The organism is Microbacterium meiriae, from assembly GCF_040685015.1.
Lineage (GTDB): Bacteria > Actinomycetota > Actinomycetes > Actinomycetales > Microbacteriaceae > Microbacterium > Microbacterium meiriae.
This window is the reverse complement of the sequence record NZ_JBFBHD010000002.1, coordinates 1,079,941-1,137,167: the sequence shown is the minus strand read 5'-3', so window position 1 is coordinate 1,137,167 and position 57,227 is coordinate 1,079,941. Positions and strand designations below refer to the sequence as shown.

Below are 57,227 nucleotides of genomic sequence, written 5' to 3'. Positions count from 1 at the left end.
GTGGTGAGGTTCTCCAGCGGTGCCGTGATCGCGGCCTTGCGCAGGAGATCCTTCACGTCGCGGCGCTGCTCGGGCAGGACGACGGTGACGACGGTGCCGGCCGCGCCGGCCCGAGCCGTGCGTCCGGAACGGTGCAGGTACGCCTTGTGCTCGACGGGCGGGTCGACATGGACGACGAGGTCGACGTTGTCGACGTGCACACCGCGGGCCGCGACGTCGGTCGCGACGAGGACGCGGACGCCGCCGTCCTCAGGAGCGGCGGAGAAGGCGCCGAGGTTGCGCTCGCGCGCGTTCTGGGACAGGTTGCCGTGCAGGTCGACGGCCGGGATGCCGGCGGCGGTGAGCTGCTTGGCGAGCTTCTTCGCCTGGTGCTTGGTGCGCGTGAAGAGGATGCGGCGGCCCGTGCCGGAGGCGAGGTCGCGCACCAGCACGGTCTTGTTCTCCGGGGAGTCGACGACGAGCACCCGGTGGGTCATCTCGCCGACGGGCACGCTCGCCTCGTCGACCTCGTGGCTGACGGCGTTCGTGAGGAACCGGCGGGCGAGGGTGTCGATGCCGCGGTCCAGCGTCGCGCTGAACAGCAGGCGCTGACCGTCGGCGGGGGTCGCCGAGAGGATGCGGGTGACGCCGGGGAGGAAGCCGAGGTCGGCCATGTGGTCGGCCTCGTCGAGCACGGTGACCTCGATCGCGCTGAGACGCACGATCTGCTGCTTCATGAGGTCTTCCAGACGGCCGGGGCAGGCGACGACGATGTCGACGCCGCCCTGCAGCGCCTGCTCCTGCGGACGCTGGCTGACGCCGCCGAACACGGTGGTGACGCGCAGCCCGACGGCCTCGGCCAGGGGGGCGACGGTCGCGGCGATCTGGGTGGCCAGCTCGCGGGTGGGGGCGAGCACGAGGCCGCGCGGCAGGCCGGAGCGGCGCTTGTGGCCGGAGGCAGCCAGGCGGGCGACGAGCGGGAGCGCGAAGGCGATGGTCTTGCCGCTGCCCGTGCGTCCGCGGCCGAGGAGGTCACGGCCGGCGAGCGAGTCGGGCAGGGTGTCGCGCTGGATGGCGAACGCCTCGGTCTTTCCGGAGGCGGCGAGAACGGTGGCGAGCTCGGCGGGAACGCCGAGATCGAGGAAGGAAGACATGCAGAGAACTCCGTCAGCGCACGAGAACGGCGCGGGATAGTGGGGTGAGGTGGGCGAAGACGCAGCGAGTGCGCGTCCGTTCGCCGTGCGAATGGCCAGTTCGGGCTGGAGAGGGGAGCGCGGGCGCTCGCTTCGGTCCTCGGAGACCCCTAGACGACGACGATGCTGACCGGCCGGCGGCGCGGGCAACGACCCCAGTCTACCAGCGGCGACCGGTCGAAGGCTGCAGGTGCGCTGTCAGGCGTGGAGCGCTTCGTTGAGCGTCACGCCGACGCCGGCCCGGCGGACGGCCTCGACGGCGCCCGTGAGGGAGTTGCGACGGAAGAGCAGGCCGTCCTCACCCGAGAGATCGGCGCCCTTGACGGTCTTCCGTCCGCCGTCGGCGGTCGCGGGGCCGTCGGCGAGGACGATCTTCGTGCCGGCGGTGACGTAGAGCCCGGCCTCCACGACGCAGTCGTCGCCGAGGGAGATGCCGATGCCGGCGTTCGCGCCGAGCAGCGTGCGGGCGCCGATCGACACACGGTGCGACCCGCCACCGGAGAGCGTGCCCATGATCGAGGCCCCGCCGCCGATGTCGCTGCCGTCGCCGACCACCACGCCCTGCGAGATACGACCCTCGACCATCGAGGCGCCGAGGGTTCCGGCGTTGAAGTTCACGAAGCCCTCGTGCATGACGGTGGTGCCCGGGGAGAGGTGGGCGCCCAGCCGCACGCGCGAGGCGTCGGCGATGCGCACCCCGGAGGGCTGCACGTAGTCGGTGAGGCGGGGGAACTTGTCCAGACCCTGGATCTGGATCCCGGCGCGCTGGAGCTGCGGGCGCAGGCGCGCCGCATCGGCGGGGAGCAGGGGGCCGGCATTGGTCCAGGCGACGTTCGGCAGATGACCGAAGATGCCGTCCAGGTTGAGGGCGTTCGGCCGCACGAGCAGGTGCGACAGGGCGTGCAGGCGCAGATAGGCGTCCGCCGTGGAGGCCGGAGCCGCGTCCAGATCGATCGTGAGCTCGACGACCGCGATGGTCACGTCGCGCCGCTCGTCCTGGCCCGTCTGCGCGTCGAGCGCGGTGCGGGCGGTGGCGACCTCGTCCGCGGACGGCGCGGACGAGCGGACCTCCGGGTACCACGCGTCGAGGACCGTGCCGTCGCTCGCGGTGGTCGTCAGGCCCAGTCCCCAGACAGATCGTGCGTCGCTCATGCCTCCACGGTATCGCGCCGACGACGGTGTCCCGTCCCGCATGACGGGCATCAGTAGGCTGGGGGCATGGTGCTCGATCTGACCGCGTCCTCCGCCGACATCACCCGCGCGATCTGCGATGTCCCGAGCGTCTCCGGCGATGAGAAGACCCTGGCCGACCTGATCGAGGAGGCCGTGTCCGGTCTGCCGCACCTGGAGGTCATCCGCCACGGCAACACGGTGGTCGCCCGCACGGATCTCGGCCGAGCGCAGCGCGTGGCGATCGCCGGGCACATCGACACCGTGCCCCTCAACGACAACCTGCCCACGCGCGACGTCGAGATCGACGGCGTGCCGCATCTGTGGGGAAGGGGCACCGTCGACATGAAAGCCGGGGTCGCGGTGCAGCTCAAGCTCGCCGCCGAGCTCACCGACCCCGCGATCGACGTGACCTGGATGTGGTACGACAACGAGGAGGTCGCGGCCTCCCTGAACGGCCTCGGGCTTCTCGCCGCGGCACGGCCCGACCTGTTCCAGGCCGACTTCGCCATCCTCGGGGAGCCGTCGAACGGACAGGTCGAGGGTGGGTGCAACGGCACGCTGCGGGCGATCGTGCGGACCACGGGCGTCCGCGCGCACAGTGCCAGGGCCTGGATCGGCGAGAACGCGATCCATCGCGCGGCCCCCATCCTCACTCGGCTGTCCGAGTACCGGGCGCGCGAGGTGATGGTCGAGGGACTGCTCTACCGGGAGGGGCTCAGCGCGGTCCGCATCGCAGGCGGGGTCGCGGGCAACGTCATCCCGGACGCCTGCGAGGTCGAGGTCAACTACCGCTTCGCGCCGAACAAGTCCGCGGCCGACGCCGAGGCCCACGTCCGGGCGGTCCTCGCCGGATTCGACGTCGAGATCACGGATGCCGCCGAGGGCGCGCGCCCCGGTCTGGACGCCGACATCGCGCGCCGCTTCGTCGCGGCCGTCGGCGCGGAGCCGCAGCCGAAGTACGGGTGGACCGACGTGGCCCGCTTCTCGGCCCTCGGCATCCCGGCCGTGAACTACGGACCCGGCGACCCGCATCTCGCCCATCACGACGAGGAGCGCGTGCCGCTCGCCCAGATCGACGCCGTCGAGCGGGGTCTGCGCGCATGGCTCACGTCGCACTGACGCTCACGCGGCGCTGGGCGCGGATGCCGCTCGCCCTGCGCATCGGCATCGTCTACGTCCTCGCACGGCTCGTGACGACCGGATTCCTCATCGCCGCGGCCTCCCTGTCCACGGTGTTCTCCCGCTTCGGCGATGACGCGGGACTCGTCGACTTCGTCCTCGGATGGGATGCGCAGTGGTACTGGCAGGTGGCCGTGCACGGCTATCCCTCGGACCTCCCGCTGACCGACGACGGGCAGGTGGCCGAGAACGCCTGGGCGTTCATGCCGGTGTTCGCGTACGCCGCGAAGGCGTTGGGCTTCGTGCTCGGTTCCTGGGCGGCCGGCGCCCTCGTGCTCTCGCTCGGAGCCGGCTACCTGGCCTGTCTCGCCCTGCATCGGCTGCTCCGCGACCGCGTCGGGAACGCGGCCGCGTTGTGGGCCGTCGTCTTCTTCGCATCCGGTCCGCTCGCCGCCCTGTTCCAGGTCGGATACGCCGAGACGCTCTTCCTGCTGCTGCTGTTCCTCGCCCTGGACGCGACGATCCGGCGGAACTACGCCTGGCTGTACGTGCTGATCCCCGTTCTGGGGTTCACCCGCCCCGGCGTGCTCGCCTTCGCGCTGTACCTCGGCCTGCACGGGATCCTTCGCTGGAGGAACCGCCGCACCGATCCGCTGGGCGCCAGGGAAGTGGTGCACATCGTGGCCCTCGGCGCGCTGGCGACGGCCACCGGATTCGCCTGGCAGCTGATCGCGGGCGTCGTGACCGGCGACCCCGGCGCCTACCTCGCCACGGAGCTCGCGTGGCGTCGGCACTGGATCGTCGGCGGCGTGGAGGGCTTCGTGCCCTTCGAGGGATGGGTGCAGGCGTCGCACTTCTGGTTCGAGCTCTGGGGTCTGCCGTCGGGATGGGGGCCGGTCGCCCTCGTCGTGCTCGTGGTCGCCGCGGCCGCCGCGCTGCTGCTGTCCCCGCAGGTGCGCGCGCTCGGCCCCGACCTCCGTCTCTGGAGCGCGAGCTACCTGCTCTATCTGCTCGCGGTGTTCTTCCCCCAGTCGAGCACCTTCCGTCTCTTGCTGCCGCTCAGCCCGGCGTGGGGAGCGGTCGCGATCCCGCGCTCCCGTGCCTGGCGGCTGGGCGTGCTCGCGCTGTGCCTGCTGGGCCAGTGGGTCTGGATCTATCACGTGTATGCCCTCGGCAGTACGTTCTGGCAGGTGCCCTGACGACGCGGCGACGCGGATTGTGTCCGGTGACGTCCACGGCGCGGCCGCACCCGATAAACTCGTCCCATACCACCGGAGGAAAGGGAGCCACGATGGCAGCGATGAAGCCGAGGACCGGAGACGGACCCATGGAGGCCGTGAAAGAGGGACGACTCATCATCGTGCGTGTTCCGCTCGAAGGAGGAGGCCGCCTGGTCGTCTCCGTGAACGACGCCGAGGCCAAGGAGCTTCACGACGTGCTCGGTGCCGTCGTGGCCCCGGCCTGATCGAATCTGGTCCGCTGCGGCGGAACCGAGAGGGCGATGGATCCGCGGATCCCTCGCCCTCTTCGCGTGAGCGGCGTCCGATCAGGCGCGGTCGTCGAGGCGGATCAGCTGCAGCAGACCCTCGCCCGCGGGGGAGACGGTCGCCAGCACCGCCGACGACTCCTGGGTCTCCTGCACGAGCGACCGGTAGGCGGATGTGATGTCGTCGCGCTGGACGGGGTCGGCCACGCGGCCCCCGGCGAGGATGCGGGGCACGAGGACCAGGCCGCCCGTGCGGGCGAGGCGGAGGCCGTGCGAGACGTACTCGATGACGTTCTCGGGGTCGGCGTCCACGAGGACGATGTCGTACGACGCCTCGTTCATCCGGGGGAGCACGTCGATCGCGCGACCGGCGATGAACCGGGCACGAGTGGCGGGCACCTTCGCGTCCGCGAACGCCTGGCGGGCGGCGGCGAGGTGCTCGGGCTCGTTGTCGATCGAGGTCAGCACCGCGGTCGGCGCGCCGCGCAGCAGCCAGAGTCCGGAGACGCCGGCGCCGGTGCCGATCTCGACGATGGAGCGGGCGGTGCCTGCGGCGGCGAGCACGGCGATCTGCGAGCCGACGACCGCGCTGATCGGGGCGGCCCCCAGCTCGACGGCGTGGGCGCGAGCGCGGGCGATGGTCTCCGGCTCGACGATGGACTCCCGAAGGAAGCGCGCGTTGGCGTCGTGCTCGCTCATGACCTGCCTCTCCTGCGTGCATGGCTGATGTCTCCAGGGTATTCGCTCACCGCGCGCAGAGCCTGCAGGCGCGGCGGTAGCCTGGTCACATGACGTTCGGCCTCACCTTCGAGAAGCTGCTGCTCATCGGCCTGATCGCCGTGCTGATCATCGGCCCCGAGCGTCTGCCGCGTGCCGCGGAGGGCTTCGCGCGCATCGTGCGCAAGGCCGGTGAATACCTCCGCGACACGAAGTCCCGCGTGCGCGAGGAGATGGGTCCGGAGCTCGACGACGTGGACTGGCGCAAGCTCGACCCGCGGCAGTACGACCCTCGGCGCATCATCCGCGACGCGCTCCTGGAGGAGCCGGAGCCCGCGACCCCCGCGCAGGCCACGGCGACGATCGCGGAGCCGGTGGCCCCGCGCACCGCGCCGCCGACCTTCAGCGCGGAGAACCGTCCGCCGTTCGACACCGAGGCGACCTGAGCCGCCCGGGTCACGAGATCCGCGTCCGCAGCGTCGCCAACTCTTCGTCGCTGAAGAGGGAACGCGGAATGGCGGTGGCGACGGAGGCATCGCGGACTTTGAAGATCACCGCGTCCCGGCCGACGCGCAGGCTCTGGAACGTGCGGTAGGGGATCTCGGAACGGCGGCGATCGCTGCCCAGCTGCAGACGATCCTCGTCGAGCGCGACCCACACCACGCTCTCCACCGGCATTGCGGCGCGCACGGCCCGACGGGCGCTCGAGGTGGTGAGGATCACCGCATACGCTCCCAGAGCGATGGTCACCGCGGGCATCCAGGCGACGAGCGCGCTCACCTCCTCTCCGGCGGCGAGACGGTCGTTGAGGGTGAGGACGGAGAGCACGAGGCCCGCCGCCAGCGCGACCCACATCACGATCGCGACAGGCCTGGTCAGCGCGTAGACGGCCGCGTCTCTGGCCATCCTCCGCAGAAGCCCTTCATCCACGGTCACGGAGCGATGCGGCATCCGTCCATCCTCCCACGCGCCCTCACCCGATCGACATGGGCAGCGTTCGGCCGGCCAGGCCTCGCCCTCGACGCGCGAGCGCCTCCGCCAGCGCGCGGATCGCCCCCGCGGCGGCATCGTCCGGCGCGGAGGTGACGACCGGAACGCCCTCGTCCCCGCCCTGGCGGAGGGCCGGGCTGAGCGGGATGGAGGCCAGCAGCGGCACCGCAGCGTCGGGCACGGACAGGGCCTCCGCGACAGATGCGCCGCCGCCGGCCCCGAAGAGATCGACGACGGTGCCGTCGGGGAGCGTGTATGCGGCCATGTTCTCGACCACGCCGATCACGCGCTGTCCGGTCTGGCGTGCCACGAGCCCGCTGCGGATGGCCACGTCGGAGGCCGCCGCCTGGGGTGTGGTGACCACGAGCACCTCGGCGTGGGGGAGGAGCTGCCCGATCGAGATGGCGATGTCCCCGGTGCCAGGGGGCATGTCGATGAGCAGGACGTCGAGGTCGCCGAAGAAGACGTCGGTGAGGAACTGCGAGACCGTGCGGTGCAGCATCGGTCCGCGCCAGGCCACCACGGACTCCCCGTCGCGCAGGAACATCCCGATCGAGATGGTCTTCACCCCGTGGGCCACCGGCGGCAGCATGAGGTCGTCGATGCGCGTCGGCTGCGTGCCGGAGGGGATCCCGAGCAGTCCGGGGATCGAGAAGCCGTGCACGTCCGCATCCACCAGGCCGACGGCGAGGCCCTGGTCGGCGAGGGCGACCGCGAGGTTCGCGGTGACCGTCGACTTGCCGACGCCGCCCTTCCCGCTGGAGACGAGGATCACGCGGGTGAGCGAGTCGGGCCCGAACGGCATGTGCCGCGCCGGGCGGCCGGCGCGGAGCCGTTCGGTGAGGGCCTTGCGCTCGGCAGGCGTCATCACGCCCACCTCGACCGCGACGTCCGTGATGCCGGGGACCGCGGCGGCGGCGCCGCGCACGTCGCGCTCGATGCGGTCGGCGGCGGGGCATCCGACGATCGTCAGCACGATGCCCACACGCGCCACCCCGTCTTCGACCGTGATGTCGCGCACCATGTCGAGGTCGCCGATCGGTCGCCGCAGCTCCGGGTCGGTCACCGCCGCCACTGCGGCTCTGACGTTCTCGGCCGCGGTCATGAGGCGGCGCCGCCCGCGGACTTCTCCTCGGTGTCGCCCAGCTCTGCCAGCAGGGCACGGAGCTCCTGCCGCAGCACGTCGCGGGTGACCACCTGCGCGTTGCGCTCCTCCAGCGACATCCGCAGTGCGACGATCTCACGGGCCAGGTACTCGGTGTCCGCGAGGTTCCGCTCGGCGCGCTGCCGGTCCTGCTCGATCTGCACGCGGTCGCGGTCGTCCTGGCGGTTCTGCGCGAGGAGGATGAGCGGCGCGGCGTACGACGCCTGCAGCGACAGCATGAGGGTGAGCGCGGTGAAGCCGAGCGCGGCGTCGTCGAAGCGGACCTCGCGCGGCATCAGCGTGTTCCAGCCGATCCAGAGGATGCAGAAGAGACTGAGGATGACGAGGAACGCGGGAGTTCCCATCGCGCGGGCGACCCACTCCGTGAAGCGGCCGAAGCGGTCGCGCGAGGTGGAACGGGGGCGGGTGCTCGTCCGTCCTGGCGCGTCGAGGCGGGCGGCCCGCTCCTTGCGCGCCATCAGTGCGTCTCCGTCACGGGCGGCGCCACGTCGTCGCTGTCGTGGGTGCGCCAGTCGTCCGGCAGCAGGTAGTCGAGGACGTCGTCGATGCTGATCGCGCCGACGAGGCGGTGCGCGGCGTCGATGACCGGCAGCGAGACGAGGTCGTAGCTGGCGAGCATGCGGGCGACCTCGGCCGCGGAGGCGGTGACCGGCACCGGCTCGAGGCTGTCGTCGAGGATGGCGCCGAGACGCTCGTGCGGCGGGTAGCGCAGCATCCGCTGGAAGTGCACGAGCCCGAGCAGGCGGCCGGTGGGGGTCTCGAACGGCGGGAGCGTGACGAACACGGCCGCGGCGAGGGCCGGATGCAGCTCGTGACGGCGGATGAGCGCCAGCGCCTCGGCGACCGTGGCGTCGGCGGAGAGGATGATCGGCTCCGGGGTCATCAGACCGCCCGCCGTGTCCGGGCCGTAGCGCAGGAGCATCCGCACGTCCTCCGCCCTCTCCGGCTCCATCCGCTGGAGCAGCTCCTCCAGCTGGGTGGGTGGGAGCTGGGCCAGCAGGTCGGCGGCGTCGTCCGGCTCCATCTGGTCGAGGATGTCGGCCGCGCGCTCCTCGCCGAGGCGGTCGAGGATGTGCACCTGCTCGTCCTCGGGCATCTCCTCGAGGGCGTCGGCGAGGCGGTCGTCGGAGAGCTCCTCCGCCACCTCGATCATCCGCTGCTGCGGGAGGTCGAGGAGCGTGTTGGCGAGGTCGGCGGCGTGCAGCTCGGAGTAGGAGGCGACGAGCTGCTCGGCGGACTGGGACTCGCCCGGCGCCTGTTCCTCGGTCACCTCGCTCCAGGCGGCGAACGTCGTCGGGCCCTTGGCGAACGGCGACGCGCCGGTCTTCGGGCGACGCAGGAAGAGCTGGCTGATCGCCCACTCGCCGAGGCGGTTGGGTTCGATCGCCACGTCCTCGATCACGGCCGTGCCGCTGCCGTCGGTGAGGCTCACCCGTCGGCCCAGCATCTCGGCGAGGACGCGCACCTCGCCGGCACGCGGGGAGAAGCGGCGGACGTTGATGAGACCGGTGGTGATGACCTGCCCGGACCGGATGGACGTCACCCGGCCGATCGAGAGGAACACGTGCCGGCGGCCGGGGATCTCCACGACCAGCCCGATGACACGCGGGGCCGCGGTACTTCGATACACGACGACGACATCCCGGACCTTGCCGAGGCGGTCGCCGACGGGATCGAAGACGGCGCACCCTGCCAGGCGCGCGGCGAAAACCCGTTGTGTGCTCACTCGACCAGCGTAGCCCGCGGCGTGCCGGGGCGGCGGCTGCGGCGGTCGCTCGGCCGGCCGCGGGGCACGACGTGGAAGAATAGCCGGATGAGCATGCTGAATCGCCCCGCGAGCGGCACGGACACCGGTGAGATCGTCGCCTCCATGCGCGACTACGAGAGCGCGCAGAAGGCGGTGTCGAAGCTGATCGCCGGAGAGGTCCCCGCGCGCGACATCGCGATCGTCGGGCAGAGCGTGCGGACGGTCGAGCGGGTGACCGGACGGCTCGGCTACGCCGCCGCGGCGCGCTCGGGAGCGATCAACGGGGTGCTCATCGGACTCTTCCTGTCGGCGATCCTCGTCCTCGGCAACCCCGAGGTGCCGATCCAGCTGTTCGTCGGCTTCGTCCTCATCGGCGTCGCGGTGGGCATGCTGCTCAGCCTCATCACCTACGCCATCGTGCGCCGCCGCCGGGACTTCGCGAGCGTGACGCAGTTCGCCGCGGATCACTACGAGGTGACCGTGCAGCCCGGCTCGCTGGCGAAGGCGCGGCAGGTCCTCGGCGCGCAGCGGGTCGCCCCCGTGCGTCCTCCGGTGAACCTGGACGAGCCGCCGAAGTACGGCGAGCGGATCCCGCAGGGCGCTCCGGCTCCCGCTCCTGAGCCTGCTCCGGAGCCCGCTCCCGCTCCCGACCCGGCACCGGCTCCCGCTCCCGCTCCCGAGCCTGCCCCCGCTCCGGAGCCGGCACCGTCTCCGGAGCCGGCACCGGCTCCCGAGCCGGGTCTTCCGCCGCGGCCGGCCGACCCGGAGACGGGCACCCCCGGGTCCGTGCGGTGACCACGGGGGCCACCGCCCTGCGCATCGAGGTCGCTCTGCCCGCCGGGGCGACCACGGTGTCCGCCGAGTGGACGCCGGGTACCCGTGATGACGTCGTCCTGATCGCGCACGGGGCGGGGGCCGCGAAGGACCACCCGTTCCTCGTCGGGTTCGACCGCGCACTCGCGGCGCTCGGGTACTCGACTCTGCGCTTCAACTTCCCGTACATCGAGCAGGGGCGTCGCATGCCCGGTCCTGCCGCCCACGCGGTCGCGACCTGGGAGGCCGCGGTCGCCGAGGCCCGCGCGCGGGCGCCGCGATCCGCCGTGTGGGCCACCGGGAAGTCCTACGGCGGCCGCATGGCGTCCATGGCCGTCGCCGAGGGCCTTGCCGTGGACGGCCTCGTCTACCTCGGCTATCCGCTGCATCCGCCGGGCCGCCCGGATAAGCCCCGCATCGCCCACCTGCCATCGATCACCGTCCCGCAGCTCTTCGTGGAGGGCACCGCGGACCCGTTCATCCAGCCGATCGCCCAACTCGACGAGGCCGTCGCCGGCTGTCAGGACGCGCGGGTGCACTGGGTCGAGGGCGGCGGGCACTCCTTCGAGGTGAAGGGGCGGAGGCGTCCGGCGGCGGAGGTCGCTGCGGACCTCGCACCGGTGGTCGACGCCTTCGTCACCGGGCAGCGGGACTGAGCGGGGCGGCCGCCCCGCTCCCGCCCGTCGTCAGCCCTGCAGACGCGCCATCCACGCCTCGACCGCGTCGGCCGTGCGGGGGATGCCCGCGGAGAGATTGACCGGGCCGTCCTCGGTCATCAGGATGTCGTCCTCGATCCGGACGCCGATCCCGCGCAGCTCGGCGGGAACCGTGAGGTCGTCGATCTGGAAGTACAGTCCCGGCTCGATCGTGAAGACCATGCCGGGCGTGAGGATGCCGTCGTAGTACATCTCGCGGCGCGCCTGCGCGCAGTCGTGCACGTCGATGCCGAGATGGTGCGACGTGCCGTGCACCATGTAGCGACGGTGCTGGCCGCCCTTGTCCGCGTCCAGGGCTTCCTCCGGGGTGACGGGGAGGAGGCCCCACTCCGCGGTGCGCTCAGCGATCACGGCCATGGCCGCCGCGTGCACGTCGCGGAAGCGGACGCCGACCTTCGCCGCCGCGAGAGCCGCGTCCGCGGCCTCGCGCACCGTCTCGTAGACCCGGCGCTGCACCTCGGTGAACGTCCCGGACACCGGGAGCGTGCGGGTGATGTCGGCGGTATAGAGGCTGTCGGCCTCCACACCCGCATCGACGAGGATGAGGTCTCCTGGCACGACGGCGCCGTCGTTGCGCGTCCAGTGCAGGTAGCAGGCGTGCGGTCCGGACGCGGCGATCGTGTCATAGCCTTCGCCGTTGCCGTCCTCGCGGGCGCGGCGGTGGAAGACGCCCTCGACGACGCGCTCGCCACGGGCATGTGCCACCGCGGCGGGGAGCTCGCGGATGATGTCGTCGAAGCCCTGCGCCGTGATCTCCACGGCCCGGCGCATCTCGGCGATCTCGAAGTCGTCCTTGATGAGGCGCAGCTCCGAGACGACACGGGTGAGGGTCTCGTCCTCCTCGAGGACCAGCTCGCCCTCGACCGGGGCGAACTCGTGCAGGTGCGCCGTGGCCAGCTGCAGGTCGGCGGCGACACCGGCGAGCGACGGACGCGGCCCGATCCAGAATTCGCCGACCGTGGCGTCGGCGAAGAACTCCGTCGTGGTGCGGTCGGCGCGCTCGCGGAAGTACAGCGTGACGTCATGCCCGTCGTCGGTCGGCTCGAAGACGAGCACCGAGTCCGGTTCGGCGTCGGACGCCCAGCCGGTGAGGTGCGCGAAGGCGGAGTGCGCGCGGAAGACGTAGTCGGTGTCGTTGCTGCGCTGCTTGAGCGAACCGGCGGGGATCACGAGCCGCGTGCCGGGGAACGCGGCCGAGACGGCAGCGCGGCGGCGCTCGGCGTACGGAGCCTGGGCGCGCGGCGCGGGCAGCGTCTCCGGACGCTCGGCCCACCCGGTGGAGATGGTGTCGAGGAAGCCCTGCGGGAAGGGCTGCTTGCGATTGGTCGAGCTGTTCTCGACGGGGGTTTCGACGGTCTCGTCAGCGATCGTGTCGTTTTCTCCGGTGCTCATCCGTCCAGTCTCTCACCTGGAGGCCGCGCAGCGTGATCAGCCGGCCGGCTCGAGCTGCACGATGAGGGCGCGGTGGTCGCTCCCGCCGGCATCCTCGAGGACGGCAGAGCCGGTGGGGCGCCAGTTGGCGGACGCCATCACGTGATCGATGGGGGCACCGGCGAGGGCGGGGAACGAGCTCGGCCAGGTGCCGGACATCCCGTTGCCGGTCCGGGAGGCGACGTCCCGGCAGTAGCCGATGTCGCCGCCGTCGACGCCGAGGGAGGCCATGTGATCCACGGTCGCGTTGAAGTCTCCGGCGAGGATGAAGTCACCCGCAGGGCACTGGTCGGCGATCCACTGCAGATCGCTCTGCCATTGCTGCATCTCCTCCATGCGCGGCGCGACGGCGTGCACGGCGACGATCGTGGGGCCGTCCCCGTCGATCGGCATGAGCACGGCGCTCGGCACGGATCCGGTGTTGTTGCTTCCGTCCTTGGAGGACTCGATCACGGAGTACTCGCCGAGCTCGGGAGCCACCAGGACCGTGGTCTGCCACGACTGCGGGCCGTCCTCCACGTCCGGGCGGAACTGCACGTGGTGCACCCACATCGGATGGCCCTGCTCGCGCAGCATGAGCGCGATCCGCTCGCCGACCTCTTCGGTGGTCTCCGGCAGCGCCACCACGTCGGCCTCCTGCTCGAGGATCTCCTGGGCGATCTGTTCGGCGGAGACGGCCTCACCCGCCGTGTTCCAGGTGAGCACCCGCAGACTCGTGTCCGTCCGCTCAGGCAGGGCCGCCACCCCGAAGCCGCGGGTCGCTCCGATCGCACCCGTCGCCGCAGCACCGAGGAGGGCGACGATCAGGACCGAGGCCGCGAACCCGCGCAGCGGTCGGGCGAGGAGGAGCAGCAGCGCCAGCACCGCGATGACCAGGAACCCGCCGAGTACGAGGCCGCGGGCGGCGACGAGCTGAGCGAACGGGTAGGTCTGCTCGAGGTGGAAGAACTGCGGCCACACCACGATCGCCGACGCGATCGCGAAGAGCACGGTGAGCAGGATCCCCAGGAGACGAAACATCCCCTCCAGCCTAGAAGCGCCGCCTGTGAAGTCCCTGCCTCGCATCGCCGGTCCGTCCACGCGATACGGGTCCGGTTTCCGCGCCACGCGCGTCGACGCTCGGTACGCTCGGAGGATGCCCGTTCCACCCGCCGGTCCTGCCGACCTGCACCTGCACTCCAACCACTCCGACGGCACCGAGTCGCCCGCCGAGGTCATGAGGCAGGCGCATCGGCACGGCGTACGGACCGCCGCGCTCACGGACCACGACCGCACCACGGGCTGGACGGAGGCCGGCGACGCCGCCGTCGCGCTCGGCATGACCTTCCTCCCCGGGATGGAGCTGTCAGCCAAACACGAGTGGCGCAGCGTGCACGTGCTCGGCTATCTCTTCGATCCGGAGGATGCGGCGCTGCGGGCGGAGACCGACCGGATCCGGAACGACCGGATCGGACGAGCGGAGCGCATCGTCCGCAACATCGGCCGCGATTACGACCTGCACTGGGATGACGTCCTCGCCCAGACGACGCTCGACGCGACGGTCGGCCGGCCCCACATCGCGGACGCGCTGGTGGCGCGCGGCATCGTACGCGACCGCGGCGAGGCCTTCGACGGCATCCTCCACCCGCGGGAGGGCTACTATGAGCCGCACTACGCCCCGGACCCGCTGACCGCCGTGAGGCTTCTCACCGAGGCGGGCGGCGTGGCGATCATCGCGCACCCTGTGACGGCGGGCCGTGATCGGATGATGCCGGTGCCGTACATCGAGCGTCTGATCAACGCGGGGCTGGCCGGATTCGAGGTGGACCACCGGGAGAACACCGCCGCCGGCAAGCGGCTGCTGCGCGAACTGGCAGCCCGGCACGACCTCATCGTCACCGGGTCCAGCGATTACCACGGCACCGGAAAACCGAACGTGCCGGGGGAGAACACCACCGCGGCGGACATGGTCGCCCGGATCATCGATCGCGCCTCCGGCTCCGGCCCGCGGCGTCCCTGACCCCGGCGGACTGTCGGCGGTCTCCCGGCATTCTGTCGAGGCGGACCGATACGGTCCGAGGCATGCAACGTGCCACCTCCCTGGAGCGCCGCGTCGACGCGATCGCTCGCCGACTCCTCCGTGCGGTGCCGACATCGGGCTTCCGCGCCGGGCTGGCCGAGTTCCTCGTCTTCGTGCTGAAGCAGGCCTGGGCCTGCGTGTTCGGTGCGGCGCTGCTGGTGGTGATCGTCGCCGCCCGCCTCTGGTACCCCGACGACGCCGCGCTCGCCCGCAACGACGCGCTGACGATCGCGGCCGTGCTCATCCAGGTGGCCATGCTCGTGTTCCGCCTCGAGAGCGGGCGGGAGCTCTGGGTGATCGTGCTCTTCCACATCACCGGCACGGCGATGGAGCTGTTCAAGACCGACGTCGGTTCCTGGGCGTATGCCGCGGACGGCATCCTCCGCATCGGGGGAGTCCCGCTGTTCAGCGGGTTCATGTACGCGGCGGTCGGCTCCTACATGGTGCGCGTGTACCGGCTGTTCGACCTCGGGTTCACCCGCTACCCGCGCCGGTGGTTGACGGCCGTCCTGGCCGCCGCCATCTACGTCAACTTCTTCACCCACCACTGGTGGTGGGATGCCAGGTGGCTGCTCCTCGCCGGGGTGGTGGTGCTGTGGCTGCCCACCGTCATGCACGCCCGCGTATGGCGCCGCACCATCCGGCTGCCGCTCCTCGCGGTCTTCGCCGGGGTGGCGGTGTTCATCTACCTGGCCGAGAACATCGGCACCTGGGCAGGCGCGTGGGCGTATCCCGACCAGGCGGCGGGGTGGCAGCCCGTGTCCCTGAGCAAGCTCAGCTCCTGGTTCCTGCTGATGATCATCTCGGTGGTGCTCGTCGCCTGGGTCTACCCGCCGCAGGTTCCGGCCGACCTCCTGCACGACGAAGGGCGCCCCACGGTAGACCGTGCGGGCGCCCCTCGGACGACGATGACGCGGATCAGGCGCCGGTGACGGGTGCCGCCCCGGTGCCGGAGCCGCCGCGACGACGGCGGCGACGGCGGGCGGGGGCGGGCTTGCCGTCGTGGTGCTCCTTGCCGGCGCCGTCGTGGGTGCCGGCGCCCTCGGCGCCGCGGTCGGCGGTCTGCGCGGCGGAACCCTCGCCGGACGACCCTTCGGGCGTGCCCTCCGCGAACGTGGAGCCGACAGACGACGAGCCGGTGCGGCGGCGGCGACGGCGGCGCGTGCCGCCCTCTCCGGTGCCCTCTTCGGCGGCGTCCGCGGCGCGCTCCGGACGACGGGTGCGCTCCGTCTTGACCGCTTCCTTCTTCGGCGCGCTCACGAGCCGCCCCTTCGTCCCCTCGGGGATGTCGAGGTCGGTGTACAGGTGCGGGCTCGACGAGTAGGTCTCGACCGGTTCGGGCTGACCGAACTCGAGCGCGCGGTTGATGAGGGCCCACTTGTGCAGGTCCTCCCAGTCCACGAACGTCACCGCGATCCCGGTCTTGCCCGCGCGGCCCGTGCGTCCCGCGCGGTGGAGGTAGGTCTTCTCCTCGTCGGGGATGGTGTGGTTGATGACGTGGGTGACGTCGTCGACGTCGATACCGCGGGCCGCCACGTCCGTCGCCACGAGGACGTCCTTCTTGCCGGCCTTGAACGCGGCCATGGAGCGCTCACGCTGGTCCTGTCCCATGTCGCCGTGGACGCCGCCCACGTTGAAGCCGCGGTCGCTCAGCTCGTCCACCAGACGCTGCGCTGCGCGCTTCGTGCGCGTGAAGATGACCGTCTTCCCCCGGCCCTCGGCCTGCAGGATGCGAGCGATGACCTCGTCCTTGTCCAGCGAGTGGGCGCGGTAGACGAGGTGCTTGATGTTCGCCTGCGTCAGGCCCTCGTCCGGGTCGTTGGCGCGGATGTGGATCGGGTTGGTCATGAACCGCCGTGCCAGCGCGACGATCGGACCGGGCATGGTCGCGGAGAACAGCTGCGTGTGCCGCACCGCGGGGACCTTCTGGAAGATCTTCTCGATGTCGGCGAGGAAGCCGAGGTCGAGCATCTTGTCGGCCTCGTCGAGCACGACCTCGGTCGCGTTCGAGAGGTCGAGGAGGCGCTGGCCGGCGAGGTCGATGAGGCGCCCCGGCGTGCCGACGACGATCTGCGCTCCGGCCTTGAGCTGGTCGATCTGCCCTTCGTACGCCTTGCCGCCGTAGATGGCGACGACGCTGGTGGAGCGGTTGCTCGTGAGCAGATCGATGTCCTCGTAGACCTGCACCGCGAGCTCGCGGGTCGGGACGACGATGAGGGCCTTGACCCCGTGCTCCGGATCCTTCCCGAGGCGCTGCACGACCGGGATGCCGAAGCCGAAGGTCTTGCCGGTACCGGTCTTCGCCTGTCCGATGATGTCCTGCCCCGGGAGCCCGAGGGGGATGGTCTGCTCCTGGATCGGGAAGGCATCGACGATGCCCTTCGCGGCCAGTGCGTCGACGATGTCCTGATCGATGCCGAGTTCGGCGAAAGTTGTCACTGTTGTTCAGATGCCTGTCCGGCGACCATGCGCGATCGCCTCGTAAACGGAGCCACGCCGTCTCGTGTGCCACAGGCGCGGGGCCCCGCTCCGACGGCGGGGACACGCCCAGCCTACCGGAGGGGCGGCTCCGGGCAGGGAGGACGTCTTCTGCCGAGTATTGTGAACGACGTGGCCGACTCGGGAGGAACACCTCGTGGTTAAGTGGTTCTGGCAGCGCGACGCCGCGCCGCGACGCACCCTGGCGCTGCGCAGCCGCGGCGAGCAGAGCGATGCGACGCGTGTCGACTTCGCGGAGCTGGCGCCGGAGCTCGACCGATTCCTCGGCCAGGCGGCCTACCTCCAGCTCGGCTACTTCGAGACGCTGACGCGGCTCATCCGCGCGACTCCCGAGCTGGCCGAGAAGGAGTCGCTGTCCCGGGCAGCCGGTGCGGCGCTCACCAAGCACCGGGGCATCGTCGACATCATCGCGGCGCGCGGTCAGGACCCGACGCAGCTCATGCTCCCGTTCCGCGAGCACCTGGACGCGTTCCGGCGCAAGACCATCGGGGCGCGCCCGCGCGAGACCCTGCTCGCGGTCTACATCACGGCGGGCATGCTCGACGACTTCTATCTCGCGCTCGCTTCGAGCTACGGCGAGACGGGGCGGCGGGTCGCGGAGATCCTGCGCGAGGACGACGCGCGCCACGAGATCGTCGCAATCATCCAGGAGACGATCGAGAGCGACGAGGAGTGGCGCTCACTGCTCTCCATGTGGGCGCGACGTCTCGTGGGCGACACGATCCTCGTCTGCCGCGCGGCCCTGCGGCCGGAGCTCCTCGCCGTGGAGGAGGCCCGCATCGAGCCGGTGTATACCGAGCTCATGGGAGCGCACGCCCGTCGCATGGATGCGATGGGCCTCGCGTCCTAGGTCAGATCCCGAGCGCGGCTCTCCGCTGCGCGTCACCGCGTCGACGCGCTGCGGTGAGAGCCGCGGCGGCGAGCGCCGCGACCGCGGCGGCTCCGAGGGTGCTCGCCAGCCACAGCCAGACGCTGTCCTCGCCCACGCCGGACCACTGCAGAGCCGTGTAGATGATCGCCGAGACGGCCGTCGCGATCGCCGGGGCGAGTGCGACGCCGCGCCGTTCGCGACCGCCGATCAGGAAGTGCGCGGCGATGCCGAGCACGCAGGCGCCGACGAGGGCGAGGAGGATGTACATGCGCGGGTCAGGCGACGAAGCCCACGCGACGCGACTCCTCGGTGCCCAGCTCGATGTAGGCGAGGTTCGCGGTCGGCACGATGTAGGAGTTGCCCTTCACGTCGGCGAAGCTCAGGTGCGAGGCGCTCTGCTCGAGCGCGGCGGAGACCTGGGTGCGGACCTCGTCCGCCGTGGCAGCGGTGTCGAAGCTCAGCTCGCGGCCGGTGTTGATGATGCCGATGCGGATTTCCACGGGTGCTCCTTGCAGGTCGTCGGACTCGGCCAACTCTATCGCGCACCGAGCGGGGGAGACCGGCGGCGTCGGTCGTTTCGCCCTGAGCGCACAACCCGCGAGGAGGTTCGCCCTCGACGCCGATGTCCGCGCCTCCCGATAGCGTGGAGGGATGATGTCGGATGCCGCGCAGCGAGCCGTGATCACGGCGCCGCCGACCGCGTCGGGCGTCGTGATCGGTGCCCCCGGTACCGGTAAGACGCGCACGCTCGTCGACCGTGTGGTGCAGCTCCTCGAGGTCGAAGGGCTGCGGCCGGAAGAGGTGCTGGCGCTCACGCCGAGCCGACAGGCGGCCACCGCGCTGCGCGACCGGATCGGCGTGCGCATCGGCCAGGCGACGCCGGGACCGCTGGCCCGGTCGCTCGGGTCGTTCGCGTTCCAGCTCGTCCGCGGCGCGATGGTGAGGGAGGGCGCGGAGCCGCCGGCTCTGCTCACCGGCGCCGATCAGGACCGCATCATCGCCGAACTGCTCGCCGGCGATGCCGAAGACGCCCGCATCGCCTGGCCTCCGGCGCTCAGCGAGCCCGTCCGCGCCTCGAAGGGCTTCCGCTCCGAACTCCGCGCCTTCCTCGCGGAGTGCACGGAGCTGGGGGCGAGCCCGGCCGAACTGCGCGCCACCGGCGATGCGGTGTGGACGGCGGCGGCCGACTTCGTGGAGGAGTACCGCGCGGTGCTCGATGCCCTACGGGCCGCGCACCGCGACGCCGCCGATCTGCTCAGCGAGGCAGCGGGGATCCTCCGCACGGCTGACAGCGCGACCCTCGGGCCACTGTCGCCCCTGCGGGTGGTGCTCATCGACGACGCCCAGGAGCTGACGCGCGGAGGCATCGGCGTGGTGCAGGCGCTCCTCGACCGGGGCATCGCGGTCCACGCATTCGGCGACCCCGACATCTCCTCCGGTGCCTTCCGCGGAGCCAGCCCCGAGCTTTTCGCGCAACTCGCCGGCGCGCTCACCACCGTGCACGTGCTCGACGGCGCCCACCGTCAGCGCCCGCTGCTGACCGCGTTGACGCGCACGGTGACGCAGGCGATCGGCGTCTCGGGACGCGTCGAGCATCGGCGCGCCCCGGCGCCCACCGCGGGGGACGACAGCGCGGAGGTCTCGACCTTCCTCGCGCCGTCGCCCTACGAGGAGTTCGACCGCATCGCGGGAGTCATGCGCGACTGGCATCTGAGCGCCGGCATCCCGTGGGAGCGGATGGCGGTCATCGCCCACGACACCCGTCAGGTCACAGCCTTGGAGACCGAGCTGGCCGCGCGCGAGATCCCGACGAGGGCCGCCGGGGTGCAGCGCCCGCTCGGGAGCGAGGGGATCGTGCGCGACATCGTCGGCATCGTGCGGCTCGCGCTGACTCCGGACGAGGACCGCACCGTGCAGGCCTGGGAGGAGGCGCTGCGGACGCCGTTCGGTGGAATGGACGCGATCGCGCTCCGTCGGCTGCGCGCGCGGCTCCGCCACCTCGAACTCGGTCAGGGCGGGTCGACTCCCGCGCGCGAGCTGCTGCGCGCGGCGATGTCGGCGCCGGCCACCCTCACGCTCATCGATGCACCGGAGTCGCGGACCGCCGAGCGCTTCGCCGAGACGGTCGCCGGCGTCGCTCGTGCGGCGGCGGAAGGCGAGACGATCCACGACCTCCTGTGGCGCATCTGGGAGCAGGCCAGGGCCGTCGACGGGCGGCGGCTGCAGGTCGCGTGGCGGGAGATCTCGCTGCTGCCGACCGGAGCCGAGACGGCGCGATCGCTGGATGCTCTCGTGGCTCTGTTCGACGCGGCCAAGCGCTTCGTCGAGCGCACACCCGACGAGCGCCCCGAGGTCTTCGTGCGCGACATCCTCGACAGCGAGGTGCCGGAGGACACGCTGTCGTCGCCGGACCGGCCGGGGACGGTCACCCTGCTCACGCCGGCCACCGCGCTCGGCACGGAGTTCGACGCGGTGGTCGTCGCCGGTGTGCAGGACGGCGTCTGGCCCAACGTACGGCTGCGTGGCGGGCTGCTCCAGACCTGGCGGCTCGCCGACGCGCTGACCGCGGCGCGCTCCGGCCTCCCGGCGGAGGTCCCGGGCGTGCTCGACCGGCGTCGGGCGGCGCTCCATGACGAGTTGCGGCTGTTCGTGCGGGCACTCTCGCGGGCGCGCCATCGCCTCCTCATCACCGCGGTGGACGATGACGACCTGTCGCCCAGCGCCTTCTTCGGATTCCTTCCCCCTCCGGAGCCGCCGGAGCGTCATGCCTCCGCGGAGCACCCGCTCACGCTGCGCGGGCTGGTCGCGCGGCACCGTCGGGTGCTCACCACGACACACGCCGAACCCGCGAGGCGCGAGGCGGCCGCCCAACTCGCCATCCTCGCCCGGGAGGGCGTGCCGGGAGCGCATCCGCACGACTGGTACGGCGTCACGGCGCCCTCGACGGCGGCGCCGCTGCGCGATCTCGCTGCGAGCGGAGCCCGGGTGTCGCCCTCGGCGGTGGAGTCGTACGAGGAATGCGGGCTCAACTGGGTCGTCTCGGCTCTCGGCGGCGACACCGTCATGCCGCCGACGGCGGGCATCGGCACGATCGTCCACGAGGCGATGGAGCGCGTGCCGGACGGCGACCTCGCGCGCATGCGGGAGATCGTCGAGGAGCATTGGCCGGAGCTCGACTTCGAGACGGCCTGGATCGGGCGCAAGGAGCGTCGTCGCGCCGACCTGTTCGTCGACCGGCTGCACAGCTACCTCGGTGAGGTGACGAGGGACGGCGGGCGCGTCCTCGGCAGCGAGGTGGAGTTCCGGTTCGCCGTCGACGTGTCCGGCGAGACCGCCGAGCCGAGCGTCTACCCGGTGGGGGAGGACCGCGGTCACCGCGCCATCGTGCACGGCTACATCGACCGGGTCGAGGCGTATCCGCCCGGCGCGGGCGAACACGGACCGGCGCGCGGCCGCGGCTGGCAGTCGATGGCCGGTGGGCCGGAGGGGACCACGGTGGTCGTCGACCTCAAGACCGGGAAGACCGATCCGGAGGCGGACGGCGGCGTCGTCGACCATGCCCAGCTCGCGGCCTATCAGATCGCTGTGCAGGAGGGGCTCGTGCCCGGTGCCGCGCCCGGTTCGCTCGGGGGCGCGCGTCTGGTGATCGTCTCGAAGACCCTGGCGAAGAGCGACTACCGCGTCGCGCACCAGCACGCCTTGGACGCCGAGGCCCGGTCGCAGTTCCTGCACCGGGTCGCCGAGGTCGCCCGCGGCATGTCGGCGGCGAGCTTCACGGCTCAGGTGGAGGCCCACTGCGCCGACACGCAGCGCCGGGTCCATCCCTGCCGCATCCACACCGTGCCGGCGGTGAGCGCATGACCGCAGGAACCCCGGACGCCGTGCTCTCGGCGACCGACATCGCCGCCGCGCTCGGACTGCCGACCCCGACGCCCGCCCAGCAGCATGTGATCGAGGCGCCGCTGGAGCCGGCGCTCGTCGTCGCCGGGGCGGGCAGCGGCAAGACGGAGACCATGTCGGCCCGGGTGGTCTGGCTCGTCGCGAACGGGCTCGTCCGCCGGGACGAGGTCCTCGGCCTCACGTTCACCCGCAAGGCGGCGGGGGAGCTCGCGGAGCGCATCGGCGCCCGCCTCGCCGTCGTTGACGAATACGGTCGGCGGGGCCTGCTCCCGCATCTCCCGGAGATCGTCGCCGGAGGGGCACTGCGTCGAGTGGCGGAGGCCGCGCCGGGGCGGCAGCGCGAACTCGTGCGCAGCCATGTCCTCGACGAGCTCGCCCAGCACTACGGCACGGCCGGGGAGCCCGGGGCGCTCCGCACCGCCGACGACCTCCTCATCCGTCCCCGCGTCTCGACCTACAACGCCTTCGCCGACGGCATCGTGCGCGAGCACGCCGCACGCATCGGCCGGGATCCCGATGTGGCGATGCTCAGCCAGGCGGCGTCCTGGATGCTGGCGCGGGAGGTCGTGCTCCGCAGCGATCTGCCGGAGCTGGAGGAGGTCGACTACGCCCTCGGAACAGTCATCGACGCCGTGCAGCGGCTCGCCGGCGCGGCGCTCGACCATCGCGTCGACCTCGCCGAGGCCGAGCGTCTCGCGGCAGCACAGGCCGCGGCGTTCGAGCCCTACCGCTCCCATGCCGATGTCGAGAAGGCGGCGGTCAACCTGCGCACCCTCCCGACTCTGACCAGCCTCGTGCGCGACTACATCGCCGAGAAGGACCGGCGCGGCGTGCTCGACTTCGCCGACCAGGTGTCCGGAGCGTACGACATCGTCGAGTCCGCGCCGGACGTCCGCGCCGAGCTCCGGGAGCAGCACCGGGTCGTCCTCCTCGACGAGTACCAGGACACCTCCGTGATCCAGACGCGCTTCCTCGCGGAGCTGTTCCGCGACACGGCGGTCATGGCCGTCGGCGATCCGCACCAGTCGATCTACGGGTGGCGCGGAGCCAGCGCCGACAACCTCTACGCGTTCCCCCGATCCTTCTCTAGCGCCGGAGAGGTACGCACCTACAGCCTCATGACGAGCTGGCGCAACGACCGCCGGATCCTCGACGTCGCCAACCGGGTGTTGGAGCCTCTGCAGCGCCCCGGACTCGACGTGCCGCCGCTGGAGCCGCGGCCGGGCGCGGGGGAGGGCACGGTCGCCGTGCGCTACCCGTTCACCGTCGACGACGAGGCCGCCGAGGTCGCGGCCTGGTTCGCCGAACGTCGCGCCGCCCACGAGGAGGCCTCGACCTCCCCGCACACCGGCGCCATCCTGTTCCGGTCCAAACGCCACATGCAGACCTTCGCCGGCGCGCTCGCCGCGCGAGGCATCCCGCACCGCATCCTCGGACTCGGGGGCCTGCTCGCCACGCCCGAGGTCGTCGACGTGGTCTCGACCCTGCGGGTGGTGCACGACCCGACGGCCGGTTCGGCGCTGATCCGGCTCCTGACGGGCCCGCGCTTCGGCGTCGGGGTGGCGGATATGGCGGCGCTGTACGAGCTGGGACGCGCGCTCGCGGAGCGCGACACCGCCCTCATGCCCCTGCCGGAAGAGGTGCGGGCGCGGCTGCGCTCCTCCCGCGGTGCCGACGAGGCCGTCTCCATCGTGGACGCGGTCGACATCGTGCGCGCGGTCCGCGACGACTATCGCCTGCTGGAGGGCATCACCCCGGAGGGCCGCTCACGGATCCGCGCCGCGGGGGAGATGCTGGAGCGCCTGCGTCGCGCGTCGTCCCAGCCGATCCCGGAACTCATCCGGCTCATCGAGCTGGAGCTGCGATTGGATATCGAGCTCGCCGCCAACGAGACCCGGGGACCCGCGCGGGTCGCAGCCACCCAGCTGCGGGCGTTCGCCGACGAGGTGCGCGCGTTCCTCGCCGCCGACGAGCGCGGCACGATCGGCAGCCTGCTGGCCTGGCTCGACAAGGCGGAGAGCACCGACGAACTCATGCCCCGACCGGAGCCCCCGGAGCCCGGGGTCGTGCAACTGCTCACGATCCACGGGTCGAAGGGCCTGGAGTGGGACGCCGTCGCGGTCGTGCGCCTCGTCGTCGACGAGCTGCCTGGGCGGGTGTCCGACACCTCGGGATGGTTCGGGTTCGGCGTCGTGCCGTTCGCGCTGCGCGGAGACCGCGACGCGCTCCCGCGTTTCGTCTGGGACCCGGAGGAGGCGATGGAGGGCGAGGCCGACCCCGGCAAGCGGCAGAAGCTCGCACAGGCGTCGCTGTCGGGCGGGGCGACGAAAGCGAACCCCCACGGCGGCGCGCTCAAGCGCTTCAAGGACGCCTACCGGGAGTATCAGCGCCAGGAGGAGCGTCGCCTCGCTTACGTGGCGATCACCCGCGCCAAGAGCGACCTGCTGCTGAGCGGCGCCCACTGGGCGGGTCAGAAGGCGCCGCGCACGCCGAGTCCGTACCTCCTGGAGGCCATCGACGTCCTCGGGCTCGACGCGATCCCTCCGGTCGACCCGGACGAGAACCCGTACGACGGTCCCGGCGCCACGCTGCACTGGCCGCTCGACCCGCTCGGCGGACGGCGCCCCGTGGTGAGCGCCGCGGCGGCGGTCGTCGAGGAGGCCCTCCAGGGCGATACCCTCGAGCCGACCGAGGAGTTGCGCCGGCTCCTCGACGAGCGCGCCGCCCGCCAGCGCGGGACGGACGCGGAGGCACCCACGCGAGTGCCCGCCTCCCGGTTCAAGGACTACGTCACGGACTACACCGGGACCCTGTCCTCGCTCGTGCGCCCGATGCCCGAACGCCCGTACCGCCAGACCCGTCTGGGGACCCTGTTCCACGCGTGGGTTGAGCAGCGCTCCGAGCTCGTCGGTGTCGGAACCCGGGTGGACGAGGCGCTCTGGGAGGTCGACGAGGACGAGCCCGAGGACGACGGTGCACCGGATGCTCCGGCATCCGGTGCCGCTGCGGACGCCGCCGACCTCGCCGCACTGCAGGAGACCTTCGAGCGGAGCGAGTGGGGGCTGTTGCAGCCGCTCGCCGTGGAGATCGAGATCGACTTCGCGCTGGGAGCCGGTCTCCCCGGAGTGCGCCCCGACGCGACGGAAGCCCACATCGTCATCTGCAAGCTCGACGCGGTGTACCGACGCGCCGACCGCGGCGGACGGATCGAGATCGTCGACTGGAAGACCGGGCGGGCGCCACGCACACCGCAGGAGCGCGAGGAGCGCATGCTGCAGCTGGCCCTCTACCGGCTCGCGTACCACCGGCGTTTCGGCGTCCCGCTCGAGGAGATCGACGTGGCGCTGTACTACGTGGCCGACGACCTCGTCATCCGCGGGGACCGCGTCTACTCCGAGGAGGAGCTCTTCCAGCGCTGGAGCGCCGCCCGCGCCGCGCGCTGAGCCTCTTCGGAATCGTCGTCGTCCGCCGAGGGGGAGGAGGGGAAGGAAGTCTCGACCCGTCCGCTTCCGCGCGTCTCGGCGAACGCGTGCGCGACGCCGGAGAGGTCCTCGGTCTCGATGCTCGCCACGGCGGCACGATGTTCCGCGTCGGGCTGCGACGGCGCGCCCGCGGGCTCGCCCGCCCCCGCCACCGACGACCCGGTGCGCGCGGCGTCGAGATCCACGTCGTCCGCCTCCGCCGCCCAGAGCTCTTCCGGGTTGTAGGCATCGGTCTGCATCGAGGTGTCCACCTCGGGAGCGGCCGCCACCGGCACGCGGTCGAGCGCGTCCATCGCCGAGTCCACGTCCGAGCGGCGATCACCGGGCACGCCGAGATCGTCGTGGCGCAGGCCGTCGGCGAGAGCCTCCAGCAGCGCGGCCGCGTCCTCCACGATGTCCTCGCGCCGCAGCGCGTCCCCGTGGACGAGCCAGCGGGCGAACTCCAGCTCGGCGAGCAGCCGCGCACGGATCTCGAGACCGGCGTCGGGAGTTCGATCCATCGCACGGGCGTACGCGCCGTGCACGTCGGCCGCGGCGTCGGGCGCGGCCGACAGCCAGGACAGGTCGAGCGCCGGATCGCCGACCGCGAGACCGTGCCAGCCGATCACGCCGGTGACCTCGGGGCCGCGCTCGGGATGATCGTCGAAGAGGAACGACGTGGCCTGCGCGCCGCCGAGCACGACCGTCGACTCGAAGCGCCAGAGGTCGTCGTCGGCGACGGCCTCCCGCCACCGCACCGTGAGGCGGGCGGGGACGCGTCCCGTGGCTGCGGCGGTGTCGACGAGCCGCTCCAGCTCGGCGCGGCTCTCCTCCGCACTGCGCATCACGAGTCCGGCACCGCGGACGACCGACGTCGGCAGCGCGTGCACGGCGGCGATCGCGGCCCCCATGGACTCCGCGGCGCCGCGTCCGGCGGGAACCATCGACGCCTCGATCTGGAAGCCGGGGAGCAGTTCGGTCACGAGCGCTCGGCCCTCGCCCACCCTCGTCTCGCCGATGTATCCGGGAGCGCGGAACGGGAGCATGGCGCGCGCGCCGTCGGTGAGGGCGCGGAGCGCGAGGGCTTCGGCCGCCAGCTCGCGCGCGGCGTCATCATCGTCCGCCACGCGGATCGCGAGCTCCCGGCCGTCGGCGAGGGAGGCGACGGCGGAGTCGAAGCGCCCGTCGCCGTTCGCGGTGAGCGCCCGGGTGCCCGTGACCTCCGCGCCGGGAAGTGCGGCCGTCACCGCCGCGGCTAGAGTGAATGGAGAGCGTCCCATGCCCCCAGGGTAGGTCGGCTCAGGGGCGGTCCCGCCTCCGCCACGCCCGTGAGAGAGGGAGTCGATGAGCATTCCGCGCCCGTTCTTCGACCGCGCCGCCGAACTCCGCGAGGAGGAGGGCGTGATCGAGCGTCTCCGCGGCCTCGCGGCCTCGCGCGTCATCGTCGTCCGGGAGGGGCGTGTGCGCGTCGCGGCCTCGGCGCTGCTGCGCGTCTCGGCGGACGACGTCACGGACGGGACATGGGCGCTGCTCGGTCGGGAAGCCGACGGCTCCGCGCTCCTGCTCGCCGCGCTCCCGCCGGAGACCGATGCTCTGGACACGGCGCCGGACGAGATCTGGCTCGGCCTCCGCGACCTCGGCGGGCGCCTGGACGCCGGGGAGTCCGAGGTGCTCGTCGCCGCGGTCGCGCTGGCCGGCTGGCTCCGCGACGCCCCGTTCTGCCCCACCTGCGGCGGAGGGACGGAGCTGCGCAACGCGGGCTGGTCGCGGCGGTGCCTGGTCTGCGGCCGCGAGCACTTCCCGCGGACCGACCCCGCGGTGATCGTCGCCGTCGAGAGCGCGGACGGCGAGCGGTTGCTGCTCGGTGCCAATGCGAACTGGGGCGGTCGCATGTACTCCTGCTTCGCCGGTTTCACGGAGGCGGGCGAATCCCTCGAGGCCACCGTGCACCGGGAGATCGAGGAGGAGTCCGGCGTGCGCCTCTCGACGCTGCGCTACATCTCCTCGCAGGCGTGGCCCTTCCCCCGCTCGCTCATGGTCGGGTTCCGCGCCGCGGTCGAAGACGAAGCCGCGGCCAGACCCGACGGCGAGGAGATCATCGACGTGCGCTGGTTCACGCGGGAGGAGATCGGCTCCGCGCTCGCCGGGGACGGTCCCGTCGGGTTGCCGGGACCCGCCTCGATCGCGCGCGCTCTCATCGTCGACTGGTTCGAGGAGCGCCCGTGAGCGCACTCGATGCCCTCGACGAGCGGCAGCGAGCGGCGGCTTCGGTCCTGCGGGGGCCGGTGGCGGTGCTCGCGGGGGCCGGAACCGGGAAGACCAGGGTCATCACGCACCGCATCGCGCACGGGGTGGACACCGGTGCCTACTCGCCGTCCCGGGTGATGGCGGTGACGTTCACCGCGAAGGCCGCCGGTGAGCTCCGCGGACGCCTCCGTGCACTGGGCGTCGAAGGCGTCGCCGCCCGCACCTTCCACGCGGCCGCGCTCGCCCAGCTCAACTTCTTCTGGCCCACGCTGGCGGGGGCCCCCGCGCCGTCGATCATCGACAACAAGGTGCGCATGCTCGGTCAGGCCGCCGACGCCCTCCGCCTGCGTCCCCGCACGGCGACCCTGCGCGACATCGCCTCGGAGATCGAGTGGCGGAAGGTGTCGATGATCTCGATCGACCGGTACGCCGAGCTGGGCCGTCCGATCACCGGGATCGACCCCACCCAGCTCGTGGAGCTGATGCGTGGCTACGAGGCGCTGAAGGACGAGCGTCATCAGCTCGACTTCGAGGACGTGCTGCTCGCCTGTGCGGGGATGCTGGAGACCGAGCCACGGGTCGCAGCCGCCGTTCACGAGCAGTACCGGCACTTCACCGTGGACGAGTTCCAGGACGTGTCGCCGCTCCAGAACCGGCTCCTGGAGCTGTGGCTGGGCGATCGGCACGACATCTGCGTGGTGGGCGACGCCAGCCAGACGATCTACTCGTTCGCGGGGGCGGAGCAGCGGTTCCTCCTCGAGTTCGAGCGGCGGCACCCCGACGCGACGGTCATCCGGCTGGAGACGAACTACCGGTCCCAGGCCCCCATCCTGACGGCGGCGAACGCGCTGATGCACGGTCGCCGCGGGGCGCTGGAGCTGGTCCCCGCGCGGGAGCACTTCACCGCCGAGCCGCCGACGGTCACGGCGTACGACTCGGAGGCGGAGGAGGCCGCGGGGATCGCGGCCGGTGTCGCGGCCCGTATCGCCGACGGCGCCTCCCCGTCCGAGATCGCCGTGCTGTATCGGGCCCATGCGCAGTCCGCGGTGCTCCAGCAGGCGCTCGCCGCCGAGGGGATCGCCACCTCGGTGCTCGGCGGCACGCGATTCTTCGCCATGCCGGAGGTACGCCAGGCGATCCTCGCGCTCCGTGCGGCGGCGGTCGCGCCGACCGAGCACGGATTCCTGCCAGGGGTGCGGCGGGTGCTTCGCGAGCTGGGACTCACCGAGGAGCCGCCGGCCGCCGGGGGAGCTCAGCGCGACGGCTGGGAGGCGCGACGGGCCATCCTGCGGCTCGCGGAGGATGCCGGACCGGAAGCGACCCTGCGATCGTTCAGCGACGAGCTCATGGCCCGCGCGAAGGATCAGCACGAGCCGACGATGCGGACGGTGACACTGTCGACGCTGCATGCGGCCAAGGGCCTCGAATGGCCGCACGTCTACCTCGCGGGGTGGGCGGAGGGGTCGCTGCCCATCTCGTATGCCACGACGTTCGAGGCCGTGGACGAGGAGCGTCGCCTCGCCTACGTCGGGGTCACGCGGGCTGCGCGTACGCTGGAGCTGTCCTGGGCACGATCGGCGGGGCGCGGCGAACGGGCGCCCTCGCGGTTCCTGGCGGAGATGGGGACGACGGGTCGCGGCACAGGCATTCTGCGCGAAACCGCACCGAACGCCACCCGATCGCGCCGTCCGCGCTGATCCGGGCGATGCGGGCGGCCTCGGGGTCCGCAAGGAGACGCGCAGCGACCGCTCCGGCCGCAGCCACCCTGGCGAGTGTGATGCGTCCGGGGTCGCGGCCGACGAGCTGACCGTGGAGCAGCGGCCAGGCAGGGTCCCGAGCGGTGTCCTCGGCATCCCGGCAGGTCAGACACGGCGTGAGCCCCGGCACGACCAGCGGTCCCACGGTGATGCGCGCCGGCTCGACGGCGATCGGCAGGTGCGGGGAGTCCGTGCGCAGGAACGGCGCGAACTGCACGGCGGCCGCCGCACCGGGAACGAGGACGACGGCGACCACCGTCGATGACGGCGCCGAGGTCGTCGCGAGCGACACCCCTTCGTCGGCGAGCGCCTCGCACAGCCGCCCTTCGGCGCGGGTGTCGGTGAGCCCGAGCGTGGACACCCGGGAGGCGAGCGGGCGGGCGGGCTCGTCCTGCAGCGCCGGTTCGACGATGGCCAGCAGCCGTCTGGCCTCCTCCCGCGGCGCTCCCGCGCGGTGCGCGATGACATCGAAGGCGCTGCGTCGGAACCCTCGGCGCATGCGGCTGAGGAGCCGTTCGACCCAGGGCGCGGACGCCGGGACCCGGATGGCGGGATCGTCGCCGACCTGGAGGGTCATCCCGTCGCGCCAGAGCAGCGGGAATGCGGGGTCGAGACGGGTCAGGGTCGTCGGGGTGAGCGGCACCCCTCGATTCTGCGGAGCATCGTGGAGCCGCAGGCCGATTCGGGGGATCGGTGGAGAAGTCGGCGGTCCGTCCGTGGTCGGGGAGGGAGAGTGATCGTCCGTCCCCGACCCGGATGGCCGGACTCAGACCGGGCGCTCGCCCTCCGGAGTGTCGTCGTCGCCGTCGGTGCGCGGATCCGTGTCGCCGTCCTCGGCGGGCGCCTCCGCGGAGAAGTCGTCGCCGTCCAGCAGGCGGGCGAGTGCCTCGTCGAATTCGTCGGCCTCGGGCTGCTCCCCGCGCTCCGCGGCCTGCAGACGCGCGATCAGGGCCGTCGGGTCGTCGATGTCCTCGGCGGTGGGCATGAGGTCCGGGTAGTCCCAGAGGGAGTCCCGGGCGGCGACGCCGACCGCGTCCGTGACCGCCCGCCACATGGCCGAGGCCTCGCGGATGCGTCGCGGTCGGAGCTTGAGCCCGACCAGCGCACCCAGAGCGTCCTCCGCGGGGCCGCCGACGGCACGGCGACGACGGGCCGCCTCGGCGATCCGGCCGCCGTCCGGCAGTCGGGAGGTGGCCTCCGCCGTGACGACGTCGACCCACCCGTCGATCGTCGCGATGAGGTTCTCCAGGCGGGCGAGGGCCTCGCGCTGCGCCTCGGTCTGGGTCGGGAGCAGGGCTCCGCCCTCGATCGCCGCGCGCAGCTCCTCGGGGTTCGAGGGGTCGAGGCGGCTCGCCACGTCCTCCAGGGCATCGACGTCCACCGTCACGCCGCGGGCGAAGTCGGTGATCTGCGCCATCACGTGCAGGTGCAGCCACTTGGCGTGCCGATACAGGCGGGCGTAGGCGAGCTCGCGCGTCGCGACGTAGAGGGCGATCTGGTCTGCCGGGATCTCGAGCCCCTCGCCGAACGCGGTGAGGTTCTGCGGGATCACGGCGGCCGTACCCGCGGGGAGCACCGGGATGCCCACGTCGCCCCCGGAGACGACCTCGAGGGAGAGGTTGCCGAGGACCTGACCGAACTGGGCGGCGAACACCGATCCGCCGAGGCCCCGCATCAAGCGTCCCGCGCCCTGCACCACGCTGCGCATCTCCTCGGGCACCTGGGTGTCGAGGGCGGACGTCAGCGCGTCGGCGATGCTCGTCGAGACGGGGCTGGCGATCTCCTTCCACACCGGAAGGGTCCTCTCGACCCACTCGCCGCGGGTCATCGCCACCGGCGGCTCTGCGAGCTCGGAGATGGTGGTCGCCTCGCTCAGCCAGAGACCTGCGAGTGCGAACGAGTCGGCGAGGGAGGAGCGGGAGCCGTCGCCGATGCCCTGACCCTCGCGGTTGGCGATGTGCAGGGCCTGCCGGAGCGAGTTCTCCCACGGATCACCGCCGAAGGCGCCCTGGAGCTGCGACATGATCGTCTGCATCATCGCCGGGTCGAAGGCGAAGCCGTCCATCCCCTGGAAGGCGCCGCGCAGCGCCTCGGGGTCGATGTCTCCACCGCCCTGGTTCGAGAGCATCCGTCGCAGGAACTCCTGGAAGTCCTCCGGGTTCGGTTCGTTGTCTGCCATGTCGCTCGCCCTCTCAGCACGTCTGAAGCCGTGGCATCTACGCTAGTCACAGGTTTCAGTGCGCGTCCCCGAAGCGGGCAGATCGCTGTACGCCGCTCGCGAACGACGGAGGATTGCTGTGGAACGACCGCGTGCAGGGAAGCTCGGACTCGGGGTCTGGGCGCTGGTGGTCGCGCTCGCCGCGCTCGCCGTCCTCACCTTCCTGCCCTCGCCGTACGTGATCCAGCGTCCGGGCCCGGTGTACGACACCCTCGGTACCGCGAAGAACGCGGACGGCGAGCAGGTCCCGCTCATCAGCGTGGAGGGGACCGAGACGTACGAGACGGGCGGCACGCTCGACCTGACGACCGTCCAGGTCGTCGGCAACAGGGAGCGCACGCCGAGCTGGTTCGAGCTCGCGCTCGCCTGGACGGACGCCTCGCGCGCCGTCGTGCCGCTGGACGCGGTGTTCCCCGAGGGCGTCACGACCGAGCAGCGCGACGAGCGCAACGCGATGCTCATGGTCGACTCGCAGCACGAGGCGACGGCCGCCGCGCTGAACGAGCTCGGCTACGACACCGGAGCCGAGGTCGTGGTGGTCGACGCGGTCGAGGGCTCTCCTGCCGACGGCCTGCTCGAGGCGGACGACGTGATCACGGCGATCGACGGCACGCCCGTGACGTCGGCGACCGCGCTGCGCGAGGCCATCCAGGAGGCGGGCGGGGATCCGGTCGCGCTCACGGTGCGCCGCGACGGCGCGGAGCAGACGGTCGAGATCACGCCGGAGGAGCAGACCCAGGACGGCACGACGACGTGGCTGATCGGCATCACGCTGCGCACCGATTACGACTTCGAGGTCGACGTCACGATCCAGCTCGACAACGTCGGCGGCCCCAGCGCGGGCATGATGTTCGCCCTCGGGATCATCGACACCCTGACCCCGGGCGAGCTGAACGGCGGCAAGGAGGTCGCGGGCACCGGGACGATCGACGCCGAGGGGACCGTCGGACCGATCGGCGGCATCCGCCAGAAGCTCTACGGCGCCCGTGACGCCGGCGCGGACTACTTCCTCGCACCGGAGGCGAACTGCGACGAGGTCGTGGGGCATGTGCCGGACGGCCTGCAGGTCATCCGCACCGCGACCCTCGACGAATCCCTCGCGGCGCTCGAGGTCATCGCGGAGGACGGCGACGTCGACGCGCTGCCGACCTGCGACGTCCCCGCCACCTGAGCCCGCGCGGTCGTGACACCGCCGTGACCGGTGTGACAGCCCGCCCACAGCGAGCGGTGCCTAGGATGGAGGGGTGACCTCGACCCCAGCCCAGCCCCCGGCCACGCCTCGAACCTCCCGACGCATCCTCGGAATCTCCCTGGTGATCATCGCCGCGCTCATCGCGGCGTTCTTCGTCTTCGCGTCGCTCTACACCGAATTCCTCTGGTTCGACCAGGTCGGGTTCACCGGCGTGCTCACCACGCAGTGGATCGCGACGGCGGTGATGTTCGTCATCGGCTTCCTCGGCATGGCGGTTCCGCTGTTCGTCGTCATCCAGCTCGCCTACCGGCTCCGTCCGGTCTACGTGCGGCTGAGCTCCCAGCTCGACCGCTACCAGGAGGTCATCGAGCCGCTGCGGCGCCTCGCGATGTGGGGCATGCCGATCTTCTTCGGCCTCTTCGCGGGATTCGCAGCGGCCGGCAACTGGAAGACCGTGTGGCTGTGGGCCAACGGCGTCGCCACCGGTGAGGTCGACCCGCAGTTCAAGGTCGACACCGGTTTCTACATGTTCGCGATGCCGTTCTACTCGATCCTCCTCGCGTTCGTCTCGGCGGTCCTGCTGCTGAGCCTTCTCGTCACCGCGCTCGTGTCCTACCTCTACGGCTCCGTGCGCATCGGCCAGGGCGAGCTGCGCATCTCGAAGCCGGCCCGCATCCAGCTCGCGGTCATCGCAGGGCTGTACCTGCTCGTGCAGGCGGCGAGCCTGTGGCTGGACCGCTACAAGACCCTCGTCGAACCGGACGACCGGATCACCGGTGCCGCCTACACGGGCGCCAACGCGACCATCCCCGGCCTCGGCATCCTCGCGATCATCGCCGCCGTCGTCGCCATCCTGTTCTTCATCACGGCCGTCATCGGCCGCTGGCGCTTCCCCCTCGCGGCGACCGCGCTGCTGATCGTGGCCTCGCTGGTCATCGGCATCGGCTACCCGTGGGTGGTCACGACCTTCCAGGTGAAGCCGAACCAGAACGCCTATCAGGCCGAGTACTACCAGCGGAACATCGACGGCACGAAGGAGGCCTACGGCGTCGCCGACCTGGAGACCACGGCCTTCGAGGCTGAGACGGACGCCGAGGCCGGTCAGCTCCGCGCCGACGCGGAGACCACCGCGTCGATCCGCATCATGGACCCGAAGGTCATCCCGCCGACGGTCCGCCAGCTCGAGCAGTACCGCGGCTACTACCAGTTCCAGACGACCATGGACGTCGACCGCTACGAGATCGACGGCGTGAAGCAGGACACGGTCGTCTCTGTCCGCGACCTCGACATGTCGGGTCTGGGCGACGGCGACAACTGGAACAACCGCGTCGCGGTCTACACGCACGGCTACGGTCTCGTCGCCGCGGCCGGAAACCAGCGCACGACGGACGGCGAGCCCGTCTTCCTCGAGCGCGGCATCCCGACCTCGGGCTTCCTGTCCGAGCAGGGCGACTTCGAGCCGCGGGTCTACTTCGGCGAGAATTCCCCGGAGTACTCCATCGTCGGCGCCCCCGAGGGGGCCGACCCGGTCGAGATCGACTACCCGCGGGGCAAGGACGGATCGAGCGAGACGAAGACCACGTTCTCCGGGAACGGCGGACCGAAGATCGGCGACAGCTTCACCAAGTTGCTCTACGCGCTGAAGTTCCAGTCGGAGCAGATCCTCTTCTCCAACCTCGTCAACGACGACTCGCAGATCCTCTACGACCGCGACCCGAAGACCCGCGTGCAGAAGGTCGCGCCGTACCTCGAGCTCGACAGCGACCCGTACCCGAGCGTCGTGGACGGCCGCATCGTCTGGATCGTGGACGGGTACACGACCAGCTCGACGTACCCGTACTCGACCAGCGTGAGCCTGTCCGACGCGATCGCCGACTCGAACGTGCCGACGCCGTCGCTCGCGATCGACGACATCAACTACATCCGCAACTCGGTCAAGGCCACGGTCGACGCCTACGACGGCTCGGTCACGCTGTACGCCTGGGACGAGGAGGACCCGGTCCTGAAGACCTGGCAGAAGGTCTACCCGTCGACCCTCAAGCCGATCAGCGAGATGTCCGGGGAGCTCATGAGCCACGTCCGGTACCCGACCGACCTGTTCAAGGTGCAGCGCGACATCCTCGGCATCTACCACGTCGACAAGGCCGGCTCGTTCGCCCAGCAGGACAACCGCTGGCAGACGCCGAACGACCCGCGCAGCGACGCGATGCTGCAGCCGCCGTACTACCTGACCATGCAGATGCCAGGGCAGGAGGAACCGCGGTTCTCGATGTTCTCGACGTTCATCCCCGCCTCCCAGGGCGCGGGCGGCAGCCGCGACGTGTTGATGGGCTACCTGGCCGTCGACTCGGATGCGGGCGCCGAGAAGGGCGTCAAGGCCGAAGGCTACGGGCAGCTGCGCATGCTGGAGATCGACACCGACACCACGGTGCCCGGCCCCGGCCAGGTGCAGAACACCTACAACTCGGACACGGCCGTGGTGCCGCAGCTCAACCTGCTCCAGCAGGGGGAGTCCGAGGTCATCTACGGCAACCTGTTGACCCTGCCCGTCGGTGGCGGTCTGCTCTACGTCCAGCCGGTCTACGTGCAGTCGTCCGAGGGGACGCAGCTGCCGCGTCTGCAGAAGGTGCTCGTCGCCTTCGGTGACCGGGTGGCCTTCGAGAACACCCTCACCGAGGCGCTGGACACGCTGTTCGGCGGCGACTCCGGCGCGACCGGTGGCGATGACGAGGTCGAACCCACCGACCCGGAGGCGACCGATCCCGACACGGGGGAGACGCCGACCACGCCGACGCCGACGGATGAGCAGGCCGACGCCCTGGCGAAGGCGCAGCAGGCGCTCCTCGACCGCCAGGCGGCCCTCACCGAGGGTGACCTGGAGAAGTTCGGTGAGGCGGACAAGCGGCTCACCGCGGCCGTTGAGAAGCTCCTGGAGCTGGAGGCCGCCGCAGAGTAATCTCGCCACGCACACGAAAGGGCACCCCCGGGGTGCCCTTTCGCATTCCCCGCCACTCCCGCGTCCCTCACGCATGTCCGCCGCATCAGGCGCTCGCGCCGTTTCAGGCGACATCCTGCAGGCGTGCCTGCTGTCGCGCGGGTGCCTGCGTGCGCGCATGGCGCGCCGGGACAGGCGTTCTCGCGGCAGCAGGCGGGCGCGCGAGGTCAGGCGCCCTCCTGGTAGGAAGCCTGATCTGGCGCGAGTGCCTGAGCGGCGGAGGGTTTTGTCCGGGACGAACCGTCGCGCGAGGAGGGGATGGCATGGGAGGGTGGAGGCGAACAGGGAGGTCGCCGTGGCTGAGCGCATCGTTGTAGGAGTGGTGGACACGTCGGCGGGACGACGAGCACTGGAGTGGGCCGCGCAACGCGCACGGTCCCGGAAGGCTACTCTGCTCCTCGCGAGCGTCGTCGGGGGAGCGGTCGGTGCCGTCGGGGAGGGCCCTGTGGTGGATGCGGCGATCGCGGCTGCCCGGAGTCTGCTGGAGGAGCACGCGGAGACGCTGAAGGCCCAGGGCCTGGACGTCGACATCGTCGTGCTCCGCGGCGACCCGGTCCGCCAGCTCGTCTCGACCACCGCGGGCGCGAACCTCCTGGTGATCGGAAGCGACTTCCGACCCGATGACGCGGACAGCCCGCGGCGCGGGGCGCACGGGCTGCGCATCGTCGCCGACTCGTCCTGCCCCGTCGTGGTGATCCCGGATATCGAGGCGGGAGACCGCCGCGGTGTCGTCGTCGGAGTGGACGGGTCGCCGATCTCGGAAGCCGCCGTCGCCTTCGCCGCTGCCGAAGCCGACCGCCTCGGCGAGCCCCTCATCGCGGTGACGGTATGGACGCCCGTGCCCCTTCCGCGCGGAGCGAGGTCGTATCCCGAGCAGTACCTCTCCTCCATGCAGGAGCTGGCCGAAGAGACTCTCGCCGTCGCTCTCGCCGGGCTGCGCCAGACGTATCCGGATCTCGAGCTGCAGCCCCGGGTCGAGCGCGGGTACCCGTCCGAGGTCATCAACCGGGCGGCCGCCGCCGCGAGCCTCGCCGTGGTGGGCTCACATGGGCGGGGGGCCGTCGCCCGGTTCCTGCTCGGGTCGATCAGCCACGAGGTCCTCGCGGCGCTCGTCGCGCCCACCGCCGTCGTCCGCTGACCGGCGGGGCGGCATCCGCGGCCTAGAGCGGGCTGGTCAGCACCTCGTGAAGCACGCGTCGGCTGTCGTCTCCGCCCGGTCCTGACCCGCCCGAGAGGGTCACCAGCGCTTTCCAGAGCGCCCAGCCGCGAGCCCGTCGCCACGTCGCGTCGTCGAGTCCGACAGCGTCGCGGAACGCGTCACGCGCGTCCCCCTCGAAGTACGTCCACGCCATGACGAGGTCGCAGGCAGGATCGCCGACGCCGCAGGTGCCGAAATCGATGATCGCCGACAGGCTGCCGTCGCTGATGAGGAGGTTCCCGACGGCGACATCGCCGTGGAACCAGACGGGCGAGGACTCCCAGACGCTGCTCGTCGCCGCGAGCCAGACGCTCCGGCAGTTCTCCGTGTCCACGGTGTCGTCCAGCCGCTGCAGCGCGGCGTGGACGTCATCGCTGTAGACGCTCGGATGCGAACCGCGCAAGAACGAGTGCCGGCCGGCGGCCTGCCCCGCGTGCACGGGAAGAGACCTCAGGACGCGGAGGAGGCCCCCGAGATCGACGGCGAGGCGGACACGATCGAGCCCCGCGACGCGGTCGACCGTGTCGCCGTCGAGCCACCGGCGGATGGACCACGGAAACGGATAGCCGCGGCCGGGTTCGCCGAGCGCAACGACGGAGGGAACGGCGACCGGGAGCCGTCCGGCGAGGAACTCGAGCGCTCTGCTCTCCTTCTGCACGGCCGTCGCGTAGGACTCGGCAACGGGAAGGCGAACCGACAGATCCTCACCCAGGCGGAAAGTCCTGTTGTCCCACCCCTGACGCGCCACGGCGCGGACGGGCAGGTGCGCCCAGCGGGGGAACTGCTCTTCGACGAGCTCAGCTACCACGGCTGCATCGATGTCGACCGGTCGGCTCACCCCTCGATACTCCCAGAGGTCGGCTCCCGCCACATGCGAAAGGCCCTCTGGCTTGGGATTTCTCCCGGCCAGAGGGCCTTCCATTTGTTGCGGGGACAGGATTTGAACCTGCGACCTCCGGGTTATGAGCCCGGCGAGCTACCGAACTGCTCCACCCCGCGGCACAAGAGATAACTTATCACGGATCTGGAAAGGCGTCGAATCGAGCGCGGCAGCGACGGGTGCGAGAGGATGGCGTCATGCCTGAGAACGCCGCCGTCCCCGTCGCCGTGTGCCAGTTCGCTCCCACCGATTCGCGCGAGGCCAACAGGGAGCGGATCGCCGAGCTCGCGACGGACGCCGCCCGACTGGGGGCGAAGCTCATCGTGTTCCCGGAGTACTCGAGCTTCTTCGTCGATCCGATGGACGAACGCCTCGCGGCGAATGCGGAGGGTCTCGACGGTGAGTTCGTGACCGGACTGATCGGCCTGGCCTCGGAGCTCGCCGTCGTCATCGTCGCGGGCGTCACGGAGAAGGCCTCGGACGAGGGGCGCGTGCGCAACACGGTCGTCGCCGTGCGCGGCGACGGCATCCTCGCGGTCTACCGCAAGCAGCACCTGTACGACGCGTTCGGGCAGAGCGAGTCGGACTGGGTGGAGCCGGGGGAGATCGGCGAGCCCGCGGTCTTCGAGCTCGGAGGTCTGCGCTTCGGGCTGATGACCTGTTACGACCTGCGGTTCCCCGAGCTGTCGCGGCGCCTCGCGGTCGCCGGTGCCGACGCGCTCGTGGTGCCGGCGGAATGGGTGCGCGGGCCGCTCAAGGAGCACCACTGGACCACGCTGCTCGCCGCGCGGGCCATCGAGAACACGGTGTTCGTCATCGCCGCCGACCACCCGGCGCCGATCGGTGTGGGGCACTCGCGCATCGTGGACCCGCAGGGGGTCGTCCGCGCGGGGATCGGGCCCGAGCCGGGGCTGGCCATCGGAGTGGTCGACGGAGCGGCCGTCACCAGGGTCCGGGAGACGAACCCCTCGCTGCGTGCACGACGTTACGCCGTGGTCCCGCGCTGACCGACCTGACTCAGGCGCGCAGACCGGAGAGACGGGCGGCCGCCTCCTCCAGGACATCGACGCGTTTGCACGCCGCGAAGCGGACGAGGCCCGCGTACGCCGGGCGTCGCGCGGGCGACACGAAGGCGGTGAGGGGGATCGCCACGACCCCGGCCCGTTCCGGAAGCGCGCGGCAGAAGGCCGCCGCATCGGCGCCGCCGAGAGCCGTCGCGTCGGCCACCGTGAAGTAGCCGCCCTGTGGGGCATGGACGGTGAAGCCGGCCGCGCGCAGACCGTCGCCGAGGATCGCGTGCTTGCGGGCGAGCAGGGAGGCGGCATCGGCGAAGAACGCATCGTCGAGGCGCAGGCCGACGGCCACGGCGGGCTGGAAAGGCGCGCCGTTGACGTAGGTGAGGTACTGCTTCACCGTCAGCACGGCCGTGATGAGCGCGGCGGGGCCGTGCACCCAGCCGATCTTCCACCCCGTGGTCGAGAAGGTCTTCCCGGCCGAGGAGATGGTCAGCGTCCGCTCCGCAGCGCCGGGCAGCGTGGCGATGGGCACGTGCGGGCCGCGGAAGGTGAGGTGCTCGTAGACCTCGTCGGTGACGATCACGGCATCGTGCTTCTCGGCCAGACGCACGACCTCCCGGCGGACCTCCTCGTCGAAGACCGCTCCCGTGGGGTTGTGCGGGTCGTTGACGAGGATGATCCGCGTCCGATCCGTGACCGCCTCCGCGAGCTGCTGCAGGTCGGGCTGGAAGTCCGGCGCCCGCAGCGGCACGGTCCGGAGCCGAGCGCCCGCGAGCGCGACCGCCGCGGCGTACGAGTCGTAGTAGGGCTCGAAGACGACGACCTCGTCCTCCGGCCCGTCGATGAGCGCGAGCAGGGTCGCCGTCAGCGCCTCGGTCGCCCCGGCCGTCACGATGACCTCGGTGCCCGGGTCGACGGCGAGCCCGTAGAACCGCTGCTGATGCTCGGCGATCGCCTGCAGGAGATCGGGGGAGCCGCGCCCCGGCGGGTACTGGTTGACGCCCTCGGCGATCGCGGCGCGTGCGGCGGCGAGGACCACCTCCGGGCCGTCCTCGTCCGGGAAGCCCTGCCCCAGATTGATGGAGCCGGTTCTGACCGCCGCGGCGGACATCTCTGCGAAGATGGTGGGCGCGACGGTACCGTCCGCGTCGAGCAGACCGGCACCGGCCGCCGTGCGACGCCATGCGCCGGGGATGACACTCATGAAGAACAGGCTAAGGCCATAGCTGAAACTCAAGCTCGGCATAAGGAACGCACAGGGATGCGGGGCATCCTGGAGGAGCGTTGAAGGAGCACACCATGAACCAGGACAACCCGCAGGACCGCCCGGCACCGGCGTCGGACGACGCCGTGTCGGCCGGACACACCCCCCAGACCCCTCAGACCCCCGAGGCCGCGCCGAGCGCGCCGTCTCCGGCCGCCGACGGCACCCTCACGGGCACCCCGGCCGCTTCCGCCCCGGTCGCCCCGCAGGGCCACCACATGCCGCCGACGTTCGCGTCGCACGCCGCCGGTGCCCCGACCGTGGCACCCGTGCCGCACGGGCTGGCCGCGCCCGGTCCCGCCGCGGCGGGCGTCCCCGGCGCCGCATTCGGCGTCCCGGCGCACGACACCCGGCCGCTCGACGGCACGGTGCCGCCGGCCGAGGGCACCCCGACCGCGACGAAGGAGAAGTCGCGCGGCGGCACCCGCGTCGCGGCGTTCATCGTCGCAGCCGCCCTCGTCGGCGGCGTCGCCGGCTTCGGCGGAGGCGCGTTGCTCACCGGGCTGCAGGACTCCCCGTCCTCCGGCACGGCGCAGGGACCGCAGACCGTCACGGTCAACAACCCCGGCTCGGTCAACGAGACCACCGCGGTCGCGACCGAGGCGCTTCCCTCCGTCGTCACCATCGAGGTGGCCGGGTCGCAGGAGGCCGGCAGCGGCTCGGGCGTCATCATCAGCAAGGACGGCTACGTCCTCACCAACACCCACGTCGTGACCCTCGGCGGCGCGGCGGCTGATCCGACGATCCGCGTCACGACCTCCGACGGCCGCATCTACGAGGCGACCGTGGTCGGCACCGACCCGATCTACGACCTCGCGGTGATCAAGCTCACGGACGCCGAGGGCCTGACTCCGATCGAGTTCGCCGACTCGTCGAAGCTCAACGTCGGCGATACCGCCGTGGCGCTCGGCGCCCCGCTGGGCCTGGCCAACTCGGTCACCACCGGCATCGTGAGCGCGCTGAACCGCAGCATCCAGATCGCCTCCTCCGCGCTGCCCGACTCCTCTTCCGAGGACGCCCCGCAGGAGCAGGCACCGGAGGACGGCCAGGGCGAGGGGCCCTTCCAGTTCGATCTGCCCGGCAACAGCGGGCAGCAGGCCACCGAGTCGATCTCGATCGCCGTGATCCAGACCGACGCGGCGATCAACCACGGCAATTCCGGCGGTGCCCTCGTCAACAGCAAGGGCGAGCTGATCGGCATCAACGTCGCGATCGCGAGCTCGGGCAACTCGGAGGAGTCGGGTTCGATCGGCATCGGCTTCGCCATCCCGTCCAACATCGCCCAGCGCGTCGCCGATGAGATCATCGCCGATGGCGCGGCCACGCACGGCCTCCTGGGTGCCTCGGTCCGCGATGCCTCCGGCGTCGAGGGCGCGACGGTGGCCGGCGCCTACATCGCCGAGGTCACCGACGGGGGCGCCGCCGAGGCCGCCGGTCTCCAGGCCGGTGACGTCGTGACGCGTTTCAACGGCGTCCCGATCACGAGCGCGACCGACCTCACGGCGCAGGTGCGCGCAGCGGCCGCCGACAGCAAGGCCGACGTGACCTACGTCCGCGACGGCAAGGAGAGCGACATCGAGGTGACGCTCGGCACGCTCGCCGGCTGATCCCCACGTCAGAGAAGGACGCCACCTGCGCGATAGGCTCGCCGGGTGGCGTCCTTCTCTTTCGGCACCGGCAACGCGGCCAAGCTGCTCCGGATCCCGCTGTACGCCCTCGGCCGTCTCGGCACCCTTCTCGTGCCGCGCGGTCCGCGCTGGGTCTTCGGGTGCGGCGCCGGCGTCGGGGACGGCGCCCTCGCCCTGCAGCGGTACGCAGCGGAGGCGGGCCATGACACCCTGTGGCTGGCCGGGTCCCCGCGCGAAGCGGCGGACGCCGCGGCCCTCGGTCTGCGGAGCGTGCCACGGGGCGGTCTGCGCGGCTGGTGGGCGACCGCGCGCGCCGGGGTGCTGATCGTGACCCACGGCCTCGGCGACGTGAACCGCTACGGCAACGGCGGCGCGTTCGTGGTGCAGCTCTGGCACGGCATCCCGCTCAAACGCATCGGCCTCGACTCTCCCGCCACGACCCAGGTGCCGGCCGTGCCCGGTGCGCCGGTCCTGCGTCGGCTCGTCGGTTGGATGTACCGGGGTGCCGCGCAGCGCATCCGGGTCCTCCCTGCCGCCTCGCACCGCGCCAGAGCACGCCTCGAGTCCGCGTTCGGGCTGGGCGATGATCGCGTGGTGGTGACCGGGGAGCCGCGCGTCGACGTGCTCTCGAGCGGTTCGCCCGAGGAACGCCGCGCCCATGCACGGGGGCTGCTCGCCGAGGCCGTGGGCGCGATCGGCGACACCGACCGGATCGTCCTCTACGCGCCGACCTGGCGCGACGGCGCTCCCGACCCGTCCGTCCCGACGGCTGAGGAATGGGTGCGGATCATCCGGGTGCTCGAATTCCACGACGCCGTCCTCCTCGTGCGCTCCCACCCCCTCGGCGACGGCAGCTACGCGCCGCCGGTGCCGACGACGCGGGTGCGGGCGCTGCCCAGCACGGTCGTCAGCGATGTGACGCCGGTGCTGCCCGCCGTCGACATCCTCATCACGGACTACTCGTCGCTCGCGTACGACGTGGGGCTCCTCGCCCTGCCGGTCGTCTTCCTCGCACCGGATGTCGCCGAGTACGCCCGCACCCGCGGCTTCTACGGCCGCTTCGAGGAGGTCGCCGCGTCCGGCGTCGCCACGGGGTGGGAAGACGCCCTCGTCCGGCTGGCGTCGCTGCTCGGCGATGCGGCCGCGTTCGACGAGGCCGCCGAGCGTTCCGCTACGCTCAGCGCGGAGATGCACGCGTTCCGTGACGGTCAGAACACTCGTCGGGTATACCGGGCGATCCGTGCGCGGGGGGTCCCCGCGCCGAAGGGAGCAGCATGACGACGGCCCGCATCGATGACACGGCACAGGCGCTGGTCATCGCAGGGACCGGGCAGCGTCCGGAGAGCGCCGAGCTCACCGGACCGCGGGCGCGGGTGAAGGCCCGCCTCACCGGTGGGGGGAAGACCTGGAAGGCGACGTTCGCGCTCCGCGCGTCGCGATGGGGCGGTCCGGAGCTGCCTCTGCCGTCCGGGGAGTACGACCTGCGGATCGACGGCGTCGATCTGGCCGAGCTGCGTCTCGCGCCGGTGCTCCTCCCGGGGGTGCGGATCGCCGTCGACGGTGCCGTCGTCCACATCGCGGCGCCCGTGGACCCCGTGTACGACACCGCCGAGGGGCGTTCCACGCTCGAGGAGCGCTACGTGGCGCAGGCAGGCGGCACCGAGAACGCCGTGTTCTTCGAGAGCTTCTACGGCCGGAGCGTCGGCTGCAACCCGCGCGCCATCGATCGGGAGCTCGCACGGCGCGCGCCGGGAGTGCGCCGGTATTGGAGCGTCGCCGACCTGTCGGTCGAGGTGCCGGACGGAGCGATCGCCGTGATCGAGGGCAGCCCGGAATGGTGGCACGCCCGCGGGGCCGCGCGCCTGCTCGTCGTGAACGACTGGCTGCGACGGCGCTTCGCGCGGAAGCCCGGGCAGAAGGTGGTGCAGACCTGGCACGGCACGCCCCTCAAGCGCCTGGCGCTGCACCGCCCCGGGTTCGATCCCCGGCGGATGGCGGCGGTGGTCAAGGAGTCCCGGCGGTGGGACGTGCTGCTCGCGCAGAACACGTACGCCGCGCGGATCCTGCGCAAGGCTTATGCGTTCTTCGGGCGGCCGATCTGGGTCGACGGCTATCCGCGCAACGATGCGCTGCGTACCGGGGACCCGGTCGCCGTTCGCGCGGCGCTCGGCATCGGGGCCGACGAGCGCGTCCTCCTCTACGCCCCGACCTGGCGCGACGACCGGGCGGAGATGGTCGACTTCGTCGATCCCGAACTCCTCGCGCGGCAGACGAACGCCGTCGTGCTGGTGCGCGGCCACTCGCGCACGCTGGGCGAGGGCAGGGATCGCGCCGGCGCCCGGGTGATCGATGTGACGGGCTACCCCGAGACGTCGCAGCTCCTGCTCGCCGCCGACGCCCTCGTCACGGACTACTCCTCCGTCATGTTCGACTACTCGGTGACCGGCAAGCCGATGTACTTCCTCGTGCCCGACCTCGACCACTACCGCGGTCAGCTCCGCGGCTTCTACTTCGATCTGGCGGAGCGGGCGCCGGGGCCCTTGCTCGGTACGCAGGACGAACTCGTGGCCGCGCTGGAGGATGCGGGGCACCGGGAGAGGTACGCCGAGCGCTATGCCGCCTGGCAGCGGCAGTTCAACACCCTCGACGACGGTCGGGCCGCGCAGCGGGTGGTCGACCGGATCCTCGACCTCGGATTCGTCACGCCGTAGTCGTCGGACGTCAGGGCAGGGGGGTGTTCCGCGTGCCGAGCCGGGACGCGTCCACCGTGTCGCCGGCTCCGCGCAGCACGCCGCCGAGGAAGCCGAGACCCCACGAGAGGTGCATCGTGGGCAGCACGAGGAGCGTCCACAGGCGTTGCCGCACGCCGCCCCCGCCGGGAGCGAGGGCCACGCCGACCACGAGCAGCACGTAGAGCGCGAGCGGGACGTAGACCAGGCACGAGGCGATGAGGGAGGCGGTTCCCGACACCGCACCGGACAGCTGCAAGGCCCCGAGGACCACGGCGAGTGCGACGAACAGCAGCAGGACCGGCGGCGCGAAGTAGCGAAGACCGTTGCGACGACCGAAGCGCCGCACCAGCTCCCCTCGCCAGGCGCCGGTCGCGCGGAACTGCCTGGCCAGGCGCGGCCAGCTCTCGCGGGGCCAGTAGGTCACCGACAGCTCGGGGTCGAACCACACGCGGTGCCCGGCCTGGCGGATGCGCAGGTTCAGCTCCCAGTCCTCGCCGCGGCGGATCGTCTCGTCGAACAGACCGACCTCGTCGAGGACGTCCCGACGGATCACGCCGAGGTAGGCGGACTCCGCCTCTCCTTCGACGCGGCCGCCGTGATACGCCCCGCCGCCGAGGCCGACGGGGGAGTTGTACAGCCGGGCGACGGCCTTCTGGAAGGGCGTCCGGCCCTCGGCGTGCATGACGCCGCCGACGTTGGCGGCCCCCGTGCGCTGCAGGGTCTGCAGGGCCCTGGCCGCGTAGCCGGGAGCGAGCTCGGAGTGGGCATCGACCCGGATGACCGTGGGGTAGCGGCTGGCCCGGATCGCGGCGTTGAGGCCGACCGGGATGTGCGCGGCCGGGTTGTCGACGAGACGGATCCGGTCGTCGGCCGCGGCCAGTCGGCGGGCGAGGGCGGTGGTGCCGTCCGATGACGGTCCCAGCGCGAGGATGAGCTCGGCGGGGACGCCGACCTCCTGGGCGAGCACCGATGCGACGGCGTGCTCCAGGTAGGCGCGTTCGTTGAGCACCGGCATCACGAAGGACACCCCGGTGACGGGGGTGGGGGATCCGTTGGCTGGCACACGTCGATCATGTCACGCCGCTCCTGCCGCTCTCTCTCAGGCGGCGTCCGCCTGTCCGCCGCCGCGGATGCCGGGACAGGACGAACTATCCTGGAGGGATGGGTGCACTGTCTGACGCGAAGAAGGCCTACCGTCTCCTGCAGCGGGCGCTCGCTTCGCGCTCGGCGGTGCAGCGCGTCCGCCGCCGGCTGGCGGATCAGGTGCCGTACCCGGCCGAGCACTTCCAGGTCGCGGTGTACTTCGCGGACGGCGCCGTGAACATGTACCAGATGCGGCAGTGGTACCGCCCGCTGGCCGCGCTCGCCGAGCGGTGGCCCGTCGTGGTGCTGGCACGCCAGGCGACCGGCGCGGAGAAGCTCCTCGAGGAGGACGGCCCGCCCGTCGCCTTCGTGCCGAAGGTGCGCGATCTCGAGCGCTTCCTGGCCACGCAGGACATCCGCGTGGTGCTGTACGTGAACCAGAACACCCGCAACTTCCAGATGTTCCGGTACGGCCGCCGGTGGCACGTGTTCATCAACCACGGCGAGTCCGACAAGATGTACATGACCACGAATCAGTACAAGGCCTACGATTACGCCTTCGTCGCCGGTCAGGCGGCGAGGGACCGGCTGTCGCGGACGCTGTGGGACTACGACGTGGAGAGCCGGACGATCGAGATCGGACGCCCCCAGGCGGACCACTACTCCGGCTCGCTCCCGTACACACCGGACGACCGTCTCGTCGTGCTGTACGCGCCGACCTGGGAGGGAGACCGGCCCAGCGCGCACTACGGCTCCATCGCCTCGCACGGCGAGCGCCTCGTGGCGCGACTCCTCGCGACGGGGGAGCACCGTGTCATCTACCGTCCGCACCCGCGAAGCGGTGTCGTCGACGAGGCCTACGGGGCGGCGCACCGGCGCATCATCGCGGCCATCGCCGCCGCGAACGCGGCCGATCCGACCGCCCAGCATGTGTATGACGACGGTCCAGAGCTCGGATGGCAGCTGGCCGCCGCCGACGTCGCCGTCGTGGACATCTCGGCCATGGTGTACGACCGCCTCGCGGCGGGAAAGCCGCTCATGATCACGCGACCGGTCGACGAGGAGGCCGCCGTCGACACCACCGGCTACCTCTCGGACTGCGAGTGGCTGTCCGCGGAGGCGGCGGACGACATCGTCGCCGAGGTGGAGCGCGTGCGGCAGGACGAGGCGGCCGTCGCGCGGCTGCAGATGTGGGTGCGCCACTACTTCGGCGACACCACCCCCGGTGTCGCGACGCAGAAGTTCCACGCGGCCGTCGACCATCTCATGGGGGAGTGGGAGCGGTGGCGCGACCGCGAGATCGGCGCCGTCCGCGGTGACGCGGACGATGACGACGACGAAGCCGACGACGAGGACGTATGAGCGGCGACTTCCCGCGCTCCGCCGCGCTCGCACCGCGTCTCGAGGTGGTCGACGCGGCGGGGTCGACCAACGCCGACCTCCGTGGGCATGCGGACGACGCCGACGGCTGGCCGCACCTCTCGGTCCTCCTGACCCGGCACCAGACCGCCGGACGGGGGCGACTGGATCGCCGGTGGGTGGCCCCGGCGGGGTCGGCGCTCGCGGTGAGCGTCCTCCTCCGCGATCTGCCCGCCGAACCCGCGGCGCGAGGCTGGATCCCGCTCGCCGCCGGAGCGGCCATGACCGAGGCCGTCGCCGCGCAACTGCCCGCCGCCACCGTCGCCCTCAAGTGGCCGAACGACGTCCTCGTCGACGGCCGCAAGATCTGCGGCATCCTCGCCGAGGCGACCCCGCACGCTGTCATCGTCGGCGCGGGGGTCAACACGTCCATGACCGCGACGCAGCTTCCGGTGCCCACGGCCACCTCGTTCGCGGTGCACGGCGTGGTCGTCGACGAGGACGAGCTGCTCCACTCCTACCTCTCGGCGCTCGACGGTCACCTGACCGCGCTCACCGCGGCGGACGACGCGATCGCGAGCGGTCTCCATGCGGCGGTCGCCGCACGGTGCGCGACGGTGGGACAGGCCGTGCGGGTCTCGCTCCCCGGCGGCTCCCTGCTCGACGGGACGGCCGTCGGCATCGACGCCGAGGGACGCCTGCGCGTCGAGGCGGAGGGCACCGTGCACGCGGTCTCGGCCGGCGACGTCGTGCACGTCCGCCCCGCGTGAGGCGGGGACACGCCGCCGCACGGACGGTGTTGTCGGCGATCCCGGGCACAATGGGGGTGTGACCCAGCCCGTGACGCTCGGCGGACGCCCGCTGATGCCGCCGCCCGGCACTCCCGCCGAGGAGTTGCTGATCGCGCGCTTCCGTGGCCACGCGCGTCGGCTCTTCTGGTCGGCGCTCGTGCTCATCGCCGTCTTCGGGGCCACCGCCTACTTCTACGGCAACCTGCCGGCCGGCTTCGAGGACTGGATGCTGCTCGCGGCTGCCGGGACCGTCGTCCTCGTCGCCGTCGTGATCCCCTTCATCGTCTGGTACTCCCGGACGACGACGATCACGACCCGTCGCGTCATCGCCGCCCAGGGCCTGGGCGCGCGCAACCGCCGCGAGATGTCGCACGCACGCGGTTACACGATCGGCGTCCGTCGCGGCCCGCTGCAGCGGATGTGGGGCTGCGGGACCATCACGCTCTCAAACGGCGTGGACGCGCCTCTGCGTCTGGTGAACGTGCCGAACGTCACCCTCGTGCACGAGACCCTCGCCGACCAGATCGAGGTCGGTCAGATCCTGGCCCACCGCGACGCCCAGGCGAGCGGCGACGACTTCGCCTGAGCGCGGCCGACGTGCCCGGTCCGTCCGGGGTGCACCTGCGTTCCCCGGGCGCTCGCGCGTGCGGAAGAATGGGCATGACGAATGGAGGCGGCACATGGCGCTGCGCGTGGGCGTGATCGGCGGAGGACAGCTGGCACGGATGATGATCGCTCCGGCGGTCGAGCTCGGTCTCGATCTGCGGGTGCTCGCCGAAGAGGAGGGTATGGCCGCGGGCCTCGCCGCCACAGCGGTGGGTGACTACCGTGACCTCGAGACCGTGCGTGCCTTCGCCGCCGACGTCGACGTCATCACGTTCGACCACGAGCATGTGCCGCAGGACGTGCTCTGCGCTCTCGTCGCCGAGGGCGTCGCCGTGCACCCCGGCCCGGATGCGCTCCAGTTCGCCCAGGACAAGCTCGTCATGCGCTCCCGGCTGGCGGAGCTCGGCGTGCCGCAGCCCGAGTGGGCTCCGGTCCGCTCCGCTGACGACCTGCAGCGCTTCCTCGACGAGCACGACGGTGCCGCGGTGGTCAAGACGCCGCGGGGCGGGTACGACGGCAAGGGTGTGCGGGTGGTGCGCTCGGGCGCCGAAGCGCAGGACTGGCTCGATACGCTGCAGGGCTCTGACGCCCTGCTCGTCGAGGAGCTCGTCCCCTTCGTCCGTGAGCTCGCCCAGCAGGTCGCACGCCGACCCGGGGGAGAGATGATCCCGTATCCGGTCGTCGAGACGGTGCAGCGCGACGGCGTCTGCGCCGAGGTGATCGCCCCGGCGCCCGCGGCGACCGAGCGTCTCGCCGAGGTCGCTGAGGACATCGGCCGTCGTATCGCGGAGGGCCTGGGCGTGACCGGGATGCTCGCGGTCGAGCTCTTCGAGACGGACGACGAGCGCATCCTCGTGAACGAGCTCGCCATGCGACCGCACAACAGCGGACATTGGAGCCAGGACGGAGCCGTCACCGGACAGTTCGAGCAGCATCTGCGTGCCGTGGCGGATCTGCCCCTGGGGAACACCCAGCCCCGCGCGGCATGGTCGGTCATGGTGAACATCCTCGGCGGCCCGACGGACGGCACTCTCGGAGACCGTTTCGAGGCGGCGATGACCGCGCACCCCGATGCCAAGATCCACACGTACGGCAAGGCGCCGCGGCCCGGCCGCAAGGTGGGGCACGTGAACGTCGCCGGGGACGACCTCGACGACGCGGTGTACGAGGCCAGGGCCGCCGCAGCGGCCTTCGCCTGAGGATTCCCGCGGCGGCACACGGAAAAGACGTGTGCCGCTCGGGGGTTCTCCCAGCGCGAGACCGTAGCCTGATCTGGTGACCGAGCCACTGCACTCCTCCGCCGCTCCTCTGGTCGGCGTCGTCATGGGATCCGACTCCGACTGGCGCGTCATGAGCGACGCGTCCCAAGCGCTCACCGACTTCGGGGTCCCTCACGAGGTCGAGGTGGTCTCGGCCCACCGTACGCCGGACAAGCTCATGTCGTACGCGCGTGAGGCGCGGTCTCGTGGCCTGCGCGTCATCATCGCGGGCGCCGGCGGTGCCGCCCACCTGCCCGGCATGCTCGCGTCGATGACGGCGCTCCCGGTCATCGGCGTCCCCGTGCCGCTCGCGTACCTGGACGGCATGGACTCCCTGCTGTCGATCGTGCAGATGCCCGCGGGTATCCCGGTCGCGACGGTGTCGATCGGCGGCGCGCGCAACGCCGGCCTGCTCGCGGCCCGGATCCTCGCTGCCGCGGACGACGATCTGGCGGACCGCGTCGAAGCCTACGCCGCCGACCTCGAGGCGCAGGTCGAGGAGAAGAACGATCGGCTGAAGGGCTCGCTGTGACCCTTGCGCCCCCGCGCGCGACACGACGTCCGCTCATCGAGACGCGGCCGCTGCGACACCCGGACCCGGCCGATCCGGGCCTCATGTCGAAGCGCGCCTGGTGGCTCGTCGGGCTCAACCTCCTCATCCCGGGCTCCGCGCAGGTGCTCGCGGGCAATCGCCGCCTGGGCAGGTTCGGACTCGGCGTCACGCTGACGACGTGGGTCCTGGCCGTCCTCGCCCTCGCCCTCGCCCTGTTCGCGCGCCCCGTCTTCCTCTGGCTCACGATCGGCGGCGGCTTCGTCTCGGCGGTACTGCTCACCCTCGTGCAGGTGCTGCTCGTGGGTGTCGTGGTGCTCTGGATCGTCCTCACCTTCGACACGCTCCGGCTCGTCCGTCTGGTCAAGGTCCCCGCGCCGTCGCGCTTCGTCCTCCCGGTCGTCGCCCTCCTCCTGTTGGGGCTGGTCGGCGGCATGACCGGGTACGCGGCCACGGCGGTGGGCTCGGTGCGGGGCAGCGTCGGGGCCATCTTCGGGCAGAGCGGGCCGAGCCTGCCGCCCAGCGACGGCTACTACAACATCCTGCTGCTCGGCGCGGACAGTGGAGACGGTCGCGACTCGATGCGGTTCGACAGCATCTCCGTCGTCTCCGTCAATGCCGAGACCGGCGCGGTCACCATCACCGGCATCCCCCGTGAGCTCCCGCATGCGCCGTTCAGCGACGGCAGCCCGATGCAGGAGCTGTATCCCGACGGCTTCCAGGGACAGGGCTCGTCCACCTGCGGCTGGAACGGCTGGATGAACCATGTGCGCAACGCCGCGGAGGTGTGCCGGGAGGACAAGGGGACCGGGCTCTATCCGGACGCGGACGCCACGGGCTCGGCACCGGGCATCGAGGCGACCAAGGACGCCGCGGAGGGCGTGCTCGGCATCGAGATCCCGTACTACGTGTTCGTCGACATGCACGGCTTCGCCGACCTCGTGGACGCCCTCGGCGGCGTGGACATCACCGTCACCGAGCGCCTCCCCAAGGGCGGTCCGCCCGAGGGGTGGTCCGGGACCGACGTGAACGAGTGGGCGATCGGGTGGATCGAGCCCGGGCAGCAGCACATGGATGGCGACACCGCGCAGTGGTACGCCCGCTCGCGGTACACGACCAGCGACTGGGACCGCATGAAGCGGCAGCGCGAGCTGCAGGAGGCGATCCTCGCCCAGTTCACGCCGCAGACCGTGCTCACGCGTTTCAACGAGGTGGCTGCCGCGGGCACGGCGCTCATCGACACGGATCTTCCGCAGGGCAAGCTGCCGGAGTTCTTCGATCTCATGCTCAAGGCCAAGGAGCAGCCGGTCCAGACGGTCGAACTGACGCCGGAGAACGGTGTCGACGAGTTCGACCCGAACTACGACTTCATCCACGAGCTCATGCAGCAGAAACTGCATCCGCCGACGGACACCCCTACCCCCGCCCCGTGAGTCCGCGGGGGACGACGCAGCCCACGGGCGATGTTCCCGGGAACATCGCCCGTGGGCCGTCCGGTGCATGACCGGATTCGCCAGACGACGGTGATCGGAGGGGGAGGGATCACCGTCGTCCAGCCGGCCACCGCACAAGGCGGCGACCTGGCTCAGGCGCGCGTGCCGCGCGCGACTCAGGCGCGCTTGCGGCGCGCGGCTCCGACGGCGACGAGGCCACCACCGGCGACCAGAGCGACTGCGGCGCCGCCGACGATCCACGGCGACACCGATCCGCCGGTGAGGGCGAGCTCCGTGCCGCCTGTGAGCGGCAGCTCGGTCCCGGCGGGAGCAGCGGTGCCGGGGTCGTGGTCGCAGCTGGAAGCGGCGGCGTTCCCGTGCGAGACCGTCACCGTGGCGGTGTATGTCCGAGAACCGGCGAAGTCGAGGGCGTAGGCCCCCTGCCCGTCGGAGGGCGGGCGGAACGTGACCCTCAGGCTGCCGTCGGACGCGGCGGTGTTGCCCGAGATGGCGGCGGCGCCGGCGTTCTGTCCCGAGACGGACACTCCGACGGTCTCCGAGGGCTCGAAGTACCCGGCGCCGAAGGCGACGGTCGAGACCTCACAGGTGTCGATGATCGCGTCGCCCACCTTCGCGCCCGGAGGCGAGGGGTAGGAGTCGCTCGGTGCCGCAGAGGCGACGGTCGGCGCGGCCAAGATGAGCGCGCCAGCGGTAAGGCTGATGGCAGCCAGTTTCTTCAGCATGATTTCTCCCCAGAATTTCACGCGGAATCGCCTCCGGACACACCCCTGCGTCCGACTGCGCGAGATCCTCTGCCCCCACGGCAGGTTCACGGACCCCGGTTATTCCCCAGTGAGATGACAGTACCTCATCCGTCGGCGATTGTCACGAGCCGCACTGCAGGGTGTCGCGGGTCAGCTTCGGACCCACGATCAGCGGGGTGTGCTCCACCTCGGTGAGACGTGCTCCGGCGCCGTCGCCCTGGAACTCCACGGTGATCGTCGTGGAGGCGCCGGGGGCGAGGAGCACCTCGTGCTGCACGACGGAGCGATCGCCGATGGTCGTCGTCTGCACGCCCTCTTCCGAGCCGTCCCGGTCGATGTGCGACGGCAGGGCGCCTTCCGGACCGTAGACGGCGATCAGAGTGCGCACGCTGCCGGCCGGCACGCCGTACACGCCGTCGCCGGTGACGTACGGGGGCAGGGAGGTGGCGGCGTCGGCGGGGGCCGTGTTCGACCACGTGACGCGCACCTGGGTCGTCGGCACCCCTGCGCAGGTGCCCACCGCCGTCGCGATGGACGCGCGGGTGTAATAGTCCATCTTCCCGCCGGTGCCGTCGTTCATCAGGACGCCGACCACCGCGGCGTCCTCGTCATCCTGCGGCATGGCGCCGCCGAGCGCGCTGGCGGCGAGGAGCGACTCCTCCGCCTCACGCGCGCTCCAGATCCGGATGCGGCCTTCGCCGGCGGCGTCGGCGAGCGCGCGGACGAGGGCCTGCGGCTCGGCATGGGACAGAGCAGCCGAGAACAGTCCGCCGGCGGCCTGAGCGAAGATCGCGTCCTGAGCCGCGGGATCGGGGATCGCTGCGTAGATCTCGGAGAGGAGCAGGTCGGTCACGGTCTCCGCGGTCGCCGTGAACGGCCCGAAGGACAGGTCTCCGGTGGCCCGCATGAGGTGCGCGGCCACCACGGCGTCCACCGCGATCACCCCGTCGACCTTTCCCCCGTACCGCCCTTCCCACCGGGCGGCGATGGTCTGCCCGGCCTCCCGGAAATCGGGGATGCTGGTGATGTTCTGCAGATAGCGGCCGGGGCGGTCCTCGAAGAGCGCGACGGTGCTGTCGCTGAGCGGGAGCGCCGTGTCCAGCGGGGGGAAGTCGCGCGTCGACGCCTGCCGCTGCAGCGTGACCTTGCCGTTCTCCGCGCGCAGGAGCGCGATCGATCCGATGATGCCGCCCGATGACCGCAGCTCGGCGTTGTTCTGCATCGCGAGCACGTAGGTGCGCGGGCCCTCACCCCCGAGCATGGTCGGCAGCAGGACGGAGGCGCCGTGCAGCGCGCCGACGGCCGTCGCAGCCTGGGTGACGGCCCCGCGCATCTCCCGGACGGCGTCGGCCAGAGGGGGGAGGGTGGCGTCGGCATCGATGCGCCGCGCCCGCTCCTCCGCGGCAGCCAAGGCCGAGCTCGCGGTGCCGAGTGGCTTCTCGACGGTCGCGAAGGGGGCGAGGTCGATCGCCCCGCCCGAGAAGCCGAGGCTCGTGATGTCGACGTCGGCGGCGACGTCGAGCAGCGGACCGAGCGCGTCCGTGGAGACGTCGTCGGCGATCTCGGCGACATCGCTCACCGCGCGGAAGTTGGGCCCGATCCAGGGCAGCACCCCGAACGCGTGCCAGATCGGGTCCCCGGTCAGCGACCGGGCCGACTCCGCGTTGCGGGAGATGCGGTCGGCGATCGGGGCTGCCCCGTCGAGATCTCCGTCGGCGATGGACTGCTTCAGCTGACTGGTCGCCTTCGCGATCTGCTGCAGGTTGTCGACCGCGCCGATGCCGCGCACCGTGACCCAGCCCAGTGCGAGGACGAGGAGCACGAGGACGAGGCCGACGGTCCACCCGACCCATCGGCGGCGGACGGGAAGGCGACCATCGCTCACCCTGGCATTCAAGCACGGCGAAGCTGCCGGGCGCTCTCCCGATGCTGTGGGAACGCTGAGTAGCGGTGCGGACAGGTGATGCGCTCCCGGGGTCGTCGGCATCCCGCGGTTAGCCTGATCGCATGGGTGCTCGACTGCGTGTTGTTCTGGATCAGCTCGTGCACGTCGTCGACCCCGATCAGGCGGCGGCATCGCGAGATCTCGCCGCCGGGCTCGTCCAGACGGCGCCGCCGAACTGCACGGTCGATGCGATCGTGCCTTCGGGGGCAGAGGTGCCGCTCCGTGGGATCGGAGAAGTGCGCACGCTCGCGGTCGGACGGCGCGAGCTCGCCGCGTCCTGGCAACTCGGCATCGCCCCTGGCGTCGGCGGCGGCCTCATCCACGCGCCGACGCTGCTCGCCCCACTGGTCCGCCACGACCGGGTGCACGACAACGATCAGACCACCGTCACGCTGTGGGACCTGCGGGCCTGGGAGGCGCCGTCTCAGCTGTCGCGCGGCGCCGTCGCCTGGCAACGAGGCATGCTCCGACGTGCCGTGAAACACGCAGATGCCGTGGTCGTTCCGTCCCACTCCATGGCGGAGCGCCTGTCCGGTCTCGCGAAGCTCGGTGACCGCATCCGCGTCATCGCCGGCGCGCCACCTCAGGACCTCCTGCGTCCCGCGGACGTCGCCTCGCGTCGGGCCGACCTCGGTGTCCCCGCGGACTACCTCGTCCTCTCCGGGCCGGAGGACGCGCTGGCCGCCGGTTTCCGCGGCGCCGCCGCGGCGAACCTCGACGCCGTGGTGATCGGAGCGGCTGAGGGGGCGGAACCGCGAATCGCCGAGATCGCCGCCGCCGCCGGGCTGCCCGAGCGGCGCGCGCACATCCGGGGGACGCTCGAGGTCTCGGATCGCGCCGCCGTCGTCGCCGGGGCCCGCGTCTTCGTGTCGACCGATGCCGTCTCCGGGTGGCCGTGGCGCGCTGTGGAGGCGATGTCGCTCGGCGTCCCCGTGGTCGCCGTGGAGTCCGGGTGTCATCACGACGTCCTCGCCGACGGGGGAGCGGTGGTCAGCGAGAGTGCTCTGCCGGAGGCCGTGGAGGACGCGGCGACGACAGGGAGGGAGCGCCTGCGCGTGCTCGCCGCCGACCGGTCGCGGGCGTTCTCCTGGGCGAGTTCGGCGGAGCGCGTGTGGAGTCTGCACGCGGACCTCTGATCACCTGAACGCCAGCTTCGCATCGGCGCGACACGCCGAGAGCTGATCGCATTTCCGTGGCAACAGTGGCATCATCCCGCAACTTCCGTCACACTGGTCACATGTCTCGACGTGCCCCACGCTCTCGAAACACCACGAAGGTCACCCGCCTTCTCACCTGTTTCCTCGCTGCCTCCGCCCTGGTGATCGGCACGGTGGTCCCCGCCACCGCCGCCTCCGCCGCTGTGACGTCCGCCGTCGGCGGTTCCGTGAGCAGGGTCGTCGGCGACCCCGCGGCCGCCGGGATCGTGAAATCGTCGCTGGTCGGGTTCACGCCCGGCAACATCATCAGCGACGCTGTCTTCACCGACAGCAGCACCATGACCGAGGCGCAGATCCAGAGCTTCTTCAACAGCAAGGTCTCGAAGTGCCAGAGCGGATACGTCTGCCTCAAGGACTTCAAGATCACGTCGGTCACCCGCCCTGCCGATGCGTACTGCGACGGATACACCGGTGCGAAGAACGAGTCGGCAGCTCGCATCATCTACCGCGTCGCCAAGGCCTGCGACATCAACCCGCGGGTCCTCATCGTCATGCTCCAGAAGGAGCAGGGCCTCGTGACGCATACGTGGCCCAGCGCATGGCGCTACAACATCGCGCTCGGCCAGGGGTGCCCGGACACGGCACCGTGTGACCCGAACTTCGTGGGATTCTTCCATCAGATCTACGGCGCTGCGCGTCAGATGCAGATCTACATGGAGGGGAAATGGTTCCAGTGGTATGCCCCCGGCAAGACCTGGAACATCCTCTACAACCCGAACAAGTCGTGCGGCTCCTCGCCCGTCTACATCGCCAACGCGGCCACGGCGGCGCTCTACTACTACACGCCGTACCAGCCGAACGCGGCGGCGCTCCGCGCCGGCTACGGCACGGGTGACAGCTGCTCCGCCTACGGCAACCGAAACTTCTACAACTACTTCACCGACTGGTTCGGCGCCACGAAGTACACGGTCTCCGGAGCGATCCTGACGGCCTGGAACGCCCAGGGCGGAGCGACCGGCCGGTACGGCCAGCCCACCGGCAACGCCGTGTACGTGTCGGCGAACGGCGGCGGCTACGTGCAGCAGTTCGCCAAGGGCACGATCTGGAAGCCGGCGTCCTCTTCGCATGCGTACCCGATGAGCAGTGGGCCCTTCCGCGCGAACTACCTCGCCGCCGGCGGCGAGAAGGGCTCATGGGGGTGGCCCACCGGCAATGCGGTATGCCAGCTGGCGGACGGCGGCTGCAAGATGGTCTTCCAGAAGGGCACCGTCTACTACTCGGCAGCGACCGCCTCGGCGCTGGTGCCTACCGCTTTCGCGGCCCTCTACGAGACGTTGGGAGCCGAATCGAGCCGGTTCGGGTACCCGACCAAGGCCGCTGTCGCCGGACCCGATGCCGGATTCGAGCAGACGTTCCAGAACGGCGTGATCGCCTACTCTCCGGCGACGCGGCTCGTCGAGGTCAGCGGGTCCTTCCTGACCTTCTGGCGGGCGGCCGGCGGCGTCAAGAGCGTCTACGGGTATCCGAAGACCGCCGTGCTGTCCGTCACCGCGAACGGCGGTGGCCAGGTGCAGGAGTACACCAAGGGCAAGATCTGGTCCTCGTCCACCGGCACCTTCGGAATGAAGACCGGTGGGATGCTCACCGACTATCTCGCCGCCCAGGGTGAAGCCGGCGAGTGGGGCTGGCCGATCTCGGCACAGAACTGCTCGACGACGGCCGGTGGCTGCGCGATGTCGTTCCAGAAGGGCGTCGTGGGGTGGTCTTCGGCCACGGGCTCGGTCATGGTGAGCGCGAAGGTCGGTGCGGAGTGGACGCGGTACGGGGGCGCGGC

47 protein-coding genes and 1 tRNA gene (1 of these 48 running past the window's edge) are annotated in these 57,227 nt (G+C 71.6%); 28 read left to right on the top strand and 20 right to left on the bottom strand.

Going from position 1 to position 57,227, the window contains the following annotated elements; translation table 11 throughout:
* Positions 1 to 1,133 carry the 5' portion of a DEAD/DEAH box helicase gene (locus AB0N68_RS13950; protein ID WP_313366450.1) on the bottom strand. The gene continues 241 nt to the left of window position 1, outside the view, so 1,133 of the gene's 1,374 nt are visible here — the first part of the coding sequence; it begins with the start codon at positions 1,131 to 1,133; its stop codon lies beyond the left edge, outside the window.
* Positions 1,134 to 1,370: 237 nt separating this feature from the next.
* Positions 1,371 to 2,324: a 2,3,4,5-tetrahydropyridine-2,6-dicarboxylate N-succinyltransferase gene (gene dapD, locus AB0N68_RS13945; RefSeq protein WP_280569701.1), complete on the bottom strand. Its 954-nt coding sequence runs from the start codon at positions 2,322 to 2,324 to the stop codon at positions 1,371 to 1,373.
* Between the two features lie 66 nt (positions 2,325 to 2,390).
* Between dapD and dapE the strand changes: the two genes are divergently transcribed.
* The 3 genes from dapE to AB0N68_RS13930 all read left to right on the top strand — a co-directional run bounded on the left by dapE (position 2,391) and on the right by AB0N68_RS13930 (position 4,929).
* Positions 2,391 to 3,464 (top strand): succinyl-diaminopimelate desuccinylase, encoded by a 1,074-nt coding sequence (gene dapE / locus AB0N68_RS13940; RefSeq protein WP_187663654.1) that lies wholly within the window; start codon positions 2,391 to 2,393, stop codon positions 3,462 to 3,464.
* Positions 3,446 to 4,663: a hypothetical protein gene (locus tag AB0N68_RS13935; RefSeq protein ID WP_313362761.1), complete on the top strand. Its 1,218-nt coding sequence runs from the start codon at positions 3,446 to 3,448 to the stop codon at positions 4,661 to 4,663. Before dapE ends, AB0N68_RS13935 begins: the two co-directional genes overlap by 19 nt.
* Before the next feature lie 92 nt (positions 4,664 to 4,755).
* On the top strand, positions 4,756 to 4,929 hold the full coding sequence (locus tag AB0N68_RS13930; RefSeq protein WP_071328210.1) for a DUF3117 domain-containing protein: 174 nt from the start codon (positions 4,756 to 4,758) through the stop codon (positions 4,927 to 4,929).
* A gap of 81 nt (positions 4,930 to 5,010) precedes the next feature.
* Here AB0N68_RS13930 and AB0N68_RS13925 read toward each other — a convergent pair whose 3' ends face one another.
* Positions 5,011 to 5,649 carry an O-methyltransferase gene (locus AB0N68_RS13925; protein WP_187663656.1) on the bottom strand — a complete coding sequence of 213 codons (639 nt, stop codon included), beginning with the start codon at positions 5,647 to 5,649 and terminating at the stop codon, positions 5,011 to 5,013.
* Between the two features lie 89 nt (positions 5,650 to 5,738).
* Between AB0N68_RS13925 and AB0N68_RS13920 the strand changes: the two genes are divergently transcribed.
* Entirely contained in the window at positions 5,739 to 6,113 is a 375-nt protein-coding gene (locus AB0N68_RS13920) for a twin-arginine translocase TatA/TatE family subunit (protein WP_268777749.1), read from the top strand.
* Between the two features lie 10 nt (positions 6,114 to 6,123).
* Here AB0N68_RS13920 and AB0N68_RS13915 read toward each other — a convergent pair whose 3' ends face one another.
* Genes AB0N68_RS13915 through AB0N68_RS13900 form a run of 4 tightly spaced genes read right to left on the bottom strand, consistent with a single transcriptional unit; the run spans position 6,124 to position 9,548 of the window.
* Entirely contained in the window at positions 6,124 to 6,618 is a 495-nt protein-coding gene (locus AB0N68_RS13915) for a YcxB family protein (protein ID WP_187663658.1), read from the bottom strand.
* A 22-nt stretch (positions 6,619 to 6,640) separates the two neighbouring features.
* Positions 6,641 to 7,762: an Mrp/NBP35 family ATP-binding protein gene (locus AB0N68_RS13910; RefSeq protein WP_280569713.1), complete on the bottom strand. Its 1,122-nt coding sequence runs from the start codon at positions 7,760 to 7,762 to the stop codon at positions 6,641 to 6,643.
* Positions 7,759 to 8,280 (bottom strand): DUF1003 domain-containing protein, encoded by a 522-nt coding sequence (locus AB0N68_RS13905; protein ID WP_187663660.1) that lies wholly within the window; start codon positions 8,278 to 8,280, stop codon positions 7,759 to 7,761. The genes AB0N68_RS13910 and AB0N68_RS13905 overlap by 4 nt, the downstream gene beginning before the upstream one ends.
* Positions 8,280 to 9,548, bottom strand: coding sequence for a magnesium transporter MgtE N-terminal domain-containing protein (locus AB0N68_RS13900; protein ID WP_268777747.1), 1,269 nt, complete (start codon positions 9,546 to 9,548; stop codon positions 8,280 to 8,282). The genes AB0N68_RS13905 and AB0N68_RS13900 overlap by 1 nt, the downstream gene beginning before the upstream one ends.
* 87 nt (positions 9,549 to 9,635) lie before the next feature.
* Between AB0N68_RS13900 and AB0N68_RS13895 the strand changes: the two genes are divergently transcribed.
* Together AB0N68_RS13895 and AB0N68_RS13890 are read left to right on the top strand one after the other, a co-directional pair.
* Complete coding sequence (locus AB0N68_RS13895) at positions 9,636 to 10,364, top strand: YflT domain-containing protein (RefSeq protein WP_280569718.1); 729 nt, start codon at positions 9,636 to 9,638, stop codon at positions 10,362 to 10,364.
* The gene (locus tag AB0N68_RS13890; protein ID WP_280569720.1) at positions 10,361 to 11,038 is read left to right on the top strand and encodes an alpha/beta hydrolase family protein; all 678 of its coding nucleotides are present in this window, start codon (positions 10,361 to 10,363) and stop codon (positions 11,036 to 11,038) included. The genes AB0N68_RS13895 and AB0N68_RS13890 overlap by 4 nt, the downstream gene beginning before the upstream one ends.
* A 30-nt stretch (positions 11,039 to 11,068) precedes the next feature.
* On the opposite strand, the gene AB0N68_RS13885 is transcribed toward AB0N68_RS13890, so the two are convergent.
* A complete protein-coding gene (locus AB0N68_RS13885) occupies positions 11,069 to 12,490 on the bottom strand; it encodes an aminopeptidase P family protein (RefSeq protein ID WP_280569723.1) in 1,422 nt (473 codons plus the stop codon).
* 36 nt (positions 12,491 to 12,526) lie between these two features.
* The gene (locus AB0N68_RS13880) at positions 12,527 to 13,549 is read right to left on the bottom strand and encodes an endonuclease/exonuclease/phosphatase family protein (RefSeq protein ID WP_259953114.1); all 1,023 of its coding nucleotides are present in this window, start codon (positions 13,547 to 13,549) and stop codon (positions 12,527 to 12,529) included.
* 115 nt (positions 13,550 to 13,664) lie between these two features.
* Between AB0N68_RS13880 and AB0N68_RS13875 the strand changes: the two genes are divergently transcribed.
* Both AB0N68_RS13875 and AB0N68_RS13870 read left to right on the top strand, forming a co-directional pair.
* On the top strand, positions 13,665 to 14,528 hold the full coding sequence (locus tag AB0N68_RS13875) for a PHP domain-containing protein (RefSeq protein ID WP_280569726.1): 864 nt from the start codon (positions 13,665 to 13,667) through the stop codon (positions 14,526 to 14,528).
* 62 nt (positions 14,529 to 14,590) lie between these two features.
* Positions 14,591 to 15,520, top strand: coding sequence for a DUF817 domain-containing protein (locus AB0N68_RS13870; RefSeq protein ID WP_232089207.1), 930 nt, complete (start codon positions 14,591 to 14,593; stop codon positions 15,518 to 15,520).
* On the opposite strand, the gene AB0N68_RS13865 is transcribed toward AB0N68_RS13870, so the two are convergent.
* Positions 15,507 to 17,027, bottom strand: coding sequence for a DEAD/DEAH box helicase (locus tag AB0N68_RS13865; protein ID WP_259953118.1), 1,521 nt, complete (start codon positions 17,025 to 17,027; stop codon positions 15,507 to 15,509). The two genes, AB0N68_RS13870 and AB0N68_RS13865, sit on opposite strands and share 14 nt — an antisense overlap.
* A 196-nt stretch (positions 17,028 to 17,223) precedes the next feature.
* Between AB0N68_RS13865 and AB0N68_RS13860 the strand changes: the two genes are divergently transcribed.
* On the top strand, positions 17,224 to 17,937 hold the full coding sequence (locus AB0N68_RS13860; protein ID WP_060923156.1) for a ferritin-like fold-containing protein: 714 nt from the start codon (positions 17,224 to 17,226) through the stop codon (positions 17,935 to 17,937).
* A 1-nt stretch (position 17,938) separates the two neighbouring features.
* Here AB0N68_RS13860 and AB0N68_RS13855 read toward each other — a convergent pair whose 3' ends face one another.
* Positions 17,939 to 18,226: a hypothetical protein gene (locus AB0N68_RS13855; protein ID WP_280569047.1), complete on the bottom strand. Its 288-nt coding sequence runs from the start codon at positions 18,224 to 18,226 to the stop codon at positions 17,939 to 17,941.
* Positions 18,227 to 18,233: 7 nt separating this feature from the next.
* On the bottom strand, positions 18,234 to 18,458 hold the full coding sequence (locus AB0N68_RS13850) for a DUF3107 domain-containing protein (protein ID WP_025102974.1): 225 nt from the start codon (positions 18,456 to 18,458) through the stop codon (positions 18,234 to 18,236).
* A gap of 151 nt (positions 18,459 to 18,609) precedes the next feature.
* On the opposite strand from AB0N68_RS13850, the gene AB0N68_RS13845 reads away from it, so the two are divergent.
* On the top strand, positions 18,610 to 21,819 hold the full coding sequence (locus tag AB0N68_RS13845; RefSeq protein ID WP_187663667.1) for an ATP-dependent helicase: 3,210 nt from the start codon (positions 18,610 to 18,612) through the stop codon (positions 21,817 to 21,819).
* Positions 21,816 to 25,301, top strand: coding sequence for an ATP-dependent DNA helicase (locus tag AB0N68_RS13840; RefSeq protein WP_280569052.1), 3,486 nt, complete (start codon positions 21,816 to 21,818; stop codon positions 25,299 to 25,301). The genes AB0N68_RS13845 and AB0N68_RS13840 overlap by 4 nt, the downstream gene beginning before the upstream one ends.
* On the opposite strand, the gene AB0N68_RS13835 is transcribed toward AB0N68_RS13840, so the two are convergent.
* The gene (locus AB0N68_RS13835) at positions 25,247 to 26,599 is read right to left on the bottom strand and encodes a protein kinase family protein (protein WP_280569055.1); all 1,353 of its coding nucleotides are present in this window, start codon (positions 26,597 to 26,599) and stop codon (positions 25,247 to 25,249) included. The genes AB0N68_RS13840 and AB0N68_RS13835 overlap by 55 nt on opposite strands.
* 64 nt (positions 26,600 to 26,663) lie before the next feature.
* Between AB0N68_RS13835 and nudC the strand changes: the two genes are divergently transcribed.
* Both nudC and AB0N68_RS13825 read left to right on the top strand, forming a co-directional pair.
* A complete protein-coding gene (gene nudC / locus AB0N68_RS13830; protein WP_259953135.1) occupies positions 26,664 to 27,545 on the top strand; it encodes an NAD(+) diphosphatase in 882 nt (293 codons plus the stop codon).
* Positions 27,542 to 29,263, top strand: a complete 1,722-nt coding sequence (locus tag AB0N68_RS13825) for an ATP-dependent helicase (protein WP_280569057.1) — start codon at positions 27,542 to 27,544, stop codon at positions 29,261 to 29,263. Before nudC ends, AB0N68_RS13825 begins: the two co-directional genes overlap by 4 nt.
* A gap of 826 nt (positions 29,264 to 30,089) precedes the next feature.
* Here AB0N68_RS13825 and AB0N68_RS13820 read toward each other — a convergent pair.
* Positions 30,090 to 31,502 carry a zinc-dependent metalloprotease gene (locus AB0N68_RS13820; protein WP_280569059.1) on the bottom strand — a complete coding sequence of 471 codons (1,413 nt, stop codon included), beginning with the start codon at positions 31,500 to 31,502 and terminating at the stop codon, positions 30,090 to 30,092.
* Between the two features lie 118 nt (positions 31,503 to 31,620).
* On the opposite strand from AB0N68_RS13820, the gene AB0N68_RS13815 reads away from it, so the two are divergent.
* The 3 genes from AB0N68_RS13815 (at position 31,621) to AB0N68_RS13805 (ending at position 36,866) form a co-directional block, all read left to right on the top strand.
* Positions 31,621 to 32,712, top strand: a complete 1,092-nt coding sequence (locus AB0N68_RS13815) for a YlbL family protein (protein ID WP_280569061.1) — start codon at positions 31,621 to 31,623, stop codon at positions 32,710 to 32,712.
* 73 nt (positions 32,713 to 32,785) lie between these two features.
* Positions 32,786 to 35,689 carry a UPF0182 family membrane protein gene (locus tag AB0N68_RS13810; RefSeq protein WP_280569064.1) on the top strand — a complete coding sequence of 968 codons (2,904 nt, stop codon included), beginning with the start codon at positions 32,786 to 32,788 and terminating at the stop codon, positions 35,687 to 35,689.
* Positions 35,690 to 36,023: 334 nt separating this feature from the next.
* Positions 36,024 to 36,866 (top strand): universal stress protein, encoded by an 843-nt coding sequence (locus tag AB0N68_RS13805; protein ID WP_280569067.1) that lies wholly within the window; start codon positions 36,024 to 36,026, stop codon positions 36,864 to 36,866.
* A 22-nt stretch (positions 36,867 to 36,888) separates the two neighbouring features.
* Here AB0N68_RS13805 and AB0N68_RS13800 read toward each other — a convergent pair whose 3' ends face one another.
* Entirely contained in the window at positions 36,889 to 37,764 is an 876-nt protein-coding gene (locus AB0N68_RS13800) for an aminoglycoside phosphotransferase family protein (protein WP_280569070.1), read from the bottom strand.
* A gap of 87 nt (positions 37,765 to 37,851) precedes the next feature.
* A tRNA-Met gene (locus AB0N68_RS13795) sits at positions 37,852 to 37,925 on the bottom strand.
* Between the two features lie 78 nt (positions 37,926 to 38,003).
* On the opposite strand from AB0N68_RS13795, the gene AB0N68_RS13790 reads away from it, so the two are divergent.
* Positions 38,004 to 38,813 carry a carbon-nitrogen hydrolase family protein gene (locus AB0N68_RS13790; RefSeq protein ID WP_268777734.1) on the top strand — a complete coding sequence of 270 codons (810 nt, stop codon included), beginning with the start codon at positions 38,004 to 38,006 and terminating at the stop codon, positions 38,811 to 38,813.
* Between the two features lie 10 nt (positions 38,814 to 38,823).
* Here AB0N68_RS13790 and AB0N68_RS13785 read toward each other — a convergent pair whose 3' ends face one another.
* Positions 38,824 to 40,026, bottom strand: coding sequence for an aminotransferase class I/II-fold pyridoxal phosphate-dependent enzyme (locus AB0N68_RS13785; protein WP_268777733.1), 1,203 nt, complete (start codon positions 40,024 to 40,026; stop codon positions 38,824 to 38,826).
* 95 nt (positions 40,027 to 40,121) lie between these two features.
* On the opposite strand from AB0N68_RS13785, the gene AB0N68_RS13780 reads away from it, so the two are divergent.
* Genes AB0N68_RS13780 through AB0N68_RS13770 form a run of 3 tightly spaced genes read left to right on the top strand, consistent with a single transcriptional unit; the run spans position 40,122 to position 44,425 of the window.
* Complete coding sequence (locus tag AB0N68_RS13780) at positions 40,122 to 41,693, top strand: S1C family serine protease (protein ID WP_259953155.1); 1,572 nt, start codon at positions 40,122 to 40,124, stop codon at positions 41,691 to 41,693.
* A 45-nt stretch (positions 41,694 to 41,738) separates the two neighbouring features.
* Complete coding sequence (locus AB0N68_RS13775; protein ID WP_280569649.1) at positions 41,739 to 42,992, top strand: CDP-glycerol glycerophosphotransferase family protein; 1,254 nt, start codon at positions 41,739 to 41,741, stop codon at positions 42,990 to 42,992.
* Positions 42,989 to 44,425 carry a CDP-glycerol glycerophosphotransferase family protein gene (locus AB0N68_RS13770; RefSeq protein WP_280569646.1) on the top strand — a complete coding sequence of 479 codons (1,437 nt, stop codon included), beginning with the start codon at positions 42,989 to 42,991 and terminating at the stop codon, positions 44,423 to 44,425. Before AB0N68_RS13775 ends, AB0N68_RS13770 begins: the two co-directional genes overlap by 4 nt.
* A gap of 10 nt (positions 44,426 to 44,435) precedes the next feature.
* Here AB0N68_RS13770 and AB0N68_RS13765 read toward each other — a convergent pair whose 3' ends face one another.
* The gene (locus AB0N68_RS13765) at positions 44,436 to 45,461 is read right to left on the bottom strand and encodes a glycosyltransferase (RefSeq protein ID WP_280569657.1); all 1,026 of its coding nucleotides are present in this window, start codon (positions 45,459 to 45,461) and stop codon (positions 44,436 to 44,438) included.
* 146 nt (positions 45,462 to 45,607) lie between these two features.
* Here AB0N68_RS13765 and AB0N68_RS13760 point away from each other — a divergent pair, with 146 nt between their 5' ends.
* From AB0N68_RS13760 to AB0N68_RS13735, 6 genes are all read left to right on the top strand, one after another.
* On the top strand, positions 45,608 to 46,891 hold the full coding sequence (locus AB0N68_RS13760) for a CDP-glycerol glycerophosphotransferase family protein (protein WP_280569643.1): 1,284 nt from the start codon (positions 45,608 to 45,610) through the stop codon (positions 46,889 to 46,891).
* A complete protein-coding gene (locus tag AB0N68_RS13755; protein WP_280569640.1) occupies positions 46,888 to 47,658 on the top strand; it encodes a biotin--[acetyl-CoA-carboxylase] ligase in 771 nt (256 codons plus the stop codon). Before AB0N68_RS13760 ends, AB0N68_RS13755 begins: the two co-directional genes overlap by 4 nt.
* 94 nt (positions 47,659 to 47,752) lie before the next feature.
* A complete protein-coding gene (locus tag AB0N68_RS13750; protein ID WP_259953269.1) occupies positions 47,753 to 48,265 on the top strand; it encodes a PH domain-containing protein in 513 nt (170 codons plus the stop codon).
* 94 nt (positions 48,266 to 48,359) lie between these two features.
* On the top strand, positions 48,360 to 49,484 hold the full coding sequence (locus AB0N68_RS13745; protein WP_280569637.1) for a 5-(carboxyamino)imidazole ribonucleotide synthase: 1,125 nt from the start codon (positions 48,360 to 48,362) through the stop codon (positions 49,482 to 49,484).
* 124 nt (positions 49,485 to 49,608) lie between these two features.
* A complete protein-coding gene (gene purE, locus AB0N68_RS13740) occupies positions 49,609 to 50,076 on the top strand; it encodes a 5-(carboxyamino)imidazole ribonucleotide mutase (RefSeq protein ID WP_259953271.1) in 468 nt (155 codons plus the stop codon).
* Positions 50,073 to 51,527 carry an LCP family protein gene (locus AB0N68_RS13735; protein WP_280569634.1) on the top strand — a complete coding sequence of 485 codons (1,455 nt, stop codon included), beginning with the start codon at positions 50,073 to 50,075 and terminating at the stop codon, positions 51,525 to 51,527. Before purE ends, AB0N68_RS13735 begins: the two co-directional genes overlap by 4 nt.
* 176 nt (positions 51,528 to 51,703) lie before the next feature.
* On the opposite strand, the gene AB0N68_RS13730 is transcribed toward AB0N68_RS13735, so the two are convergent.
* Both AB0N68_RS13730 and AB0N68_RS13725 read right to left on the bottom strand, forming a co-directional pair.
* The gene (locus AB0N68_RS13730) at positions 51,704 to 52,270 is read right to left on the bottom strand and encodes an LAVTG motif-containing sortase-dependent surface protein (RefSeq protein WP_280569631.1); all 567 of its coding nucleotides are present in this window, start codon (positions 52,268 to 52,270) and stop codon (positions 51,704 to 51,706) included.
* A gap of 142 nt (positions 52,271 to 52,412) precedes the next feature.
* The gene (locus AB0N68_RS13725; protein ID WP_363332933.1) at positions 52,413 to 54,176 is read right to left on the bottom strand and encodes a DUF4012 domain-containing protein; all 1,764 of its coding nucleotides are present in this window, start codon (positions 54,174 to 54,176) and stop codon (positions 52,413 to 52,415) included.
* Between the two features lie 122 nt (positions 54,177 to 54,298).
* On the opposite strand from AB0N68_RS13725, the gene AB0N68_RS13720 reads away from it, so the two are divergent.
* Both AB0N68_RS13720 and AB0N68_RS13715 read left to right on the top strand, forming a co-directional pair.
* Entirely contained in the window at positions 54,299 to 55,372 is a 1,074-nt protein-coding gene (locus AB0N68_RS13720) for a glycosyltransferase (RefSeq protein ID WP_280569626.1), read from the top strand.
* Positions 55,373 to 55,473: 101 nt separating this feature from the next.
* On the top strand, positions 55,474 to 57,227 hold a 1,754-nt coding region (locus tag AB0N68_RS13715), incomplete at its 3' end, for an LGFP repeat-containing protein (protein WP_522727275.1).

Coding starts and splice junctions, on each gene's coding strand:
- AB0N68_RS13780 (WP_259953155.1), top strand. CDS start 40,122: ATGAACCAGGACAACCCGCAGGACCGCCCGGCACCGGCGTCGGACGAC.
- dapD (WP_280569701.1), bottom strand. CDS start 2,324: ATGAGCGACGCACGATCTGTCTGGGGACTGGGCCTGACGACCACCGCG.
- AB0N68_RS13920 (WP_268777749.1), top strand. CDS start 5,739: ATGACGTTCGGCCTCACCTTCGAGAAGCTGCTGCTCATCGGCCTGATC.
- AB0N68_RS13905 (WP_187663660.1), bottom strand. CDS start 8,280: ATGGCGCGCAAGGAGCGGGCCGCCCGCCTCGACGCGCCAGGACGGACG.
- AB0N68_RS13745 (WP_280569637.1), top strand. CDS start 48,360: ATGGCGCTGCGCGTGGGCGTGATCGGCGGAGGACAGCTGGCACGGATG.
- AB0N68_RS13885 (WP_280569723.1), bottom strand. CDS start 12,490: ATGAGCACCGGAGAAAACGACACGATCGCTGACGAGACCGTCGAAACC.
- AB0N68_RS13790 (WP_268777734.1), top strand. CDS start 38,004: ATGCCTGAGAACGCCGCCGTCCCCGTCGCCGTGTGCCAGTTCGCTCCC.
- AB0N68_RS13915 (WP_187663658.1), bottom strand. CDS start 6,618: ATGCCGCATCGCTCCGTGACCGTGGATGAAGGGCTTCTGCGGAGGATG.
- AB0N68_RS13875 (WP_280569726.1), top strand. CDS start 13,665: ATGCCCGTTCCACCCGCCGGTCCTGCCGACCTGCACCTGCACTCCAAC.
- nudC (WP_259953135.1), top strand. CDS start 26,664: ATGAGCATTCCGCGCCCGTTCTTCGACCGCGCCGCCGAACTCCGCGAG.
- AB0N68_RS13750 (WP_259953269.1), top strand. CDS start 47,753: ATGCCGCCGCCCGGCACTCCCGCCGAGGAGTTGCTGATCGCGCGCTTC.
- AB0N68_RS13935 (WP_313362761.1), top strand. CDS start 3,446: ATGGCTCACGTCGCACTGACGCTCACGCGGCGCTGGGCGCGGATGCCG.
- AB0N68_RS13785 (WP_268777733.1), bottom strand. CDS start 40,026: ATGAGTGTCATCCCCGGCGCATGGCGTCGCACGGCGGCCGGTGCCGGT.
- AB0N68_RS13870 (WP_232089207.1), top strand. CDS start 14,591: ATGCAACGTGCCACCTCCCTGGAGCGCCGCGTCGACGCGATCGCTCGC.
- AB0N68_RS13895 (WP_280569718.1), top strand. CDS start 9,636: ATGAGCATGCTGAATCGCCCCGCGAGCGGCACGGACACCGGTGAGATC.
- AB0N68_RS13755 (WP_280569640.1), top strand. CDS start 46,888: ATGAGCGGCGACTTCCCGCGCTCCGCCGCGCTCGCACCGCGTCTCGAG.
- purE (WP_259953271.1), top strand. CDS start 49,609: ATGGGATCCGACTCCGACTGGCGCGTCATGAGCGACGCGTCCCAAGCG.
- AB0N68_RS13845 (WP_187663667.1), top strand. CDS start 18,610: ATGATGTCGGATGCCGCGCAGCGAGCCGTGATCACGGCGCCGCCGACC.
- AB0N68_RS13730 (WP_280569631.1), bottom strand. CDS start 52,270: ATGCTGAAGAAACTGGCTGCCATCAGCCTTACCGCTGGCGCGCTCATC.
- AB0N68_RS13855 (WP_280569047.1), bottom strand. CDS start 18,226: ATGTACATCCTCCTCGCCCTCGTCGGCGCCTGCGTGCTCGGCATCGCC.
- AB0N68_RS13925 (WP_187663656.1), bottom strand. CDS start 5,649: ATGAGCGAGCACGACGCCAACGCGCGCTTCCTTCGGGAGTCCATCGTC.
- AB0N68_RS13930 (WP_071328210.1), top strand. CDS start 4,756: ATGGCAGCGATGAAGCCGAGGACCGGAGACGGACCCATGGAGGCCGTG.
- AB0N68_RS13770 (WP_280569646.1), top strand. CDS start 42,989: ATGACGACGGCCCGCATCGATGACACGGCACAGGCGCTGGTCATCGCA.
- AB0N68_RS13840 (WP_280569052.1), top strand. CDS start 21,816: ATGACCGCAGGAACCCCGGACGCCGTGCTCTCGGCGACCGACATCGCC.
- AB0N68_RS13835 (WP_280569055.1), bottom strand. CDS start 26,599: ATGGGACGCTCTCCATTCACTCTAGCCGCGGCGGTGACGGCCGCACTT.
- AB0N68_RS13765 (WP_280569657.1), bottom strand. CDS start 45,461: ATGCCGGTGCTCAACGAACGCGCCTACCTGGAGCACGCCGTCGCATCG.
- AB0N68_RS13880 (WP_259953114.1), bottom strand. CDS start 13,549: ATGTTTCGTCTCCTGGGGATCCTGCTCACCGTGCTCTTCGCGATCGCG.
- AB0N68_RS13820 (WP_280569059.1), bottom strand. CDS start 31,502: ATGGCAGACAACGAACCGAACCCGGAGGACTTCCAGGAGTTCCTGCGA.
- AB0N68_RS13910 (WP_280569713.1), bottom strand. CDS start 7,762: ATGACCGCGGCCGAGAACGTCAGAGCCGCAGTGGCGGCGGTGACCGAC.
- dapE (WP_187663654.1), top strand. CDS start 2,391: ATGGTGCTCGATCTGACCGCGTCCTCCGCCGACATCACCCGCGCGATC.
- AB0N68_RS13720 (WP_280569626.1), top strand. CDS start 54,299: ATGGGTGCTCGACTGCGTGTTGTTCTGGATCAGCTCGTGCACGTCGTC.
- AB0N68_RS13760 (WP_280569643.1), top strand. CDS start 45,608: ATGGGTGCACTGTCTGACGCGAAGAAGGCCTACCGTCTCCTGCAGCGG.